Genomic DNA, 53,226 nt, shown 5'->3' on the forward strand with positions numbered 1-53,226 from the left:
CGCGCCGGCCTGTCAGCGCGACGCGCGCGCCCTCCCGCGCGAAGGCGACGGCGATGGCGCGGCCGATGCCGGAGCCGGCGCCGGTGACCCAGGCGATCCTGCCTTCCAGCCTTCCCCCGCTCACAGCACGCGGCCCGTCCGCGGCTCGATCAGGTGCATCTGGTTGAGGTCGGCGGCGAACGGCATCTTGCGCCCGCGCTCGGCCGGCACGGCGGGGTCGAGCCGCGCCGTCACCTCGTTGCCCTGCAGCGAGAAGATCACCAGCGTCTCCATTCCCAGCGGCTCGATCACCTCGGGCGCCGCCTCGAAGGTGGCGATGTTCGGGCGGTCGAGGTTCTTCGGCTCCGTCAGGTGCTCCGGACGGATGCCGAACAGCACCTCGCCCCCGGCGAGGGGGGCGTAGCGCTGGGTGCGCTCCGCCGGCACCGGCAGCACGATGTCGCCGGGGAGGCGGAGGCGCAACGCCCCGGCGCCGTTCTCGAGCCGCGCCGGGATCATGTTCATCGCCGGCGAGCCGATGAAGCCGGCGACGAAGCGCGTCGCCGGACGATGGTAGAGCTCCTGCGGCGTGCCGACCTGCTCGATGATGCCCTGGTTCATCACCACCACGCGGTCGGCGAGGGTCATCGCCTCCACCTGGTCGTGGGTGACGTAGACCGTGGTGGTGCGGACCGTCTGGTGCACCTTCTTGATCTCGACGCGCATCTGCACGCGCAGCTTGGCGTCGAGGTTGGAGAGCGGCTCGTCGAACAGGAACACCTTGGGGTCGCGCACGATGGCGCGGCCCATGGCGACGCGCTGGCGCTGCCCGCCGGAGAGCGCCTTGGGCTTGCGGTCGAGCAGCTCGCCGATGTCGAGGATGCGCGCCGCGTTCTCCACCCGGCGGCGGATCTCGTCCTTCGGGAAGCGCCGCAGCGTGAGCCCGAAGGCCATGTTCTCGTACACCGTCATGTGCGGGTAGAGCGCGTAGTTCTGGAACACCATGGCGATGTCCCGGTCGCGCGGCGGGATGTCGTTGACCACCATGCCGCCGATCGCGATCTCGCCCGAGGAGATCTCCTCCAGCCCCGCGATCATGCGCAGCGTGGTGGACTTGCCGCAGCCCGAGGGGCCGACGAGGACGACGAACTCCTCGTCGGCGATCTCGAGGTCGATGCCCTTCACCGCCTGGACGCCGCCCTCGTACTCCTTGACGACCCTACGGAGCGATACCTGCGCCATCGTGGACTTGCCCCTAGCCCTTGGTTGCGCCGGCGGTCAGGCCGGCGATGTAGTAGTCCATCAGGAAGGCGTAGATCAGCAGCGGCGGCAGCGCCGCCATGATCGCGCCGGCCATGATCATGCCCCACTGGAAGGTGTCGCCCCGGATCAGGTCGGAGACGATGCCGACGGTGAGCACCATCTGCTCCGAGCTGACCAGGAACACCATCGGATAGAGGAACTGCGCCCAGGAGACGGTGAAGGCGAAGATCGTGGCCGCCAGGATCCCGGGCAGCGCCACGGGGATGAAGATCTTCCACAGCATCTGGAAGTGGTTCGCGCCGTCGATCAGCGCCGCCTCGTCCAGCTCCTTCGGTATGGAGCTGAAGTAGCCGATCATGATCCAGGTGCAGAACGGCACCGTGATCGTCGGGTAGAGCAGCACCATGGCCCAGAGGTTGTTGTAGAGGCCGAGGCTGCCGATGGTCTGGAACAGCGGGATGAACAGCAGCGTCTCCGGCACCAGGTAGGTGAGGAACACGCCGGTGGCGAGCGTGGCGCTGCCCCAGAAGCGCATGCGGGCCAGCGCGAAGGCGGCGAGCAGCGAGATCACCATGGTGATCGCCACCGTGGACAGCGTGACGATCACCGAGTTGAGGAAGTGCCGCGGGTAGCTGCCGTGGTTGAGCAGCGCCCAGTAGTTCTCGAGCGTCGGGCTCTGGACGATCCACGGGTTGTTCGACAGGTCGGCGATCTCCGCGCTGCTCTTCAGGCTGGTCATCAGCATGTGGAAGGGCGGCGTGAGGAAGAACACCACGAACACCGCGAGCGCGACGTAGGCGCCGATCAGCGCCCAGCGTCGCTCGCGCCGGATGCTGCCGACCTTGCGGTAGAGCGGGGCGGCCGGGGCCGCTGTCGCCTCGGCGGCGGCGGTGACGCTCATCCGGCCATCTCCCTGGAACGGCGGGTGACGTCGCGCAGCACGAACACCGCGAGCAGCGCGAGCACCGGGAACATGAACAGCGACACCGCGGCGCCGAGCGGGATGTCGCCCGACTGGATGCCGACCTGGAAGGCGTAGGTGCCGAAGATGTGCGTCCTGTCCTGCGGCCCGCCGTTGGTCAGGATCCGCACGATGTCGAAGTTGGCGAAGGTGACGATCAGGCTGAACAGCACCGTGATGGCGATGATGTTCTTCATCATCGGCACCGTGACGTAGCGCAGCTTCTGCCACCCCGTCGCGCCGTCGATCGCCGCCGCCTCGTAGAGCTGGTCCGGCACGGACTTGAGCGCGGCGAGGTACATGATCATGAAGAAGGGCGCGCCGTACCAGACGTTGACCAGGATCACCGCGAAGCGCGCCCAGCCGGGCTCGCCGAGCCAGGCGACGGGCGGCGCGCCGATCCCCATCAGCATCCAGTTGATCGCGGAGTAGGAGGGATCGAACAGCCACCACCAGGCGAGCGTCGAGATCGCCGGCGGGATCACCCAGGGCACCAGCAGCATGCCGCGCCACTTGCGCTGCCCCTTGGCCGGCAGCGCGTGCAGCACATGCGCGAGGATGAACCCGATCAGCGCCTTCGCCACCACCGCGCCGACGGCGAAGATCACGCTCTGCATGATGACGAGCTGGAACGTCTCGCGCGAGAGCAGGAAGGCGAAGTTGTCGAGGCCGACGAAGCGCGTCATGCGCTTGTTCAGCATCGAGAGGTAGATCGCGTAGAAGAACGGCCAGACCACCAGCCCGCCGATCACCGTGAGCAGCGGCACGGTCAGCACGAAGGCGAGGGTCGAGCGCCGGCGCGCGAGCCTGCGCAGCGCCCCCGGCCGGGCAGGCGCGACGGCGGCCGGGGCAGGCGCCGGCGCCGCGAGGACGTTTCCGTCGGCCATGTGTCTCTCGGCCCTCCCTGAGACCTTCATTCATCCGGCCGCGACCCGGGGCGCCGCCGGTCGCCGGGGCCCGAGCGGAGCCGGGGAACAGCCGCCCGGGCCGGCGGCGGCCCCGCCGGCCCCGCCGGCGGGGCGAAGCGGGCGGCGCGCCGCCCGCGGCCTCAGCCGCGCTTGAAGCCCTCGACCTCCCGCTCGGCCCAGGCGAGCACGCGGTCCATCGGCTCCCGGTTCTGCACCAGCCGGGCGATCATCTTCGCCTGGATGCCCTGCTGGTACATCTGCACCGCGATCTCCGGCGGCGCCGGCGCGTAGGCGATGTTGGGCTCGGCGTTGTGGTGCGGCTTCACGGGGTAGTTGAACACCGTGCCGCGCGGCGGGCCGACGGTCGCCCAGGTGTCGAGGTCGGTCAGGGTGGCGAAGGGCGGGATGTCGTAGCCGTCGGAGGCGGCCACCATCTTCGCCACCTGATCGCGCTGCGACAGGTGCTCGAGCAGCGCCTTCGCCGCCGGCTTGTTCTGGGCGAAGCTCCAGATGCCCCAGAAGAAGGGCAGATGCGGCACGAAGTGGCCGGCCGGCCCCTTCGGGCTCGGGAAGTGCCAGGTCTGCTCCGCCACCTGCGGCGCGTCGCGCTTGGCCACCGCCCAGGCGGAGGGCGGGTTGAAGATCAGCGCCGAGCGTCCCGCGATCAGCGCCCGGTTGTTGGTCGCGTCGTCGGCCGCGAACATCTCGTTCGGAATGTGCTGGAACAGCCGCACCGAGTACTCGAGCGCCTGCCTCAGCTTGTCGTTGTTGCGGATGGTGATGTTGCCGCGCGCGTCCACCATCTCGGCGCCGTAGCAGCGGAACAGCGCGCCGATCCAGTCGGTGGCGTCGGAGAAGGTGCCGGCCGGCAGCGCGAAGGGGAATCCCGCCTTGTTGCAGGCGTCGGCCGCGCGCAGGAACGTCTCCCAGTTCCACTGGTCCGCGCCGGGGCCGAGCCGCGTCTCGGCCGGGTACATGGCCTGCACGTCGATCCCCGCGTGCTGCTTCATCAGGTCGATGCGCGCGGCCGACCCCTTGTACTGGCTGCCCGAGGTCGCGGGGATGCCGTGCCAGCGCCCCTCGACCTTCGCCAGGTACTCGGAGGCCGGATTGACCGGGCCGTAGGCGCCGATCAGCCGGCCCATGACGTCGTCCACCGGCTCCAGCAGCCGGTGGTGGTCGTGGATCAGCCAGGTCGAGAAGGCGAGGATGTCGTGGCCCCGGCGCGCCTGCGCCTCGGCGGCGATGGTCAGCAGCAGCTTGTTGCCGACCGAGGTGATGAACTCCAGCTGGACGTCGACGCGGTTCCTCTGCGCCCATTCGTTGACGATCTGGCGCATCGCGTCGTTGCCGGTCGGGACCCAGTGGTCCCAGAAGCCGACCGTGAGGCGTCCGCCCGCGGCCTGCCCGTGCACCGCCGGCGCCGCCAGGGCGGCGGCGGCGGCGCCCGCCACGCCCGCCCGCAGCACCTCGCGCCGTGTCGTTCCGCCGATTGCAGCCATTCTCGCACGTCCTCCCTGAGGGCTCTCCGGCCCTGGTTCAGTATGTCGGGAGGTTAGGCAGCGGCGCCGCCCGTTTGCAACACGATCCTATGACGTCCCCGGGATCCGGGCGGGCGCTTCCCGCGCGGCGTCCCGGCCCCTTGCCGGGACCCGCGCCCGGGCGGACGATGCGCCGCATGAGCGAAACGCACCGCTTCGACGCCATCGTGATCGGCGCCGGCATCGCCGGCGCGGCCGCCGCCGCGCACCTCGCCGAGACCCATCCGCGCCTCGTCCTCCTCGAGGCCGAGGAGAGCGCCGGCTACCATGCCACCGGCCGCTCCGCCGCGATCTGGATCCTCAACTACGGCCCGCCCGACGTGCGGGCGATGAGCGCGGCGAGCCGCGGCTTCCTCGAATCCCCCCCGCCCGGGTTCGGCGAGGCGCCGCTGACGCGCCGCCGCGCCGTCGTCTTCCTCGCCCCCGCGGCGCAGCGCGCGCACCTCGCGGAGATGGTCGCCGCCGGGGAGGGGCTGGAATGGGCGGACCCGGCCGGGCTCCGCGCCGCCGTGCCGGCGCTCCGCCCGGACTACGCCGTCGCCGCGGCGATCGAGCGCGACGCCTTCGACATCGACGTCGCCGCGCTGCACCAGGGCTTCCTGCGCCAGGTCCGGGCGCGGGGCGGCACCCTCGCGCTGCGCCGTCGCGCCGCGCGGATCGCGCGCGCAGGCGGCGCGTGGCGGGTCGAGGCCGGCGGCGCCGTCTTCGCCGCGCCGCTCCTCGTCAACGCCGCCGGGGCCTGGGGCGACGAGGTGGCGCGGCTCGCCGGCCTCGCCCCGCTCGGGCTGCAGCCGAAGCGCCGCACGGCGCTGATCGTGGACCCCGGCCCCTACGACTGCGCCGACTGGCCGCTGCTCAACGACGCCGACCACACCTGGTACGTCCGCCCGGAGGCGCGGCGGAAGCTGCTCGTCAGCCCCGCCGACGAGACCGACATGGAGCCCTGCGACGCGCAGCCGGACGAGCTCGACGTCGCGATCGCGATCGAGCGCATGCGGCAGGCGCTCGACATCCCGGTGCGGCGCGTGGAGCACCGCTGGGCGGGCCTGCGCACCTTCACGCCGGACCGGAGCCTCGCGATTGGCCCGGGCGAGGCGGAGGGCTTCTTCTGGATGTGCGGGCAGGGCGGCTACGGCATCCAGACCGCGCCGGCGGCCGGGCGGCTGCTGGCGGCGCTGGTCGCGGGGCGCGATCCGGGGCCGGACCTGGCGCGCGTCGTGCCGCTGGTGGACCCGCGGCGGTTCGCGCCGGCCGGCGACGGGCGCCGAGGGGCCCGCTGACCGGGGCCGTCGCCCCGTGGCCCCGGCTCAGCGGCTGCGCGCCAGCACGGGGATCATGCGCGCCGCCACGTCGTCGCGCCGCACCAGCGCATGCCAGAGCGTCGCCAGCACGTGCAGCGCCACGAGGCCGAGCATCGCGTTCGAAAGCACCTCATGGACCCCCTTGAGGCTGCGGCGAAGACCGAGGGGGGCGAGCGGCGTCGGGATCTCGAACAGCCCCAGGACCGGCAGCGGGCGGCGGCCCGCCATCGCGGCGAGCAGGCCGGTGAGGGGCAGCAGCAGCATCAGGGCGTAGAGCGCGAGATGCACGGCCGGCGCCAGGCGTTCCTCCCAGGCCGGCCCGGTGGGGACCGGCTCCGCCGCGGCCGGACCAGCCGGCCGCGGCCACCGGCGCGCCAGGGCACGCGGCAGCACCAGCGCCAGCACCGCGAGGCCGATCAGGGCGTGGCTGCCGCTCAGCGTGACCTGCAGGAGCCCGCGGCCGACCTCGTCCATCACCTGCCCGAGCACCCAGGCGAGGCCGATGGCGGCGGCCATGGTCCAGTGCAGAGCGATGCTGAGGCGCGAGTAGCGTGGGGCCATCGGCGGGTCTCCTGCGCGCCGGGGGGCGGGCCCGGCGCGCAGGGTTATGGCCCGAGTCGCAGGCGCGCGTCCTTGATGTGATGCAACCCCGTGTGACGTATTGTCACGGCGGCGGCGCGGCGGGCGCGCCCGCTACGCTGCCGGCGGCGGCGGGCTCGCCGGCCGCCCGCGCTCGCTGCAGGCCCAGGCATGGCCATGGACGAGGCCTTCGTCGTAGGGCTCCCCGGCCGGCACGGCAGGCCCGAGGATCACCGGGGCGGGCCCGAGGCTTGGCCGCGCCTTCTCCCGCGCCCAGTCGTGGCCGTGCACCAGGCCCTCGTCGTAGCGGTCGTCCGCCATGGTCCGTCCTCCTCGGTGCCCGTGATGCGCGCGGCGCGGCGCTACTTCGCCGGCGCCGCGGCGTCGTGGAACTGCGCCGCCTCGGTCGAGTGGGCGAGCGCCGTCGTGCTCGACCGCCCGCCGCCGGCCGCGGTGGCGATGGCGTCGAAGTAGCCGACGCCGACCTCGCGCTGGTGGCGGACGGCGGTGAAGCCCTCGGCCTCGGCCGCGAACTCGGCCTGCTGCAGCTCGGAATAGGCGCCCATGCCGCGCTCCCTGTAGGCGCGGGCGAGCTTGAACATCGAGAGGTTCAGGCTGTGGAAGCCGGCCAGCGTGACGAACTGGAACTTGTAGCCCATCGCCGCGAGCTCGCGCTGGAAGCGCGTCGCCGCCTCGACGCCCATCTTGCGCTGCCAGTTGAAGCTCGGCGAGCAGTTGTAGGCGAGCATCTTGCCGGGGAATTCGCGGTGGATCGCCTCGGCGAAGTCGCGCGCGTCGTCGAGGTCGGGCTCCGAGGTCTCCCACCACAGCAGGTCGGCATAGGGCGCGTAGGCGAGGCTGCGGGCGATGGCGTACCGCTTGCCGACGCCCGGCCTGATGCGGAAGAAGCCCTCCGGCGTGCGCTCGCCGCTGAGGAAGGGGCGGTCGCGCTCGTCCACGTCGCTGGTCAGAAGCTGCGCGCTCTCCGCATCCGTGCGGCAGAGCAGCACGGTCGGCACGCCCTCGACGTCGGCGGCGAGGCGGGCGGCGTTGAGGGTGCGGATGTGCTGGCTGACCGGCACCAGCACCTTGCCGCCGAGATGGCCGCACTTCTTCTCGGAGGCGAGCTGGTCCTCGAAGTGCACGCCGGCGGCGCCGGCCTCGATCATCGCCCGCATCAGCTCGTAGGCGTTCAGCGCGCCGCCGAAGCCGGCCTCGGCGTCGGCGACGATCGGGGCCATCCAGTAGGTGGCGTCGCCCCTGCCCTCGAGGTGCGCGATCTGGTCGGCGCGGCGCAGCGCGTTGTTGATCCGCCGCACCACCGCCGGCACGGAGTCCACGGGGTAGAGCGACTGGTCGGGGTAGGTCGCGCAGGCGGTGTTGGCGTCCGCCGCCACCTGCCAGCCGGAGAGGTAGATCGCCTGCAGCCCGGCCTTCACCTGCTGCACCGCCTGCATGCCCGTGAGCGCGCCGAGCGTGGCGACGAAGGGCTCGGTGCGGAGCAGGTGCCAGAGGCGCCGCGCGCCCATCTCCGCCAGGGTGTGGCGGATGCGGAAGGAGCCGGCGAGGCGCGCGACCTCGGCCGGGGTGTAGTCGCGGCGGATGCCGTCGAAGCGGCCGGGCTCGGGGTTGGGGAAGCCGCCGGCGGGGGTGCCGTCCGGGGCGTGGGCCGGGGTCGGGGTGGGGCGCATCCGCGGTCTCCGTGATGGCGTGCGGTGCGTGAAGAATTCACATTGCGGGCGCGAAGTTCAGCCCCAGATTCGGTCGCGATGCCGCAAGACGGTGGAGGTTTTCACTGGCCTTCCCCGCGATCTGTAAAGGATGTGAAGATTGGCGCGCCCCCTCATCGGCCGCACCGTCCGCCGCCTGCGCCTCGAACGCGGCCTGACGCAGCAGGCGCTGGCCGCACGCCTCGGCATCTCGGCGAGCTACCTGAACCTGATCGAGCACGACCAGCGCGCCGTCACCGCCGCGCTGCTGATCAAGCTGACCGAGGCGCTGGGCGTGGACCTCGCCGCGCTCTCCGGCAGCGCGGAGCGCCAGCTCGAGGCCGGGCTGCGCGAGGTGCTCTCCGACCCGCTGCTCGGCGTCGAGGCGGTGCCGGAGGCCGAGGTGGCGGCGGCGGCGGCGAGCGCGCCGAACCTCGCGCGCGCCGTGCTCGCCCTCTACCGCGCCTGGCGCGTGGCGCGCGAGGACGCGAGCGGCATCGCCCTGCCCTCCGGCCGGCGCCTGCTGCTGCCGACCGAGGAGGCGCGCGACTTCTTCCACGAGCACGCCAACCACTTCCCGGCGCTGGAGGCGGCGGCGGAGGCGATCGGGCGCGAGCTCGGCGCGGCGCCGGCGGAGCTGAACCACGCCGTCGCCGAGCGGCTGCGCCGCCGCCACGGCCTCACCGTCGCCGTCGGCCCGCTGGAGGGGGCGCTGCGGCGCTACGACCCGGCGGCGCGGCATCTCGCCCTCGCCGAGACCCTGCCGCGCGAGAGCCGCGGCTTCCACATGGCCTTCCAGCTCATGCTGCTCGAGGCGCGCGAGGCGGTGGAGGCGGTGCTGGCGCCGGCCGCGCCCTCGACGCCGGAGGCGGCGGCGCTGATCCGCATCGGGCTCCTCAACTACGCCGCCGCGGCGCTGCTGATGCCCTACGGCGCCTATCTCGCCGCCGCGCGGGCGCTGCGCCACGACGTCGAGGCGCTGGCGGCGCGCTTCGGCGTCAGCTTCGAGCAGGCCTGCCACCGGCTCTCGACCCTGCAGCGCGAGGGGGCGCGCGGCGTGCCCTTCTTCTTCCTGCGCGTCGATCCGGCGGGCAACGTGGACAAGCGCTTCTCGGCGGCGGGCTTCCCCTTCGCGCGCTTCGGCGGATCCTGCCCGAAGTGGATCGTGCACCAGGCCTTCGCCACGCCGGGCACGCTGCGCGTGCAGGTGGCGGCGCTGCCGGACGGGGCGGCCTTCCTCTGCTTCGCGCGCACCGTCCACGGCCCGGCGCCGCGCTGGGGCGAGCCCGCGCCGGTGCACGTGGTGGCGATGGGCTGCGACGTCGCGCGGGCGGGGGAGGTGGTGTACGCGGACGGGCTCGACCTCGCCCGCGCCGCGGTCGGCATCGGCCTCTCCTGCCGGCTGTGCGACCGGCCGGACTGCCGCAGCCGCGCCTTCCCGCCGCTCGAGCACCGGCTGGCGCTCGACCCGGCGGTGGAGGGCGCGGCGCCGTGGCGGTTCGAGGCGAGGCGGCGCTGACGCCGGCGCGGACGCGCCGCCCCGGCGCCTGGGCTGGCGCCCCCGGTCGGGCCGGACCGCATCCGGAGCGACCTTCCTACCGGAAGGTCGGGACCGTCGGCTCCTCGGTCACGTCCGGCAGCGGCACCTCGATCCGCACCGACGCCGGGTCCACCCCGGTCCCCCGGTCGAGCCAGAAGGTCACGCTCTGCGGCCAGGCGATGACGATGGCGACGATGACGAGCTGCAGGCAGAGCCAGGGGATCGCGCCGAGGTAGATGTCCTTGGTGAGGACGGTCCTCGGCGCCACGCCGCGCAGGTAGAACAGCGCGAAGCCGAAGGGCGGGTGCATGAAGCTGGTCTGCAGGTTCACGCAGAGCAGCACGCCGAACCAGACGAGGTCGATGCCGAGCTTCTCCGCCACCGGCGCGAGGAGCGGCACGACGATGAAGGCGATCTCGAAGAAGTCGAGGAAGAACGCCAGGAAGAAGACGAATACGTTGACGAAGATCAGGAAGCCCGTCTGCCCGCCGGGCAGGTGCGACAGCAGGTGCTCGATCCACAGGCCGCCGTCCACGCCCTGGAAGACGAGGCTGAACACCGTCGCGCCGATCAGGATGTAGATCACCATCGCGGTGATGCGCATGGTGTTGCTCATCGCCTCGCCGAGCAGCGCGAAGCTGAAGCGGCGGTTCGCGACGGCGAGCAGGATGGCCCCCACCGCGCCCATCGCCCCTGCCTCGGTCGGCGTCGCCAGGCCGAGGAAGATGGTGCCGAGCACGACGAACATCAGCGCCGCCGAAGGCACCATGCCGCGCAGCACGCGCCGGTAGAGCGGCCAGCCGCGCAGGGGCCGCGCCTCCTCCGGCAGGGGCGGCATGCGGTGCGGCGCGACCAGGGCCACCACCGCGACGAAGGAGAGGAACAGCAGCACCTGCATCATCGAGGGGCCGATCGCCCCGGCGTACATGTCCCCGACCGAGCGGCCGAGCTGGTCGCCGAGCACGATCAGCACCAGCGAGGGCGGGATCAGCTGCGCGATGGTGCCCGAGGCGGCGATGACGCCGGTGGCGATGCGCATGTCGTAGCCGTAGCGCATCATCACCGGCAGCGAGATCATGCCCATCGCGATCACGCTCGCCGCCACCGTCCCGGTGATCGCGCCGAGGATCGCGCCCACCACCACCACCGCGAAGGCGAGCCCGCCCGGCACCTTGCCGAAGAGCTGGCCGGTGCCCTCCAGCAGGTCCTCGGCGAGGCCACAGCGCTCGAGGATCGCCCCCATCAGGGTGAAGAAGGGGATCGCCAGCAGCAGGTCGTTGGAGAGGATGCCGAACACCCGCAGCGGCAGGTTGAACAGGTAGGCCTCGGTGAAGAACCCCGCCTCGATCGAGACGAAGCCGAAGAACAGCCCGACCGCGGCGAGCGAGAACGCCACCGGGAATCCGATCAGCAGGAACAGGACGAGCCCGCCGAACATCAGCGGCGGCATCATCTCCAGCGTGAGCATCGTGGCGCGGGGTCCCGGGGTCCGAAGGCGCGGCCTACTGGTCGGGGCGGTGGTAGGCGGCGTGCAGCTCGGCGCCGCCGAGCGGGACGCCGCGCAGCAGCGCGACGCGCTTGATCAGCTCCGACAGCCCCTGCAGCGTGATCAGCGCGAAGCCGAGCGGCATCAGCAGCTTCACCGGCCAGCGCAGCAGGCCGCCGGCGTTCGGGCTGACCTCGTCGCGCCAGAAGCTGTCGAGGAAGAAGGGCCAGGTCATCCAGGCGAGCAGCGCCATCGCCGGCAGCAGGAACAGGACCGTGCCGAGCACGTCCACCCACAGCTGCGCCTTCCGCGGCAGCGCGCCGTAGAGCAGGTCCACCCGCACATGCCCGTTGCGCAGCAGCGTGTAGGAGGCGCCGAGCATCACCACGCCGGCGAACAGGTACCACTGCGCCTCGAGGAAGGCGTTGGAGGAGAAGCTCGCGCCGTAGCGCAGCAGCGCATTCCCCGCGCTCACCGCGCAGGCGAGCAGCACCAGCCAGTTGGCGACGCGCCCGAAGGCGGCGTTCAGCCGGTCGATCGCCCGGCTGAGGGCGAGGAGGATCCGCATGGCCCGGCCGCCGCCATGCGCTCAGGCGCCGCGCGGGCCGGCGGCGGTCGGCGGCGCGGCGGCGCGGGCCGACTCGGGAACAGGGCGGGCCATGGAAAGCAACGGGGACCCCTTGCGCATCGCCGGGCGCCGGGGCGCGCCCGCCATTCTTCGCGCGCATAGCTCCGCCGGCCGCCGAAGGGAAGCCCCGGGATCCGCTGGCAACGCGGGGCGTCCGGCGCAGCGCAGGCCGGCGCCGCCGCCACGCCCCTCGCCCCTCTCCGATGGCGCGCAGGCCTGCTATGGTCCTCGCGTGCCCGACGACGCGCGCCCCGCCGTTCCCGCCGCGCCAGGCCGCCCGCGCCCGCCGCCGTGCTGACGGCGCTGGCCCTGCTGCTCCTCGCGCTGCCGCTCCTCGCCGCCGCGGCGCCCCTGCTCGCGCGACAGGCGCGGGGCGAGGCGGCGGTGCATGCCGCCTGCTGCGGCGCCGGCGCGTTCCTGGCGCTATCGGGGCTGGCCGCGCTCCTCGTCGGCGAGACGGCGACGCTGACGCTGCCGATCGGGCCGCCCTGGGGGCCGCTGCGGCTCGCGCTCGACGGCCTCTCCGCCTGGTTCCTGCTGCCGCTCGGCCTGTGCGCCGCCGCCGCGTCGCTCGCCGGGCCCGGCATCGCGGGCGGGGGCCGGGCCGCCCTGCCGCGCCTCGCCGCCCCCCCGTTGCTGCTCGCCGGCATGGCGCTGGGCGTGCTCGCGGCGGACGGCTTCGCGCTGCTGCTCGGCCTCGGGATCGCCGCGCTGGCGGCGGCGCTTCCCCTCGCTGCCGCGGGGCCGGTGAACCGGATGGCCGGCGCCGTCGCGGCAGCGCCCCGGCGCGAGGCGCGGGCGCTGCTCCTCGCGGCCGGCGGCGGCGCCTTCTGCCTCGCCGCCGCGCTCGGGTTCGCCGCCGCGGCGGGCGGCGCCGCGCCCGCCCTAGCCGCCGACTTCCCCGCGCTCCGCGCCCGGCCGCCCGAGGGCTGGCCAGGGGCGGCGGTCCTCCTGCTCGTCCTGATCGGGGTCCTCCTCCTGACCGGCCTCCTGCCGGGGCACCGCCGGCGGCTGCCGCCGGCCCTCGCGGTCGCCGGTGCGGCGGCGGTGCGGTCCGGGCCGGTGGTCGGTGTCCTGCTCCTCGGCGCCATGCCGGCGCTGGCGCTCTACGCCGCGGCGCGACTGCTGCTCGACCTCGGCGGCCCGGCGCAGCCGCCCTGGTGGGGCGTGCCGCCGCTGCTCGCCGGCGCCGCGCTGGCCCTGGCGGGGGCGCTCCGCGCGGCGGTGGTGGAGCGCGACGCCGATGCCGTGGTCGCCGCCCTGTCGCTCGGCCAGGGCGGGCTGGCCCTCGCCGCGTTCGGGCTCGCCGCCGGCTTCCGTGCCGCCGATCTCGGTCCCCTCGCCGCCCTGGCCGCCGGCGCCGGTCTGCTGCACGCGCTGCACCTCGCGCTCGCGGCGACGCTGCTGGCGCTGGTCGCGCAGGCCGTGCGGCGCGGCGCGGGCAGCCGCCGGCTGGACCGGCTGGGCGGGCTCGCCCGGACGATGCCCCGGACCGCCGGCTTCGCGCTGTTCGGCGCGGCGGCGCTGGCGGCGCTGCCGCCATTCTCCGGCTTCGCGGCGCAATGGCTGCTGTTCCAGGCGCTGTTTGCCTCCTGGCGGGTGGCCGATGCGGGGTTCCAGCTCGCCGCCGCCGGCGCCGCCGCGCTCGGCGGCCTCGCGGCCGCATGCACCGCGGCGGCGCTGCTGCGCCTCTATGGCCTCGCCTTCCTCGGCCCGCCCCGCACCCCGCGCGCAGCGGGGGCAGAGGAGGCCGGAGGGGTCGCGGGGATCGCCGCCCTCGGCCTGCCCGCGGCGGGGGTCGCCCTGCTCGGCCTGTTCCCGGGCGCGCTGCTGACGCTCGGCGATCCGGCGCTGCGGCTGCTGGCCGGGGCGAGCGTAACGCCGCGGGTCGGCCCGCTCGCCGTGACCCTCCCCGGCGCGGGCGAGGCGCCGGCGGCGGCGCACCTGGCCCCGCTCGCCGTCGCCGTCCTGCTCGGGCTCGCCGCGCTGGCCCTGGCCTTCGTGCTGCGCCGGACGGCCGCCGGCGCCGCCGGGACCGCGCCGGTCCGCGCGCCCGTCTGGAACGGCGGCGCGATGGCGCCGCCGCCGCACCTGCCCTTCGGCGACCCTGCGGCCCAGCCGGGCGCCGCCGGCATGGCGCAGCCGCTGCGCCGCGCCTTCCCGCTCCTGCCAAGCGATCCGCGCCCCGCCACCCTGCGCGCCGCCCCCGCCCCCGCGCAGCCGGGGCCCTTCGCCCGCCTCGCCGGACGCCTGCGGCCGGTCCTGCCCGCGCTTGCCGCCGCGCCTGCCCTGCTGCGGCTCGAGGCCGGGCATCCGCCGCTGCGCCGCGCCGTCGGCCGGCTCTTCGCGCTGCTGCTGGCGCTGCTGGCGGCGGCGCTGGCGCTGCGGCCGAACGGGTGACGGACGGACCGGCCGGCGATCGAGCATGACCTGGCGCGCCCCGCCTGCCCACCGCCCCTCCCGCCGGCAGCGGCCGCCCGCGCCGCCGCCGCGGCGACGGCTGGCGCGATACCGCGGCGCGCGCAGGCGGGGAGGAACGACGTGATCGCCGGGACGAGCGCCCTGCTGACCCAGGCGCTTCATCTCGCCGCGATGCTCGCGGCGGCGCCGCTGCTGGTAGGGTTGCTGCGCACCGCCTCGGCGCGGCTCGCCGGGCGGCCGGGGCCCCATCCGCTCCAGCCCTGGCGCGACCTGCGCAAGCTGATGCGCAAGCAGCCCGTGGTGGCGGAGGGCAGCTCCGTCGTCTCGCTCGCCGCACCGCATGCCGCGGTGTCGGCGGCGGTGCTCGCCGCCGCGCTGGTACCCTCCTTCGCGCGCGGCATGCTGTCGGCGCCGCTCGCGGAGCTGCTGCTGCTGATCGGGCTCCTCGCCCTGTCCCGGCTGGCGCGGGCGCTGGCGGCGATGGATGCGGGCGGCGCGCTCGGCGGCCTCGACGCGGCCCGCGGCCTGGCGCGCCTCCTGCTCGCCGAGCCCGCGGCGCTGCTCGCCGCGATGGGCCTCGCGGCCTTCGCCGGCACCACCGCGCTTGAGGGCATCATCGGCGCCGTCCGCGAGGGCGCGGCCGCCGGCGCGCCCCGCCTGCTGTCCTTCGGCGTCGCCGCGCTGGTCCTGGGCGGCGTCGCGCTCGCCGAGGTCCGCGGCATCCGCGGCGGATCTCCGGCCGCGGAGGGGGAGCCGGAACTCGGCGCCGGCGGCCTCGCCGCGGCGGCGCCGCGCGACGCCTCGGGCCGGCATCTGGCGCTGTGGGAGTTTCACGCCGCGCTGCGGCTGACCGTCTGGCTGAGCCTGCTCGCCGCGCTGATCCTGCCGATCGGGCTGGCGCCGGCGGGTGCGGGCCCGCTCGCCTGGGCGGCGGGGGCGCTGGCCTGGGCGGGGAAGCTCCTGGCCCTCGGCCTCGCGCTGGTGCTGGCGGAGGCCGCCTTGGCCCGGCTGCCGCCGGCCCGCGCGCCGGAACTCCTCGGCGCCGCCCTGCTGGTCGCGCTGCTCGGCGTCGTGCTCGCCCTCGCCACGGGGGCGCGACTGTGAGGCGGCGGTCCGCCAAGCCCGGGCGCCGCACCTTCGCCGGGGCCCGGCGGCGATGAGCCTTGCCTGGCTGGCCGTGCTCCTGCCCGTGCTCGCCGCGCCGCTCGCGGCGCTGCCGGGCCGGCGCGCGGCGCACGCCGCCCGCTTCGGCGCCGCGGCGCTGTGGCTGGCGATCGGCATCGCGCTCTGCATGCTGCCGCCGGCCGAGGGCACAGCGCTGCTGCGGCCGGACCCGCTGAACCTCGTGCCGCTCGTGCTGGCCGGCGCGATCGGCCTGAGCGCCGCCGTTCCGCCGCATCACGGCGCCGACGCGCCGCCGCGGCGCGCCGCCGAGGGCGCGGCCTGGCAGGCCTTCTTCGCCGGGGTCGCGCTGGCGCTGCTCGCCGATCACCTCGCCCTCGCCTGGCTCGGCCTCGCGGTGGCGACCCTGGCCGTGGCCGTCATGGTCGGGCTGGGCACGTCGCCGCGCGCGGCGAGGGCGGGGTGGGGGCTGCTGCTGCTCGGCGGGCTCGGCCTGGCGCTGGCGCTGTTCGGGCTCGCCGCGCTGCACCGCGCCGCCGCGGGCGAGGGCGATCCCGGCCTGTCCTGGGCCGCGCTGCGCCTCGCCGCGGCGGAGGCCGACCGGGGCCTGCTCGACCTCGGCGTGCTGTGCCAGATCCTCGGCCTCGGCGCGCTCGCCGGCCTTGCCCCGCTGGGCGCACCGCGGGCCGCGGAGGAGGCGGCGTCGCCGCCGGTCGCGGCGCTGCTCTCCGGCGTGCTGCCGGTCGTCGCCCTGCATGGCGCGCTGCGCGCCAAGGCGCTGGCCATCGCCGCGCAGCCGACGGGCGCGGTCCCCGCCCTCGTCCTCGGGACGCTCGGCCTTGCGGCGCTGCTGCTGGCGGCGCTGGCGCTGTGGCGCCGGCGGGCAGCGCCACGGACGGTGCCGCCCGCCCGGCTGCTCGCCTGGGCCGGCCTGGCGCAGACCGGCGCGGCGGCCTTCGCTTTCGGCCTGGGCGGCGCGGCGGCGAACCGCGCCGGGCTGCTGCTGCTGCTTGGCCAGGCGCTGGTCCGCAGCGGGCTTCACCTGCGCGCCGCGGGGCGGCCGCGCCGCGGCGATCCTCGCCGTCCGCCCGATGCGGCCTGGACGGCCGGCCTCGTCCTGCTCGCCGGCCTCCCGCCGGGCGTCCTGTTCGCCGGGCAGCTCGCCCTGATGGCCGAGACCGCCAGCCGCGCTCCCTGGCTCCTGCCCGCTCTCGGCGGCGGGATCGCGCTGGCGATGGCCGCGCTGCTCGCCGGCGCGCTGCGCCCGGCGCCGCCCGGGACCGGCGCGGCGGCACCGGACGATCGCGCCGGCGCGCTGCCCGTCCTGCATCTCCTGGCGGCATCGCTGCTCGGCGTCGCCATGCCGGCGGGCGTCGCGGGCATCCTCGATGCCGCCGCGAGGCTGATCGGATGACCCGCGATCCTCCTCCCGCCGCCATGCCGCCGTGGGCCGCGCGCCGATGACGCGCCCCGCCCCCGACACCTTTGGCCCGGCCACGGCGCTGATCCGCGCCGGCGCGCCGCAGGGCCTGCGCGGCGGCACGGCCGCCCTGCCGGCCGAGCGCCACCTGCTCACCGCCGAGGCCTGGGCGCGGCTGCCCGCGGCGCTGGCGGCGGAGCCCGATCTCGGGCTGCTCGCGCTCTGGGCCGAGCCCGGCCGGGCGCACGCCGCCTTCCTCGGCGGTTCCGCCGCGCTTCTTCTCGCCACGGTCCCGACGGCCGGCGACGCGCCGGCGCCGGACGGCGGCGCCAGCCTTCCCCGCTACCTCGCCCTCTCGCCGGCCCGCCCCGCCGCCGCCTGGTTCGAGCGCATGGTGCGCGACCTGTGGGGGCTGGAGGCCGAAGGCGGCACCGATCCCCGCCCCTGGCTCGACCACGGCCGCTGGCCGGTCCGCGCCCCGCTCGCCGGGCCGCGCCCGGGCCCGCGGCCGCCCGCCCCGGCGCCGCATCCGGAATTCCTCCCCGCCCTCGGCGCGGGCGTGCGGCAGGTCCCGCTCGGCCCGGTCCGCGGCCGCATCGCGCAGGCCGCCGAGCTGCGCCTGCACACCCGCGGCGAGGCCGTGCTGCGCGCCGAGCACCGCCTCGGCCACGCCCACAAGGGGGTGCTGTCGCTGATCCTGGGCAAGAGCCCGCGCGCCGCCGCCCGCTTCGCCGCGCGGCTCGCCGGCGATTCCACGGTCGCCCACGCCTGGGCCTTCGCCGCCGCCGCCGAGGCCGCCGCGGGGGTCGAGCCGCCGCCGCGCGCGCGGCACCTCCGCGCGCTGATGCTGGAGCTCGAGCGCATCCACAACCACCTGCGCGACGCCGCGGCGATGCTCGCACTCCTCGGCCTCGAACGGGCGCGCACGCGGTGCCTGGTCCTGCGCGAGGGCATCCTGCGCGCCGCCGAACAGGCCTTCGGCCATCGCCTGATGATGGACCGCGTGCTGCCGGGCGGCGTGGCGATCGACATCGCGCCCTCCGGCCCCGCCGTCATCCTCGCCGCGCTCGAGGCCCTGGAAGCGGAGCGTCCGGCGCTGGAGCGGCTGGTCCGCGAGCATGGCGGGCTGCGCGCCCGGCTCGCCGGGCTCGGGCGCGTCGATCCGGGCCTCGTCGCCCGCTTCGCCGCCGGCGGCGTGGTCGGCCGCGCCTCCGGCCGCGCCTTCGACGCGCGCCACGCGGCCGGGTCCGCGCCCTACGATGCCCTGCCCCTGCCGCCGATGGCGCTCGACACGGCGGGCGACGCGGCGGCACGGCTCGGCCTGCGCATCGCGGAGCTCGCGGGCGCGGCACGGCTGGCGCACGTCCTGCTCGCCGACCTGCCCGCGACCGGCCGCGGCGAGGCGCTGCCGCTGCGCCCGCTGCCCCAGGGCAGCGAAGGGCGCGCCGGCGAGGGCATCGGCCTGGTCGAGGGCTCCCGCGGCGAGTGCCTGCACTGGCTGCGCCTCGACGACGGCGGGCTGATCGCGGCCGCCTTCCTGCGCGATCCCTCGTGGCTGCACTGGCCGCTGCTGGAGGCGGCGATCGCCGGGGGCGACGTCGCCGATCTCGCGCTCTGCGAGCGCTCCTTCAGCTGCTCCGCCAGCGGGGTGGACCTGTGACGGGCCGGATGCGCCGCGGGCTGCGCGCCCTGCTCTCCCCGCCCGCCGCCGGGCCGGCGCCGGCGGCGCCGGCCGAGGCCGCGGCGCTGCTGGCCAGGCGCCTGGAAGCGGCCGGGCGCGCCCGGCTCGGCCGGAGCCTCGCGATCCGCGCCGTGGACACCGGCTCCTGCGGCGGGTGCGAGCTGGAGCTCGCCGCGCTCGAAGGCGCGGTGCACGACCTCGAGCGCTTCGGCCTGCGCTTCGTCGAGAGCCCGCGCCACGCGGACGTGCTGCTCGTCACCGGCCCCGTCTGCCGCAACCTGCGCGAGGCGGCGGAGCTGGCCCTCGGCGCGATGGCCGCGCCGCGCTGGGTGGTCGCGGTCGGCGACTGCGCGGTGGACGGCGGCGTGTTCAAGGGCAGCTACGCGATCGAGCCCGGCGGGGCGCAGGGCTCGCTGCCGGTGGACCTGGTGATCCCCGGCTGCCCGCCGAACCCGGCGCAACTGCTCGAGGGCCTGCTGGCGCTGGTCGAGGCGGAGGCGGAGCCGCCGGCACACGGCGAGGGGAGCCGGTGACGCGGCGGACCGGGGCCCCGGTCCACATGCGGGCGGCCCCGGCGACCGACCGCTGCCGAGGCCGCGAGCGCGGTCCGCCGCCCGCGCGGCGATGCGGGCAGGCCGAGGTTCGCGCCCGGCGCCCGCGGGGGGCCGATGGGTCGGCATCGGCCGCCACCGGTCTCAGGACGGCGCCGGGACCCGTTCGGCCGCGCGCCCCGGGGCGGCGCGCGCGAGGAGGTCGCGGAAGCCGTCGTCCGGCAGGCGATAGCCCGGGTAGCGCTCCTGCGGCGGCGGCATCCAGCTCGGCCGCTTGTCGTCCTCCGAAAGCCGTTCCCGCCGCCCCTCGATCGCGCCGCCCGCGCCGCCGCATCCCTGGACGCCCAGAAGCGCGGCAAGGGCGAGCGCCACGGCGGCCCGGCGGCGGCTCAGGGCGCGGCGGAGCGGCGGGGGCGGCAGCGCGTCGTGCATCGCCCGCGATCTTGCCGGAGCGGCGTGGCGGAAGGAAGCGCCGACGGTCCGAGGCGGCACCGCCCGCCGCGGGCCCGGCTCACGCCCCGGTCGCGCCCGGGAAGGGGCCGGGCGGCGACGGGTCCGAGAGGTCCTCGTAGAGCGCGCGCGCCTCCGATGCCGGGCCGCGTCGCCCGGCCAGGGCGCGGACGCGCCAGACCCGCACCGGCGCCCGCGTCCCCACGGCGAAGGTCAGCACGTCGCCGGGGCGCAGGCGGGCATGCGGCTTGTCGGTCGGCTGGCGGTTGATGCGCACGCTCCCCTGCTCGACCAGGCGCGCGCAGAGCGCACGGGTCTTCGCCACCCGCGCGCACCACAGCCACTTGTCGAGCCGCTGCCAGTCGCGGTCCTCGGCGCCGCCGACCTCCGGCCCCGCGTCGCGTGCGCCCGCGTCGCCGGCCGTCACTGCGCCTTGCGCAGCTTCAGGGTGGCGAGGATGGCGAAGGGCGACTCGGGCTTCGGCGCCGCCACCAGCGGCACCGGCACCGGCTCGCCCCGGCGGTCCGGTCGTGGCCCCCGCTGCGAGCCACCCATGCCCCCGCGCTGCTCCCGCTGGTCGCGGTGCGGCGGCCGGTCCTGCTGCGGTCGCGGCGGAGCCGCCTCGCCGGCCGCGGCGGCGGCCTGATCGCGGCGCGGACCGCTGGCATGGGCCGGCGCCGGGCCGCCACCGCGGCGGCGTTCGCCCCGGCCGCGGCGATCCGCCTCGGCCCCGCCACGTCCGCCGGGGCCGGCCCCGGCCGCCGCCTGCTCCTGCGCGCGCTCGGGGCGGCCCTGCTGCGCCGCGCCCCGGCCGCGCGCGGGGTGCGCCCCGCCGCGCCCGGCGGCCCCCGCCGGCAGGCGCGGCAGGTGGCCGATCCGCGCCGGCGTCGGCGGGCCGTAGTGCCCCTCCGGCAGCTCGCCCCCCGGCAGGAGCCGGAAGCCGAGCGCCTCCAGCACCTCGGGCAGCATGTCCGCCTTGACGCCGAGCCGGCTCGCGAGGTCGGGCGGCACCGCCGCCGGCGCCCGGCGCGTCAGGTAGCCGAGCTCCGCCGCCACGCGCTCCGCCACGTCGAGGCGCAGCAGCACCGGCCCGGCCGGCATCCATCCCACCACCGCCTCGTAGCCGGGCGGCCAGGCGGCGACGAGCGCGGTCGGGCTGCCCGGCGGCGGCGCGCCCTCGGCCGGCGGCGCGGCGATCGAGACGAGGCCCGGCGGCGGCAGGGGCGGCGTCTCGATGCCCTGGGACAGCGCCCAGAGCTGGCCGCGCAGCGCCATCGCCCGCGGCCGCAGCGCCTCCGGCAGGTAGAGCGCGAAGCGGCCGGCACGCACGCCGATCGCCTTCAGGCGCTGGCGCAGCTCCGGCGGGACCGAGCCGTCGGTCGCGCCGGGCACCATGCCGAGCGCCTCGCGCAGCCGGAAGGCCGGGCCGCGCAGCGCGCCCTCCTCCTCCGCCTTCTTCTCCACCGCCTCCAGCGCGCCGAACTCGCGCTTGATCATGCCCTCGAGCCAGGCGGCGATGCGCGCGCGGATGCGCTCCCGCTGGGCGCCGTCGAGGAACTCCGAGGGCAGCACCTCGACCTGCGGCTTCAGCGGCTCCGGCCCGGGCCTGAGCCGCGCCACGGGGGCGGTGTCGCCAAGCCCGGGCGGGGCGTTGATCGCCGGGTTGTAGGTCCAGGTGACCGTGTGGTCGGGCCGCAGGTTGAAGGCGTGGTCCTTCGACTGCTCGAGCGCGGTGACGCGGCGCGGGATCTCGTCGCGCAGCGCGCGGCGGGCGGCGCGCAGCACGACCCGCTTCTCGTCCTCGTCGCCGCTGCCGAGCTCCGGCTCGAACTCGAAGCCGCGCACATGGCCGACCGCGTGGCCCTCCACCACCACCTCGCCGCGGCGGGTGACGGCGGAGAGCAGGTCCTCCTCCGTCTCGTCGAGGCGGCGCATCAGGTGGGCGGCGCGGCGGTCCACGAAGCGCGCGGTCAGCACCTCGTGCAGCGCGTCGGACAGCGCGTCCTCGACGCGCCGGGCCTCGGACTGGAACAGCGCCGCGTCCGGCACCCAGTCGGCGCGCGCGGCGATGTAGGTCCAGACCCGGATCGAGGCGAGCCGCGCCATCAGCGTGTCGAGGTCGCCGTCGGTGCGGTCGAGCAGGGCGATCTGGTTCGCCACCCACTCCCGCGGCAGCCGGCCCTCGAGCGCGAGGTGGCCGAACACCCGCCCGCACAGCGCGGTGTGGCTGTCGTCGGCGAGCTTGCGGTAGTCGGGGATCTGGCACGCCTCCCACAGCAGGCGCACGCGCTCGCGCCCCTTGGCGAGGTCGCGCACCACCGGATCGCGGGCGAGGGCGGCGAGGGTGAGGAAGTCGGTGGCGTCGTTGCCGCGCGTCAGGCCCGGCTGCGGCGGCAGGGCGATCAGGCTCGCCAGCAGCGGGTCGAGGCCGGAGAAGTCGAGGTCGGAGTTGCGCCAGGCGAGGGCGGTCAGCGGCTCGAAATTGTGCCGCTCGATCTTGTCCACCACGTCCTCGGCCAGGGCCGGGCAGTCGGCGGTGGTGCCGAAGGTGCCGTCGCGCATGCCGCGCCCGGCGCGGCCGGCGATCTGCGCCAGCTCCTGCGGGGTGAGCTGGCGGTTCTGCCGCCCGTCGAACTTGGTGAGCGAGGCGAAGGCCACATGGTCCACGTCCATGTTGAGGCCCATGCCGATCGCGTCCGTCGCGACCAGGAAGTCCACCTCGCGGTTCTGGTAGAGCGCGACCTGGGCGTTGCGGGTGCGCGGGCTGAGGCGCCCCATCACCACCGCGCAGCCGCCGCGGCGGCGCCGGATCGCCTCGGCGATCGCGTAGACCTCGCCGGCCGAGAAGGCGACGACGGCCGAGCGCGGCGGCAGGCGCGTCAGCTTCGCCGGGCCGGCGTAGGCGAGCTGCGACAGGCGCGGGCGCGTCTCGATCTCCGCCTGCGGCACGAGGCGGCGCAGCAGCGGCGCGATGGTCTCGGCGCCGAGGAACATCGTCTCGACCAGGCCGCGCGCGTGCAGCAGCCGGTCGGTGAAGACGTGGCCGCGGTCGGGATCGGCGCAGAGCTGGATCTCGTCCACCGCGAGGAACTCGACCTCGCGGTCGAGCGGCATCGCCTCGACGGTGCAGGAGAACCAGCGCGCGCCGGGCGGGACGATCTTCTCCTCGCCGGTGATCAGCGCGACGTGGCGCTCGCCCTTCGCCGCCACCATGCGGTCGTAGTTCTCGCGCGCGAGCAGGCGCAGCGGGAAGCCGATGACGCCGGAGGCGTGGGCGAGCAGACGCGTGATGGCGAGATGCGTCTTGCCCGTGTTGGTCGGGCCGAGGACGGCGCGGACCCGTGGTTGGAACATGCGCGGGCGTGGTCCGTGGGGGGCGGAAGGCCATTCTCTGACGTGGACCGCCGGGTTTTGCAACCGCGCCCCGGCTCCGGCAGGGTGGGGACCGCCGCAGCGCCGTTCCGGTCCCGTGCAATCCGCCGCCGCCTCCCGCTTCGCCGCCCTGTATGCCGCGCAGTTCGGCGCCGTCGGCGTGATGCTGCCCTTCCTGCCGCTGGTCCTGGCCGAGGCGGGCCTCGCGGCCGCCGAGGTGGCGGCGGTGCTGGCCGCCGGCGCGGCGGTGCGGCTGGTGGCGGGCCCGCTCGGCGGGCGCGCGGCGGACGCGCTGGGCGATGCGCGGCTGATGCTGGCGGCGGGCGCCGCCGCCGCCGCGGTGACGGCCTGCGGCTTCGGCCTGGCGGCGGGCTTCGCCGCGCTGCTCGCGGTGAACGTGCTGCACAGCGCGGCCATGGCGCCGGTCATTCCGCTGACCGACGCGCTGGCGCTCGGCGCGGCGCGGCGGGAGGCGGCCGGGCGCCGGGGCTTCGACTACGGGCGGGTCCGCGCGGCGGGCTCGGCGAGCTTCATCCTCGCCGCCACGCTGGCCGGGTGGGTGGCGGAGCGACTCGGCCTGGTTTCGGTGGTGTGGCTGTTCGCCGCGGCGCTGGCGGCGAGCGCGCTGCTCGGGGCGCGTCTGCCGGCGCCGGCGGGGGGCGGTGCGAGGGACCGCGCGCGGGGCGGCGCCGGCTTCCGCGCGCCGCTGCGCCTGCCGGCGTTCCGCCTGCTGCTGCTGCTCTCCGCGCTGATCCAGGGCAGCCATGCGCTGTATTACGGCTTCGGCTCGATCCACTGGGCGGCGGCGGGGCACTCGGCGACGGTGATCGGCCTGCTCTGGGCCGAGGGGGTGGTGGCGGAGGTGGCGCTGTTCCTCTGGGGCCGGCGGCTCGCGGACCGGCTCGGGCCGGTCGGGCTGTCGCTGCTCGCCGCCGGCGCGGGCGCGCTGCGCTGGGCGGTGACGGCGGAGACCACCGCGCTGCCGGCCCTGGCCGCGGTTCAGCTTCTGCACGCCGCGACCTTCGGCGCGCAGCACCTGGCGGCGATGGGCGTGCTGATGCGCGTCGTGCCGCCGCCGATGGCGGCGACGGCGCAGACGCTGCACGCGAGCCTCGGCGTCGGGCTGGCGAGCGGGGCGCTGACGCTGGCGAGCGGGCCGCTCTACGCGGCGCTGGGCGGGGCGGCGTTCTGGGCGATGGCGGGGCTGTGCGCGGCGGCGGTGCCGGTGGCGTGGCGGCTGCGGGTGGTGTTGGCGAACGGGCAGGCAGGACGGACCCCGGTGGCCTGAAGCCCGACTCGGTGAAGTGCCTCCTTTGCTCAGGAACGCCGCACTAGGTGCCGCTCGGCAGGCCGCCGGCCCTCACCTCCCATGCACAGGAAGGCCGCAGGTCCTGACTGACGAGCCGGTCATCCGGCTTCTGCAGGCCGCACGCCGACTTCCTGGATCGGCGAAACGCTCCGCTCCATTCGCACCCCGGCCCGCGCGCTCTGCAGGCGGCTCTGAAGCAGGATCTGGTGGACGTCCGCCAGCGTCAGTCCCGTCTTGCAATAGACCGCCTCGAACGTCCGCATCACCACGTTCAGCACGTAGGCCGGCGGGTGCCGGTCGTCCAATCCAAAGCGATTGTAGAACAGCTCGGTGACGATCTCGAAGGAGGGGAAGTAGAACAGCCGGTCGTTCACGTCGGCTTGGTTGTCGCGCATGAACTCGTCCACGGCCGCGCGCAGGATCGCCTTCGAGGCCGAGCTCGCCGTGATGCAGCCGATCGGCCGGAACGTGGCCCTCAGCGGGATCGGCGACAGCGTGAACAGCAGGCGTGCCTGCGGGACGTGCTTCCTGATCAGGTCCCACATCCGCTGCAGCGCGGCCTTCGTCTCGGCCATGCTGCACACCCGGAAGCGATGGCGCGCTGGGTCGAACTTGTGTTTCGGGATGGCGCGCCAGAACACGCCGCCGGTCGGCTCGTCGTACCACACCTCCGACAGGCCGAGCGTGATGATAAAGAAGTCGGTCCGGAGAAAGAGGTCCCGCGTCTTGATCCGGATCTCCTCGGAGACCTCCATCGTCTCGGCGTCGTAGCCATGCCACAGCTCGCCGTGCGGTGCGATGTTCTCCAGCGCCCATTCAAGCTGCCCGAGCAAGGCGTAGACATTCACCAGGCCCTCGCCGATCCTGGATATGTAGACATCGGGCGCGCGGTCGCGGGAAGTGTTGTAGCCCAACGACGAGAGGTGCTTCGTGACGTTGGCGGCGAAGCAGGAGCCGAAGGCGGTGATGCAGGTGTCCTTGTCGATCAGTGGCTCGGACGGCATCCAGCCGTGCAGCAGGAAGCGCTCCAGGTAGATCGGATCGGCGATGTGCCTTCGCTCGGGGCCGAAATTGGCATTCTCGCCCCGGTAGAAGCTGCCGCCCTTAACGGCAAGCCGCTCGTCGGGCGGGTCCTGCTTGACGGATTGGTGCGCAGCTGCCTGCATGTTCCTCCACTCCAGACTGCATCGCCCTATTGATACTCTACTTTCAGGATTCGGTTCGACAAGTGCGCATTTGCGGCCATAGTCCGCACCCGGACGAGTCGGGGCTGGCCTTCGGCGCCTTCCAATGCGTGGTCGGGCACCGCAGCGGGGCTAAGCCGGGGTAAGGCCGGCAATCGCCGTCCGCCGCTTCCACGCACACAGCCGGCGCAACGTGATTTGCGTGTTGCAGGCCGTACCCGGTGTGAAGTTGATGCAGGTGGTGCCGCCGCCGATGGCGGCGACGGCGCAGACGCTGCACGCGAGCCTCGGCGTCGGGCTGGCGAGCGGGGCGCTGACGCTGGCGAGCGGGCCGCTCTACGCGGCGCTGGGCGGGGCGGCGTTCTGGGCGATGGCGGGGCTGTGCGCGGCGGCGGTGCCGGTGGCGTGGCGGCTGCGCGGGGTGCTGGCGCGAGGGCCTCGGCCCGATCAGCACGGCCTGCACTGACCGTCTCGGGACCCGAGCGCGGTCGGACCCGATGCCGCGCGCGTGCCGGCGAGCGGCCGGCGGTCCCGGGCGCTCGCCCGGCGCCGAGAAGCGCGGCCACGGCCTGCGGCGGCCCTGCCGGTCCGGCCTCGCCAGGGCCGGGCGCCGAACCGGCGGCCTGGCCCGCCACGCTACTCGGCGGCGCGGCGCTCCTCCGAGGGGCGGGGCCCCAGGCCCACGATCTCCCTCAGCTCCGCCTCGTCCAGCGTCTCCTTCTCGAGCAGCCGCCGGGCGGCGCGCTCGAGCACGTCGCGGCGCTCGCGCAGGACGCTCAACGTCCGCTCCAGCATGCGGTCCACGATGGCGCGCACCTCCGCGTCGATGGCGTTGCCCGTCTCCTCGCCGAAGTCGCGCTCGCGCGGGCCGAGCGGCAGCGCGTTCGGGCCGGCGAGGAAGGTCCGCGGGTCGCGCTCGTAGGCGACGCTGCCGAGACGCTCGGACATGCCGTAGCGCGTCACCATGGCGCGGGCGATGTCGGTGACGCGCTGCAGGTCGTCGGCGGCCCCCGTGGAGAGGTGGTTGAACACCAGCAGCTCGGCGGCGCGCCCGCCGAGCAGGACCATCATCTTGTTCTCCAGCTCCTCGCGCGTCATCAGGAAGCGGTCCTCGGTCGGGCGCTGGATGGTGTAGCCGAGCGCGCCGATGCCGCGCGGGATGATCGAGACCTTGTGCACCGGATCCACCCCGGGCAGGGCGAGCGCCACCAGCGCGTGGCCCATCTCGTGGTAGGCGACGACCTCGCGCTCGCGCGGGTTGAGCAGGCGGTTGCGCTTCTCGAGGCCGGCGACGATGCGCTCGACCGCGTTGGTGAAGTCGGCCATGGTGACGGCGTCGGCGCCGCGGCGGGTGGCGAGCAGTGCCGCCTCGTTCACCAGGTTGGCGAGGTCGGCGCCGGTGAAGCCCGGCGTCAGCCCGGCCACCTTCTCGGCGTCCACCTCCGGCGCCAGCTTCACCTTGCGCATGTGGACCTGCAGGATCTGCACGCGCCCCTTCTTGTCCGGCCGGTCCACCAGCACCTGGCGGTCGAAGCGCCCGGCGCGCAGCAGCGCGGGATCGAGGATCTCGGGCCGGTTGGTCGCGGCGAGGATGACGAGGCCGGAGCGCGAGTCGAAGCCGTCCATCTCGGCGAGGAGCTGGTTCAGCGTCTGCTCCGCCTCCTGGTGCCCGCCGCCGAGGGGCCCGGGGATGCCGCGCGCGCGGCCGAGCGCGTCCAGCTCGTCTATGAAGATGATGGCCGGGGCCTTGGCGCGCGCCTGCTCGAACAGGTCGCGCACGCGCGCCGCGCCGACGCCGACGAACATCTCGACGAACTCCGAGCCGGAGATGGAGAAGAACGGGACCTTCGCCTCGCCCGCCACCGCCTTGGCGAGCAGCGTCTTGCCCGTCCCCGGCGGCCCGACCAGCAGCACGCCCTTCGGCATCCGTCCGCCGAGGCGGCCGTAGCGCCCGGGGTCCTTGAGGAAGTCGACGATCTCGCGCAGCTCGTCCTTGGCCTCGTCCACGCCGGCGACGTCGGCGAAGGTGACGCCGGTGTCGGATTCGACATAGACCTTGGCCTTGCTCTTGCCGATCTGCATCAGCCCGCCCTGCGCGCCCATCAGGCGGCGGCCGAGCCACAGCCAGACGCCGACGAACAGGGCGACGGGCACGATCCAGGAGAGCAGGTCGCGGAGGAGGGTGTTCTCGATCTGGCCGGTGTAGCGGACCCCGTAGCGTTCCAGCTCCTGCGCGATCTCCGGCTCGACGCGGGTGGTCGCGAAGCGCGTCTGCCCGCCGGGCAGGGGTTCCCTCAGCGTGCCCTGGATGAAGCGGTCGGAGACGCCGACCTCGACGACCTTGCCTTCGCGCAGCAGCGCCTGGAACTGGCTGTAGGGAATGGTCGCGACCTGCTGGCCGACCGCGATGAAGTACTGGATGACGAGCAGGCCGAGCAGCGCGGCGACCCAGTACCAGAGGTTGAACCTGTTCTTGTCGGTCATGCCCGGTCCTTCCGCGTGGCGAGCCCGCGCGCCGTGCGTCAACGCGGAAGCGCCTAGGCCGGCCTGCGTGCCTTCACCGCCGCCGCCAGCGTGCCGTCGTCCAGCACGTCGAGCGCGCCGCCGATCGGCACGCCCTGCGCCAGCCGCGTGATCCGCACGCCGCTCGGCCGCAGCCTGTCGGTCAGGTAGTGCGCCGTGGTCGCGCCGTCCACCGTCGCGGGCAGGGCGAGGATCACCTCCTCCACCCCGCCCCCCTCCGCCACGCGCGCGACCAGCGACCGGATCGCGAGGTCCTCCGGCCCGACGCCGCCGAGCGCGGAGAGCGTGCCGCCGAGCACGTGGTAGAGGCCGCGGTGCACCTGCGCGCGCTCCAGCGCCCAGAGGTCGGCCACCCCCTCCACCACGCAGATCACCCCGCGCTCGCGCCGCGGGTCGCGGCAGATCGCGCAGGGGCTCCGCGTGTCGAGGTTGCCGCAGACGGCGCAGGGGCGCACCGCCTCCGCCGCCTCGCGCAACGCCTCGGCGAGCGGCAGCATGGTCGCCTCGGGGTGCATCAGCATGCGCAGCACGGCGCGGCGCGCGCTGCGCCGGCCGAGCCCCGGCAGCTTCGCCAGCAGCCCGACGAGGCGCTCGATCGGTTCGGACTCGCTCATCGCGGTCGCAGCCGGGCGGTTCCCCGGAGACGGAGCCTCAGAACGGCAGCTTGAGCCCGCCCGGCAGGCTCGGGAGGCTGAGCCCCGCGGTCGCCTTCTGCATCTCCTCGGCCATCGCCGCCTCGACCTTCTGCTTGGCGTCGGCGTGGGCGGCGACGAGCAGGTCCTCGAGCACCTCGCGCTCGTCGGCCGACATCAGGCTCGGGTCTATCGCCACGCGCCGCAGGTCGCCCTTGCCGGAGAGCGTGACCTTCACCATGCCGGCGCCCGACTGGCCCTCCACCTCGAGGGTCTCGAGCCGCGCCTGCATCTCCTGCATGCGCTGCTGCATCTGCTGCGCCTGCTTGAGCATGTTGCCGAGGTTCTTCATGGGCCGGCGTATCCGTCCGCTGGGGGAATGTCGTCGTCGTCGAGATCGGCGGGCTCGGCCTCGGGCGGGGCGAAGCCGCCCGGGTCGTCGTCCTCCGCCTCCGCGGTGCGCGCGGCCGGCGTGGGCTCCGCGGCGAGGCCGTAGGCGTCGGCCGCGGCGTCGCGCACCGCCTCGATGGTCGCGCCGGGGAAGGCGGCGAGGATGGCCTGCACCAGCGGGTGGCTGCGCGCCACCGCGCGCCGCTCCGCCTCCGCGGCGCGGCCCTGCTCGGCCAGCGTCGGCTCGCCCTCGGCGTTGGAGAGGGCGACGGTCCAGCGCGCGCCGGTCTCCTCCTGCAGCATCGCCGCGAGCTGGGCGGCGAGGTCGCGCGGCGCGGCGGGCTCGACGCGGATCTCGATGCGCCCGGGGGCGAAGCGCACCGGATGCACGTTGTGGACCAGGTGCGCGTGCAGCATCGGCCGCGTGCCGGAGGCGAGCGCCACCACCTCGCGGAAGCTGCCGGGCGCCGCCCGCGCGACCGGCGCGGCGGCCGCCGCGGCGCTCGCCACCGCGCCGCCCCCCGCCATCGCGCGCAGCCCGCCGCCGCCCGGCGCGGCCGGGCGCGGAGCGGCGGCGGCGGACATCGCCCCGCCCTCGGTCAGCCGCCTCACCAGCTCGCCCGGGGTCGGCAGGTCCGCCGCGTGGGCCAGGCGGATCAGCACCATCTCCGCCGCGGCGCGGCGGTCCACGCCCTCCTGCTGCACCTCGGCGATGCCCTTGAGCAGCATCTGCCACGCCCGCGCCAGCACCGGCACGGAGAGCCTCGCCGCCAGCGCCGCGCCGCGCGTGCGCTCCGCCTCCGGCAGCGCCGGGTCGTCGCGCAGCGCCGGCACCGCGCGCATCCGCGAGAGCAGGTGCGTCAGCTCGGCGAGGTCGGTGAGCACCACCAGCGGATCGGCCCCGCGCTCGTGCGCGCGGTCCATCAGCGCGAGCGCGCCGGCCACGTCGCCGCCCATCAGCGCCTCGAACAGGTCGAGGACGAGGCCTCGGTCGGCGAGGCCGAGCATGTCGCGCACCGCCTCGGCGCCCACCGCGCCGCCGGCGCCGGCCAGCGCGATCGCCTGGTCGAGCAGCGAGAGCCCGTCGCGCACGCTGCCGTCGGCGGCGCGCGCGATCATCGCCAGCGCCTCGGGCTCGGCGGCGACGCCCTCGCGCTCCAGCACGCGGGCGAAGTGCGCGCGCAGATCCTCCTGGGGGACGCGGCGCAGGTAGTGCGTCTGGCAGCGCGAGCGGATGGTGAGCGGCACCTTGCGCAGCTCGGTCGTCGCCAGCATGAACTTCACCTGCGGCGGCGGCTCCTCCAGCGTCTTGAGCAGCGCGTTGAAGGCGGCGCCGGAGAGCATGTGCACCTCGTCCAGGATCAGCACCTTGAAGCGGCCCTGGACCGGGCGGTAGCGCAGCGTCTCGCGCAGCTCGCGCACGTCGTCCACGCTGTTGTTGGAGGCGGCGTCGAGCTCGACCACGTCCGGGTGGCGGTCGGCGAGGATGGCGCGGCATTCGGGGCAGGTGCCGCAGGGGTCCACCGTCGGCCCGCCCTTCCCGTCCGGCCCGACGCAGTTCAGCGCGCGGGCGACGATGCGCGCGGTGGTGGTCTTGCCGACGCCGCGCACGCCGGTGAGGAGGAAGGCGTGCGGCACGCGGTTCTGGGCGAAGGCGTTGCGCAGGGTGCGGACCAGCGCCTCCTGCCCGATCAGCTCGGCGAAGGTGGTGGGGCGGTACTTGCGCGCGAGGACGCGGTAGGCGGCGGCGTCGCCGGCCCTGGCGCCGGGCGGAGCCGCCGCATCGTCCGCGGCGGCGGCGGATCGCGGCGGCGGCGGGGCGCCGAACAGCCCCGGCCCCTCGGGCGGGGGCGGCTCGGGCAGCCCTTCCTCGGCCGCCGGCGCGGCATCGGCGGCCGGGGGAGCGCCGGAAGGAGAGCCGAAGAGGGTCTGGTCGGCGGCCATGCGTGCGCGCGGCGGGGTCCCGAAGGGCGGCCGCAGAGGGGGCCGGCGTGGAACAGGTGGAAGGCCGGCGAAGCGACCCGGGCGGAACTCGTTACGGCTGCTTCCTTCCGGACCTGACCGGGTTGGCGAGGCGCCCGTCCGTCACCGACCTTCCGCCGAGAGATATCATGCCTCCGGGGCGCGCCGGCAACCCGGGGGCCGCGCAAAGGCGCCGGGGCCGCCGGCGAAGCGGCCGTGGCCGCCGAGCGCGGCCCGGCCGGAAGGCGCGAGCCGCCCCGCCCCCCGCGCCGGACGGATCGGCATCGGGCCGAGCGCGGCGATCGGCAGCGCACGGCCCCATGGCCGGCTTCGCCGAGGGGCGGACGGCCCGCATGGCGCGTCGCGTCACCCTGCGCAGACGAGCCGCAGTTCCGTGCCTCCGTCAGGGCCGGCCGGCGCGATGCTCACCCCGGCCCCTGACCTGCCGGGCGATGCCCTCGACCAGCGCGATCCCGGCGCCACGCCGCCGTCCGCGCCCGCCCGCGCCCTCCCCCTCCGCGCCGTCCCTCTCCGCTGCACCCGGCGGCATCCCCACCCCGTCGTCGCGCACCACCAGTTCGCCGCTTCCGCCGCCGGCCGGGGCGCGGAAGACGATGCGCGGGCGTCCGGCCCGCCCCCCGGGAAAGGCGTGCTTGCAGGCATTGGTGACCGCCTCGGCCGCGACCGGCCCGAGCGGCACCGCGGCATCCAGCCCGACGACCTGTCCCTCCGCCGCGACCTCGATCGCCACGCGCGAGCCGAGGCCGAAGCTGTCCGCGGTCGCCCGGCCGAGCGCGCGGAGATACGCGCCGAAGTCCACCTCGTCGGGGCCGATCGCGCCGGCGGGCGGGCGGCAGAGCGCCTCGTGCGCCAGGCTCATCGCCCGGCTCCGGCGCAGCGTGTCCCCGAAGGCGGAGCGCACCTCCGGCGCGTCGAACTGCCGCGCCTTCAGGCCGAGCAGGCTGGCCACGACCTGCAGGTTGTTCTTGACCCGGTGGTGCAGCTCCCGCAGCAGCGCGTCACGCTCGGCGAGCGCCGCGGCCAGCCCCGCGGTGCGCTCGGCGACCCGGTCCTTGAGCTCCGCGTTGAGGCGCCGGAGCTCCTCCCTGGCCAGCTTGACCGAGCCGCTCTCGATCATCGTCCACGCGCCGCGCCGCCGCGCCAGGGCGAAACCGTGGTTCTGCACCACGTCCATCGCCGCCCCCGCGTCGCAGCGCCCGGCGCAGTAGCTGCACAGCGCCACCACGCGGTGGTCGCAGAAGCAGGCGTTCACCCTGGCCTCGTACTCGGCGAAGGAGTCCCGGTCGGCGGCCTCGAGGAAGGAGGTGTTGCCGGCCAGCCGGAAGCCGCTGCGCCCGCGCGCCAGCGCCTCGCCCTTGCGGCGGAGCCAGCCGGCGATGATCGCGTCGGCGCCCACCTTGCCGACGCGGTGGCCGTACCAGGCCTCGTGGTCGAGGATCTCGATCTGGCCCCGGCGGATCCGCGCGTCGAGGTCCGGCACGGCGTTGCGCAGCGCGTCCGTCCGTCGCGTCGGCGGCGCGCAGCGGCGGGGCGGCGAACCACAGGCATTGCCCGTCCCCGTCGAGGCCCGCCTTGACGTAGGGGACGAGCGTATCGGCGAGGTCCTCGGCGGTCTCGTAGAAATGGCAGAAATGGGCGCCCCCAGCGCACCGGCCCGACTGCGGGAATGCCGCTGTCCGCCCATGGCCGCTGCCGCATCGAGGACCTTCCTCGCTCGCGCGGCGCGAGCATAGGCGCCGCCGGGGCCCCGGCAGCACGTCCCGGAAACCGGAAACGCGGCGCCCGGGACACAACCGGTTCATCCGACAGCCGCGGCGGAGGCGGGCGCCGGCGCGGTTGCCGGGGCGGCGCGCGCGTGGCACCGTCCGCCCCCGCATGCTCTCCATCCCCGCCAGCCGCCCCAACGCCTACACCGGCAGCCCGCTCGACCGCGCCTCCGGCCGCCGCGACGACGCGGCGTTCATCGCCCGGGCGCTCGCCGATCCGGACAGCCTCTTCGTCCCGGTCTGGCGCGCCCGCAACCTGATGAAGGGCGTCGCCGAGGGCCGCCCCGAGGCGCTGCTGATCAGCGGCGGCGCGGCGGAGCGGCTGCGCATGGCGGGCGGCCCCTGGGCCTTCCTCGGCTTCTGGGGAGGGCGCGCGGTCTTCGCCGTCGACTGCTCCACCGCCGACGACCCGCTGCCCCTGCTGCCCGAGAGCGTCGGCACCTTCGCCGACCTGCGCCAGGTGGCGGGGCTGCTGCCGCCGGGCGAGGCCTCCGTTCTCGCCCATGCCCGCGGCCTGATGCACTGGCGGGTGAAGCACCGCTTCTGCGGCGTCTGCGGCAACCCGTGCGAGCCGCGGAGCGCGGGCCACGTGATGCAGTGCACGGGCTGCGACGCGCAGCATTTCCCGCGCACCGACCCGGCGGTAATCATGCTGGTGGTGCGCGGCGACCGCTGCCTGCTCGGCCATTCGCACCGCTTCCCCAACACCCGGATGTACTCGACCCTGGCCGGCTTCGTCGAGCCGGGCGAGAGCCTGGAGGAGGCGGTCCGGCGCGAGGTGCTCGAGGAGACGGGCGTGCGCGTCGGCGCGGTGCAGTACCACTCCTCGCAGCCCTGGCCCTTCCCCTCCTCGATCATGCTCGGCTTCCACGCCGAGGCGCTGAGCGAGGAGATCGCCATAGACCCGGACGAGCTGCGCGACGCGCGCTGGTTCTCGCGCGCCGAGCTGCGCGAGAGCGAGGCGCTGGGCTTCTCCCTGCCGCGCGTGGACTCGATCGCGCGCCGCCTGATCGAGGACTGGCTCGCCCTGGCATGACCCCGCCCCGCCACACCCCCGCCGTCCGCGCCGGGCTCGCGGCGCTGCTGCTTCCGGTTCTGCTCGCCGCCGCCTGCGGCCCGCGCCGCGCGGCCGAGGCGCCGGCCGATCCGGAATCGCCCGAGGCCGCGCTCTGCCGCGCCGAGGCGCGCGGCAGCCCCGAGGTGCGGCGCCTGGCGCGCGAGCTCAACGCGGACAACCAGCAGAACGCGCTGCGCGTCGGCGAGGAGCGCCGCATCGCCGAGATCCGCGCCTTCCGCGACTGCATGCGCCGCCGCGGCGCCGCCATGCCGGGCGGGGTGGAGCCGGTGCGGCAGTCGTTCTGAGGGCGGCGGGCCGAGCGCCGCCCCTCGCTCAATCCCCCGCCGCGGCCTGGTCCAGCCGGTAGGGATGCGCCGGATAGGCGCCGAGCACGCGCAGCTCGCGCGAGAAGAAGGCGAGCTCCTCCAGCGCGCGCTTGAGCGGCGGCTGCTCCGGGTGGCCGTCCACGTCGCAGAGGAACTGGGTCGCCGTGAAGTGCCCGTTGAGCATGTAGCTCTCGAGCTTGGTCATGTTCACGCCGTTGGTCGCGAAGCCGCCCAGTGCCTTGTAGAGCGCCGCCGGCACGTTGCGCACGCGGAAGACGAAGGTGGTGACGGTGTTCGGCGCCTCGGGCGGCGGGTCGCGCCGCTCCCGCGCCATGACGTAGAAGCGCGTCGTGTTGTGCGGCGCGTCCTCGACGTTGCGGCGCAGGATCTCGAGGCCGTAGATCTCGGCCGCCAGCGCCGAGGCCACCGCCGCGTCCTCCACCCCGCCGCGCCGCGCGATCATCGCCGCGGCGCCGGCGGTGTCCGCCTCGATCACCGGCTCGAGCCTCAGCTCCTCGATCAGCCTCAGCACCTGGCCGAGCGCCACCGGATGGCTGTGCAGGCGGCGGATGGTCGCGACCGTCGCGCCCCGCGGCGCGAGCAGGCAGTGCTCGACCCGCTCGAAGTGCTCGCCCACCACGTAGAGGCCGGACTCGGGCAGCAGGCGGTGGATGTCGGGCACCCGGCCGGCGAGCGAGTTCTCGCAGGGCAGCATGGCGAGCTCGGCGCGGCCCTCGCGCACCGCCGCCATCGCCGCCTCGAAGCTCGGGCAGGGCAGCGTCGTCCAGCCCGGATAGGCGTCGCGGCAGGCGAGGTCGGAATAGGCGCCGGGCAGGCCCTGGAAAGCGATGACGCGGCGGCCCCGGTCGGTGCTCATTGCGGTTCCCCGGACGGGAGGAGGGCGCGGCGAGCGCGCTCCAGGTCCTCCGGCGTGTCCACGCCGAACGGCCCGTGCGCGATCCGCGCGACGGCGATCCGCATGCCGGCCTCGAGCGCCCGGAGCTGCTCCAGCCGCTCGCGCCGCTCGAGCGGGCTCGGCGGCAGCGCCACGAAGCGGTCGAGGGCGGCGCGGCGGAAGGCGTAGATGCCGATGTGGTGCCAGCGCGGTCCCTCGCCCCAGGGGATCGGCAGGCGCGAGAAGTAGAGCGCCGGCGCGACCCGCGCCTCGCCCGCGAAGGCGCAGGCGCACTTCACGAAGGACTCCGTCTCCGCCTCGCGCGCGTCGGCGATCGGGCAGACCAGCGTCGCGATGTCCACCGCCGGGTCGGCGAGCGGGGCGAGCACGGCGCGCAGCGCCTCGGGCGCGAGGGTCGGGAAGTCCCCCTGCAGGTTCACCACCACGTCGTGCGCGCCGGCGGGGTCGAGCGCGGCGAGCGCGCGGTGCACCCGGTCCGTGCCCGAGGGCAGGTCCTCCGCCACCACCACCGCGCGCCCGCCCGCGGCGCGCACCGCCGCGGCGATCTCCGGCTCGGCGCAGGCGACCGCGGCGGGGCCGATCGCCGCCTCGCGCGCCCGGTCCAGCACGTGCAGGACCATCGGCCGGCCGTGGATGTCGGCGAGCGGCTTGCCCGGCAGCCGCGTCGCGGCCATGCGGGCGGGGATGACGACGATCGGGTTCACGCGCGGGGCGGTGGAGCGGGCGACGGCCTTGCCGGCGACGGGTTGATGGGGCGGAGGGAGCGCACTATGGTCCGGCCGGCTTTTAGGCGAGGCGGCCCCGCGGCGCAAACTCCGGCTCCGGCGGGCCGCCTCGTTGGCATCGGCGCCCGCCGCCCGGCGGCGCAGGGAGAGGGTTCGGTCCGCGCATGGACAGCATGGAACTCAACAAGATCCTCGCCGCCATCCTGACGGCGGGGGTCGCTTTCGGAGTGGCGGGCTTCATCGGCCGCATGGTGGTCCATCCGACCATGCCGCATGAGAGCGCGATCCGCATCGGCGAGCCGGCCGCCACGCAGGTGGCCCAGCCCGCGGCCCCGGCCGCCCCCGCCCTGGAGCCGATCACCCCCCTGCTGGCCAGCGCCGATCCCCAGAACGGCGAGGCCCTCGCGCGGCGGCTCTGCGCCGCCTGCCACACCTTCAACGAGGGCGGACGCAGCGGCGTCGGCCCGAACCTCTACGGCATCGTGGGCGCGCCGCATGCCCATGTGCAGGGCTTCAACTACTCGGCGGCGCTCCGCGCCAAGGAGGGGCCCTGGACCTACGAGGAGCTGAACGCCTGGCTCGCCAATCCGCGCGCCTACGCGCCGGGCAACCGCATGGCCTTCGCCGGCATGGCGAACGCCCAGCAGCGCGCCGACCTGATCGCCTATCTGCGCTCCATCTCCCCCGGCGCGCCCGCCCCCGAGGCGGCCGCGGCCGGCGCGCCGGCGCGCTGAGGGCGCCGCGCCCGCCGGTGCAGCCTCGCGTGCCGGCCGACGCGCCGCCGCTCGCGCCGGGTTTCGTCGCCACGGCCGAGGCCGCGGCCGACGCGGCCGGCGCGGTGATCCGCCCGCTGTTCCGCTCCGCCCTGCTGGTCGAGGCCAAGGGCGACGCCTCCCCGGTCACCGAGGCCGACCGCGCCGCGGAGCGCGCGATCCGCGAGCTCATCGCTGCCCGCTTCCCCGATCACGGCGTGATCGGGGAGGAGTTCGGCGCCGAGCGCGCCGACGCGGAGTGGGTGTGGGTGGTCGATCCGATCGACGGTACCCGCGCCTTCGTCACCGGCCGCCCCCTGTTCGGCTCCCTGATCGGACTGCTGCACCGGGGACGGCCGGTGCTCGGCCTGATCGACCAGCCGGCCGCCGGCGAGCGCTGGCTCGGCGTGGCGGGCCGCAAGACCCGGTTCCGCTCGCCGCTCGGCGGGACAGTCGGCTGCCGACCCTGCGCGCGGCTCGCCGAGGCGGAGCTCTCCTGCACCTCGCCCGACATGTTCCGCCCCGAGGAGCGGCCGGGCTTCGAGCGCCTGCGCGCCGCGGCGCGGCGCGTGACCTGGGGCGGCGACTGCTACGCCTACGGCCTGCTCGCCCTCGGCCTGCTGGATGTGGTGGCGGAGAGCACGATGAAGCCCTGGGACTGGGCCGCGCTGGTGCCCGTGGTCGAGGGCGCGGGCGGGCGCGTGACGGGCTGGAACGGTCGGCCGCTGACCCTCGAATCCGACGGCCGGGTCCTCGCGGTCGGCGACCCGGCGCTGCTGCCGGAAGCGGTGGGCCTGCTCGGCGGCTGACCGGGGCGCGTCGGGCCTGGCGCCGCGCGGCACGGCGGTCGCCATCCCCCTGCGCGAGGCGCGCCGAGGGCCGATGGCGCCGCCGCCGCGCCGGCAGGCCGGCGGAAACGCCCCTCCGCCATTGCCGTGGGCGGGCGGGGGCACCATACCTTCGCGACATGCGCCGCCGTGACCTTCTGGCCCTTGGCGCCCTGGGCGCCCTCGGGCCGTCCCGCATCGCCCGCGCCGAGCCGGGCGCCGCCACGCCCCGTCCGCCGCCCGCCCCCCCGGAGGACGGCGCGGTGGTCCGCACCCATGCCCTGTCGCTGCTCGGCGAACCGGCGCTGCCGCCCGGCTTTCCGCACTGGCCCTGGGTGAACCCCGACGCGCCGAAGGGGGGCGAGATCGCGCTGACCGCGATCGGCAGCTTCGACAGCTTCAACCCCTTCGTCCTGCGCGGCACGGCGGCGGTCGGCATCGGCAACCTGTACGACCGCCTGACCCGCACCAGCGCCGACGAGGCGGCGACCGACTACGGCCACCTCGCCGAGACCATCGAGCTCTCCGCCGACCGCCTGACCATCGCCTACGAGCTGCGCGAAGGCGCGCGCTGGCACGACGGCCGCCCGATCACCGCCGAGGACGTGGTCTGGACCTTCGAGACGCTGCGCCAGCATGGCCGCCCGTTCTACCGCGCCTACTGGGCCGACGTGGCGGAGGTGAAGGCGGACGGCCCGCGCCGCGTCGTCTACCGCCTGCGCACGGCGCAGAACCGCGAGCTGCCGCAGATCATCGGCCAGATGTACGTGCTGCCGAAGCACTGGTGGGAGGGCCGCGACTTCGCGCGGCCGAGCCTCGACATCCCGCTCGGCTCCGGCCCCTACCGCATCGAGCGCTTCGAGCCCGGGCGCACGATCGTCTATCGCCGCGTCGAGGACTACTGGGCGCGCGACCTCAACACCATGCGCGGCACGGCGAACTGGGACCGCATCCGCTACGAGTACTTCCGCGACAACACCGTGGCGCTGGAGGCCTTCAAGGCCGGCCAGATCGACTTCCGCACCGAGAACGTCGCCAAGGACTGGGCGACCGCCTACGACTTCCCCGCGGCGCGGCGCGGCCTGGTGAGGCTCGAGGAGATCCGCCACGAGATCCCGACCGGCATGCAGTGCTTCGCCGTCAACCTGCGCCGCCCGCTGTTCCGGGACGCCCGCGTGCGCCGCGCGCTGATCGAGGTGTTCGACTTCGAGTGGATGAACGCCAACCTGTTCTACGGCGCCTACACCCGCACGACCTCCTACTTCTCCAACTCCGAGCTGGCCTCGAGCGGCCTGCCGGAGGGGCGCGAGCGCGAGATCCTGGAGGGCTTCCGCGGCCGCATCCCCGAGGAGGTGTTCACCGAGGAGTACCGCCTCCCGGTCACCGACGGCTCGGGCAGCAACCGCGACGCGCTGCGGCGCGCGCTCCGGCTGCTGCGCGAGGCGGGCTGGACGGTGCGCGACCGGCGCCTGGTGAACGCGGAGGGACGGCCCTTCGAGTTCGAGATCCTGCTCTCCTCGCCGAGCTTCGAGCGCGTCGCCCTGCCCTACCGGGAATGGCTGGAGCGGCTCGGCATGTCGGTGCAGGTGCGCACCGTGGACCCGGCGCAGTACCAGAAGCGGATCGAGAGCTTCGACTACGACATGACGGTCGAGGTGATCCCGCAGAGCCTGTCGCCGGGCAACGAGCAGCGCGACTTCTTCACCTGCGCCAAGGTCGAGGAGCCGGGCAGCCGGAACGTCGCCGGCATCTGCGACCCGGTGATCGACGAGCTGGTCGAGCTGGTGATCGCCGCGCCCGACCGGGCGGAGCTGGTGGCGCGCACCCGCGCGCTCGACCGGGTGCTGCTCTGGCACAACTTCGTCGTCCCGCACTGGCACATCCAGAGCTTCCGCGTCGCCTACTGGGACAAGTTCGGGCGCCCGCCGCGCAACCCGCGCTACGACCTCGGCCTCGATTCCTGGTGGGTGGAGCGCGGGCGCGAGGGCGCGGTCGAGGAAGGCCGGCGCGCGGCGGCGGAGCCGCAGCGGCGGTAGCGCGGACGCGAGAGAGTTGGGCGCCTACCTCCTCCGGCGGCTGCTCCTGGTGGTGCCGACGCTGTTCGGCATCATCCTGATCAACTTCGTGGTCGTGCAGTTCGCGCCGGGCGGGCCGGTCGAGCAGATGCTCGCCGAGCTGCGCGGCGAGGGCCAGACACTCGGCCGCATCACCGGCGAGGGCGGCGGCGAGATCCGCGCCGCGCCGCCCGGCCCCGGCGAGGCCGGCCGCGCCCCCGGCGCGGGCGGGACCGGCCCGGTCGGCACCTACCAGGGCGCGCGCGGCCTCGACCCGGCGATCGTGGCCGAGATCGAGCGCACCTTCGGCTTCGACAAGCCGGCGCATGTGCGCTTCCTCGAGATGCTCGGCGGCTATCTCCGCTTCGACTTCGGCCGGTCGCTGTTCCGCGACCGCCCGGTGGTGGAGTTGATCATCGAGAAGATGCCGGTCTCGATCAGCCTCGGCCTGTGGTCCACGCTGATCATCTACCTGGTCTCGATCCCCCTCGGCATCCGCAAGGCGGTACGCGACGGCAGCCGGTTCGACGTCGCGACCTCCGGCATCGTGCTGGTCGGCTACGCCATACCGGCCTTCCTGTTCGCCATCCTGCTCGTCGTGCTGTTCGCCGGCGGCACCTTCCTGCAGTGGTTCCCGCTGCGCGGCCTCGCCACTCCGGGCTCGGAGGCCTGGCCGTTCTGGGAGCGGGCGCTCGACTACGCCTGGCACATGGCGCTGCCGACGCTCTCGCTCGTCATCGGCGGCTTCGCCGGGCTGACGATGCTGACCAAGAACTCCTTCCTCGACGAGATCGGCAAGCAGTACGTCGTCACCGCCCGCGCCAAGGGGGCGGGCGAGCGGCGCGTGCTCTACGGCCACGTGTTCCGCAACGCGATGCTGCTGATCATCGCCGGATTCCCCTCGGCCTTCATCGGCATCCTGTTCACCGGGGCGCTGCTGATCGAGATCGTGTTCTCGCTCGACGGGCTCGGCCTGCTCGGCTTCGAAGCGGCGATCCGGCGCGACTACCCGGTGATGTTCGGCACGCTCTACATCTTCACCCTGCTCGGGCTGCTGATGCAGATCGTCGGCGACTTCACCTACACGCTGGTGGACCCGCGCATCGACTTCGAGGCCCGGAGCTGATGGCGCTCTCGCCCCTCAACCGCCGGCGGCTCGAGAATTTCCGCGCCAACCGGCGCGGCTACTGGTCGCTCTGGATCTTCGCCGCGCTGTTCGTGGTGACGCTGTTCGCCGAGTTCATCGCCAACGACCGCCCCCTGGTCGCGCGGGTGGACGGGCGCTGGTACGTCCCCGTCCTCGTGGACTACGCCGAGAGCGACGTCATCGCGGACGGCCTGCCGACCGCGGTGGACTGGCACGACCGCGGCTTCATCGAGGAGTTCCGGGAGGCGGGCGGCTGGGCCGTCTGGCCGCTGATCCCCTACGCCTACAACACGGTGGTGCGCGACCTCGGCCGTCCCGCGCCCTCGCCGCCCTCGGCGCGCAACTGGCTCGGCACCGACGACCAGGCGCGCGACGTGCTGGCGCGGGTGATCTACGGCTTCCGCATCTCGGTGCTGTTCGGCTTCACCCTCACCCTCGTCTCCTCGGTCATCGGCATCGCGGCCGGCGCGGTGCAGGGGTTCTACGGCGGGCTGACCGACCTCCTGTTCCAGCGCTTCATCGAGATCTGGCGCGGCATGCCGGAGCTCTACCTGCTCATCATCCTCGCCAGCATCATCACGCCGAGCTTCTGGGTCCTGCTCGGCTTCCTCCTGCTGTTCTCCTGGATGGGGCTGACCGGGGTGGTGCGGGCGGAGTTCCTGCGCGGGCGGAACTTCGACTACGTGCGCGCGGCGCGCGCGCTCGGCGTCTCCGACGGGCGGATCATGTTCCGCCACATCCTGCCCAACGCCATGGTGGCGACGCTGACCTTCCTGCCCTTCATCCTCTCGGGCTCGGTGGTCATCCTCACCTCGCTCGACTTCCTCGGCTTCGGCCTGCCGCCCGGCTCGCCCTCGCTCGGCGAGCTGGTGAACCAGGGCAAGAACAACCTCCAGGCCCCCTGGCTCGCCTTCACCGCCTTCGTCGTGCTCGGCGCCATGCTGAGCCTGCTCACCTTCATCGGCGAGGCGGTGCGCGACGCCTTCGACCCGCGCAAGCTGCCGGGCGGCGCGCAGGCCGCCGCGGCGGCACCGCTCACGGAGCGGGTGCCGAACCCCGACACGCGGATGCCGAACCACGCCCATGGCGGCACCGCGACCCCGACCGGCGCCGGGACGGCCTGAGCGGTGCCGGCGCTGCTCACCGTCGAGGACCTCGCCGTCGCCTTCCGCGGCCGGAGCGTGGTCGAGGGCGTCTCCTTCGCCGTCGAGCCGGGCGAGACGGTCGCCCTGGTCGGCGAGTCCGGCTCCGGCAAGAGCGTCACCGCGCTCTCCTGCCTGCGCCTGCTGCCGCCCGGCGGGGCCAACCCGGCCGGGCGCATCCTGCTCGACGGGACCGAGGTGCTGCGCGCGCCCGAGCACGAGCTGCGGCGCCTGCGCGGCGGCGTCGCCGGCATGGTGTTCCAGGAGCCGATGACCTCGCTCAACCCGCTGCACACGGTGGGCCGCCAGGTCGCGGAGGCGGTGGTCCTGCACCAGCCCGGGATGCGCGGCGCCGCGCTGCGCGAGCGCGTGATCCACCTCCTCCGCCGCGCCGGCTTCGCCAACGCGGAGGAGCGGCTGGCCGCCTATCCGCACCAGCTCTCCGGCGGGCAGCGCCAGCGGGTGATGATCGCCGCCGCGCTGGCCAACGACCCGAAGCTGCTGATCGCCGACGAGCCGACCACCGCGCTCGACGTCACCATCCAGGCGCAGATCCTGGAGCTGCTCGCCGACCTCAAGCGCCGGCTGAACATGGCGCTGCTCCTCATCACCCACGACCTGCAGATCGTGCGCCGCCACGCCGACCGGGTGGTGGTGATGAAGGACGGCCGGGCGGTCGAGCAGGGCCCGGTGGCCGCGGTGTTTGAGGCCCCGCGCCACGACTACACGCGCATGCTGCTCGCCACCGAGCCGCGCGGCCGCCCCGCGCCGGTGGCGCCGGACGCCCCGGTGGTGATGGAGGCGGAGCGGATCAAGGTGCACTTCCCGATCCGCCGCGGCGTCCTGCGGCGGACCGTCGGGCACGTGAAGGCGGTGGACGGCGTCTCGGTGGCGATCCGGGAGGGCGAGACGGTCGGCCTGGTCGGCGAATCGGGCAGCGGCAAGACCACGCTCGGCCTCGCCCTGCTGCGGCTCGAGGGGAGCGAGGGCCCGATCCGCTTCGAGGGTGCGCCGATCCAGGGCCTCGACCGCAAGCGGCTGCGGCCGCTGCGCCGGCGCATGCAGATCGTCTTCCAGGACCCCTACGGCGCCCTCTCGCCGCGCATGACCGTGGCCGAGATCGTCGGCGAGGGCCTCGCGGTGCACGAGCCGCACCTCTCGCGCGCCGAGCGCGGCCGGGCGGTCGCCGCGGCGCTCGAGGAGGTCGGGCTCGATCCGGGGATGGCGGACCGCTACCCGCACGAATTCTCCGGCGGCCAGCGCCAGCGCATCGCGATCGCCCGCGCCCTCGTGCTCAAGCCGCGCCTCGTCGTGCTCGACGAGCCGACCAGCGCGCTCGACGTCTCGGTGCAGGCGCAGGTGGTGGAGCTGCTGCGCGCGCTGCAGGAGCGCCACCGGCTCGCCTACCTCTTCATCAGCCACGACCTGCGGGTGGTCCGCGCGATGGCGCACCGGATCATCGTGCTCAGGGACGGGCGCGTGGTCGAGGAGGGCGAGGCGGAGCGCATCATCGCGGCGCCGCGCGAGCCCTACACGCGCGCGCTGATGGCGGCGGCCTTCGAGCTGGCCGCCGCCGAGCCGGAGGTGGTCCGCACGTGAACGTCCCCGATCCCGCCGCAGCCTCGTCCTCCGCGACGAGCCCCGATCTCGAGCGGCTGCGCCGCCTGCTCGAATCCGAGCGGCTGAAGCTCGGCGTGCACATCCGCAAGATGAACAGCCCGGGCTCGCCGGTCTTCCGCCAGGGCGAGAACGTCTGGCCCGCGGCCCTGATCCTCGTCGGCTCCTTCGGCGCGACGGCGCTGGTCCACTTCTACCTCGGCGCCGCGGTGCTCGCGGTCGGCGCCTGGTGGTGGCTCGCCAAGGTGCAGCCGCGCATCGCGGACGGGGTATTCGACCGCACCGTCGCCTTCATGCTGGCCTCCGAGCGGAACTTCGAGGGGCTGTGGGCGAAGGGGGTGCTGTCCTTCTACGCGAAGCTGCCGGACGGGCGGGAGGTGGTGGCGACGCGCCGCGACGACTGGCGCGAATTCCTGCGCCGCGTCGAGGCCGAGTTCGAAGGGGGAGATTGATCGCGCATGGGCACCGCGAGGGGCACCGCCGTGCTGCTGTCCACCAGGGCGAACGCGATGGCCGACTGGGCGGAGGCGCTCGGCGCGCTCGACCCGTCGCTCGACATCCGCCTGTTCCCCGATGCCGGCGATCCGGCCGACATCGAGGCCGCGGTCGTCTGGACCGAGCACGACATGGCCGAGCTCCGGCGCTACCCGAACCTGAAGCTCATCGTCTCGATGGGCGCCGGCGTGGACCACCTGCTGCGCCCGCCGGGCCCGCCGCCCGGCGTGCCGGTGGCGCGGCTGGTGGACGAGCGGCTGACCCAGGGCATGACCGAGTGGGTGCTGCTCAACGTGCTGCGCTTCCACCGGCAGGACCCGGAATACCGCGCGCAGCAGGCGGCGCGGATCTGGCAGGAGCTGCCGGCGCCCGACACGGCGGCGCGGCGCATCGGCATCCTCGGCCTCGGCGCGCTCGGCGGGGCCGCGGCGCGCGCGCTGCGCGGCCTCGGCTTCCCGGTCATGGGCTGGTCGCGGCGGCCGAAGGCGCTCGCGGACGTCGAATGCTTCCACGGCGCGGACGGCCTCGCGGCCATGGCGCCGCGCGCCGACATCCTGGTCTGCCTGCTGCCGCTGACGCCGCAGACGCGCGGCATCCTCGGCGGGGAGCTGCTGCGGTCCCTGCCGCGCGGGGCGTACGTGATCAACGGCGCGCGCGGCGGCCACGTGGTGGACGCCGACCTGCTGCGCGCGCTCGACACGGGCCAGGTCGCCGGCGCGGCGCTCGACGTGTTCGAGCCGGAGCCGCTTCCGGCGGACCACCCCTACTGGTCGCACCCGAGGGTGTTCGTCACCCCGCACGCGGCGAGCATCACGATTCCGCGGAGCGCGGCGCCGCAGGTGGTCGAGAACATCCGTCGGATGCGGGCGGGGCGCCCGCTGATCAACCTCGTCGATCCCGCCGCCGGCTACTGAGCCGCGGCGGCGCGGTCCGCGGCGCCGTCCGGGCGCCCGCCGGCGGCGTCAGCCGGCGCGGCGCGTGCCGCTCCCCCCGGCGGCGCCCGGCGCCGTCTCGACGTTCGCCGGCTCCGCCACCGCGAGCTCGCGCGTCGCGACCTCGGCGTCCGCCATGATCTGGCGCAGGTCGCGCAGGAACGCGCTGCCCTTGAGAGTGCGCTGCACGAGCACGCTGCGGCGGTCCATCGGGTCGACCTTGCGGCGCGCCAGGTCCAGCTCTCCCAGCCGGTCCAGCGCCCGCGTGATCGCCGGCTTCGAGACGTTCAGCTCGGCCGCGAGGCCGCGCACCGTATGGGGGCCGTCCGTCAGGTAGACGGTGAGGAACACCCCGAGCTGCCGCGCGGAGAGATCGGGCCCGTCCCGCCGGACCAGCGCGACGACCGTATCCCTCAGGATGCCGACGAGCTGGTCGGGATTGATCTGTGCGGCCATGTCCTGCAACCCTTCCTGGTCCTTCCGCCGCCCCGCCCCCTAGCTCCGCTTCGCGGCGGGACCGGCGTCGGCGGCGGCGCCGCGGACCGTGCGTCCGGCGTCCCTGGCCGGTCCGAGCCCTCGCGCCACCACAGAGCCGCTGCGGCGGAAAAGTTCCCACTCCATCCCAACTTCGTTACCGATCCGGTCGGCCATCACTCCCCGCCAGCGCGGCGATCGCCGCGTACAGGGCCCGCATCGCCTGCGCTTCGCCGCCCTCGGGTCGCCCCGGCCGGGCCGAATCGTTCCAGGCATAGAGGTCTATATGCGCCCATCGCACCCGCTTCGGAACAAACCGCTGCAAGAAAAGCGCGGCCGTGATCGCCCCCGCCATCGGTCTCGTCCCGACACTGGAGACGTCCGCCACCGCGCTGTCCAGCCAAGAATCGTATCCGGAATGCAGTGGCAGGCGCCACAGCGGGTCGTGCGACGCCCGGCCGGCGGTCAGCAGCGTCTCCGCGAGCGCCTCGTCGTTGCAGAACAGCGCCGGCAGGTCGGGCCCCAGCGCGACCCGCGCCGCGCCGGTCAGGGTGGCGCAATCCAGCACCACCTCGGCCCCGCGCTCCGCCGCCAGGGCGAGCAGGTCGCCCAGCACCAGTCGGCCTTCCGCGTCGGTGTTGCCGATCTCGACCGTCAGCCCCTTCCGGCTGCGCACCACGTCGAGGGGGCGCATGGCGGTGCCGGAGACGGCGTTCTCCACCGCGCCGACCAGCAGCATCAGGCGCACCGGCAGGCGCGCGCGCATGACGAGCCCGGCCACGCCGATCGTCACCGCGGCGCCGGCCATGTCCTTCTTCATCCGCAGCATCGCGGCCGACGGCTTGATGTCCAGCCCGCCGCTGTCGAAGCACACGCCCTTGCCGCAGAGCGCGATCCGCGGCCCGTCCGCGCTGCCCTGCCATTCGAGGATCGCCACCCGCGGCGCGCGCGCGCTGCCGGCGCCGACCGCGGCGATCAGCGGGAAGCCCTCGGCCAGCGCCGCGCCCTCGAGGATGCGGCAGGTCGCCCCGGGGTGCTCGGCCGCCAGCGCCCGCACCGCCTCGGCGAGCTCGGCGGGACCAAGGTGGTTGGGCGGGGTGTTGATCAGGTCGCGCACCCGCCAGGCGGCGGCGGCCGACGCGACGGCCGGTTCGGTGCCGGCCGGGGCGAGCAGCCGCGCCGGGGCGCGGTCCGGCGCCGGCCGGTCCTCCGCGCGCTCCGCCTCCGGTCCCTTGAAGCGGCGGAACCGGTAGGCGCCGAGCCCCCAGCCGAGCACCGCGTCCGCCGCGTCGTGGTCGCCGGCGCCGAGGCGCCAGAGGCTGCCCTCCGGCAAAGCATAGGGCAGTGCCCCGAACGGCCAGGGCGAGGCCGGCTCGCTCCCCAGGCCGAGCACCGCGCCGGCCAGCCCTCCCCCCGCGTCGGGCAGCAGGGCGAGCTGGCCACGGCGCCCCGTGAAGCCGAGCGAGTCGAGCCAGGCCGCCTGGGCGGCGCCGAGCGTGCCCCGCAGCGCCGCCAGGGTTGCCGGGCGCGCCGTGTGCAGGGGCAGGGCCGATGTCTCCATCCCGGCGGCGTCCGATTCGGCCGGGAGGCAGTCGAGCATCGCGGCGTTCTCCTCGCTCGTCCCGAGGCGGATCCGCGCTCCGCCAGCGGACGGGCCATCGCTGCGGCGTCGCCGGCCCGCCGCGGGATCTCGGCACGTCGCGCCGATTCGCGGCGCCACCATAGCGGCCGCCCCGGCAAACACCAAGGCGATGCACCCTCGGCGCGAAGCACGGCGCGGCCGGCGGGTGAGGGCGGCATGGCGGGGATGGGGGCAGAGCCGTCTCGCCGGCGCGCGACTGCGGGGTCCGGCCGGGGCGGTCGTCAGTCTTCGCGCCCGAGAACCGCCATCAGCTCGCGCCACTCGCGCTTCGAGAGGCCGCTCCCTTCCTGCGCCACCGGCTCGCCCGCCAGCATCCGCCGCACCACGGCGAGCATCGGCGCCGAGAGGGTCGCCGCGCCGAGGCGATAGTCGCGGAAGGCCTCGAAGGTCATCGGCACCCAGGCCTCGACCGTCGCCAGCATCGCCTCGGCGTAGGCGCGGATCTCGTACTGGGCGTGCGGGTCGGCGCGCAGCGAGAGGAAGTGCAGCAGATTGTGCAGGTCGATCTTCCAGTACCACTGCGTATAGGTGTTGAGGGTGAGGTTCATCCGCGCCAGCTCGCGCGCGAGCCCCCGGCGCGATTCGTCGCGCTTCGCCCCTGCTTCGTCCTCGTTCAGCATGGCGAGGTAGTGGTCGTAGTTGCGCGCCGCGTCCTCCCGCAGCAGGGCCAGCACCTCCGCCGCCTCCGCGCCCTCCAGCACCGCGCCGCGCCCCTGGCGGTTCACGCGCGACTGGGCGGCGAGGTGCTCGGGCGCCGGCAGGTAGAACTCCCGGTCGAGGACCGAGTAGCGGGCGGAGTACTCGTTCACGTTCGCCGTGCGGTGGCGGATCCACTGCCGCGCGACGAAGATCGGCAGCTTCACGTGGTACTTGATCTCGCACATCTCGAAGGGCGTGGTGTGGCGGTGGCGCATCAGGTAGCGGATCAGGCCGCGGTCCTCGTTCGCCGCCCGCGTCCCCCGCCCGTAGGAGACGCGCGCCGCCTGCACCACCGCGGCGTCGTCGCCCATGTAGTCGATGACGCGCACGAAGCCGTGGTCGAGCACCGGGATGGCCCGGAACAGCATCGCCTCGAGCGCCGGGACGGTCGGGCGCCGGGTGCGGTGCTCGGCCGCACGGGCGGCCTCGATCTCCTGCTGCTGCTCCGCGGTCAGCGCCATCTCTCGATCCACCCCTCGATTCGCGAGCCGGACGGGCCTATATTCCGTTCGCCGCCTCGGCGGCTATGGCGATAAACGCGGCTCGGAATAAGCGTAGCGGACCCGGGGGCAGTACCCGGCGCCTCCACCACCTTCCCGGCAGCGGCGGCTTGGCCCGTCCGCTGCCGTCCACGGGGGCGAAACAGGCTCGACGCGCGCGGTAAAGGGGTCGTTTTCGCCCGGCATGGCTCCGCCGTTATCGGGCCGAACCACAAGTGCCAACGACAACAGCCGCGAGGCTGTGGCGCTCGCTGCCTGACATCAGGTAAGCGCGGCCCGGGGGGCGCCGGGCAACAGAAGCCCCCCACTTATCGCGTGCCCCGTTCTTGCCATCTTTGTGTTGTCCGGCGGTCGGTTTCGCCCTACAGTTGCATACGAAGGGTGGGCGTATGAGCGAAGAAGCGAGACAGACCGAGAGCCTCCTTCCCTACGACCGCTGGACCGAGGACGCCCTGCGCGAGGTCGTGGCCCGCGCGCTCGAGCACACGGCGGAGCACGGGCTGGCGGGGGAGCACCATTTCTACCTGACCTTCCGCACCGACCATCCCGGCGTGTCCATGCCGGGGCACTTGAAGGCGCGCTATCCGCAGGAGATGACGATCGTCCTGCAGCACCGCTTCTGGGACTTGGCGGTGGACCGGCAGGTGGGCGCGTTCTCGGTCGGCCTGTCCTTCGGCGGCGTGCCGGCGACGCTGGTGGTGCCCTTCGCCGCCGTGACCGCCTTCGCCGATCCGCACGTGCGCTTCGGGCTGCGGTTCGAGCCGCGGATGGAGGGGGCCGCAGCCCCGGCCGAGCCGGCGGCGCCCGTCGCGCCGGAAGCGGCACCCGCGCCACAGGTGGTCAGCCTCGACGCCTTCCGTCGCCGGCCGGCGCGGGACGGCTGACCCGACCGCCGGCGCCCGGCGGCGGTTGGCGCCACGCCGGGGCTGCGCTAGGACGATCCTCCCGAGAGAGTGACCGACCGGTTCGGCTTGGCGCGCCGCTGCGCGGGTCGTACCGTGCCGCGGAGACGCCAGCCCATGACCCCACCGCTCGACGACGCCGGCGCGGCCCCGACCGCGGCGCGGCCGGAAGGCTTCCTCTACAGCCCGATGTTCCCGCTGGGCGAGGACACGACGCCGTACCGCAGGCTCGCCATCGCCGGCGTCTCCACGCTGCGCTGCGACGGCCGGACGGTGCTGCGGGTGGAGCCGGAGGCGCTGGCGGAACTCGCCCTCCAGGCGTGCAAGGACGCCTCCCACCTGCTGCGGCCCGGGCACCTCGCGCAGCTCCGCGCCATCCTCGACGATCCCGAGGCCTCGGCGAACGACCGCTTCGTCGCGCTCGACCTGCTGAAGAACGCCAACATCGCGGCGGGCGGCGTGCTGCCGATGTGCCAGGACACCGGCACCGCCATCGTCTTCGGCAAGAAGGGCCAGCGCGTCTGGGTGGAGGGCGACGAGGAGGAGGCGATCTCCTTCGGCGTCCACCGCGCCTACACCGAGACGAACCTGCGCTACTCCCAGATGGCGCCGCTTTCCACCTTCGAGGAGGTGAACACCGGCAACAACCTCCCGGTGCAGTTCGACATCATGGCGGCGCCCGGCGAGCACCACGCCGACGAGTTCCACCTGATGTTCGTGCTGAAGGGCGGCGGCAGCGCGAACAAGACCTTCCTCTACCAGCAGACGCGGGCGGTGCTGAACAGGCCGAAGCTGCTCGCCTTCCTCGAGGAGAAGATCAGGACGCTCGGCACCTCCGCCTGCCCGCCCTACCACCTGGCGATCGTCATCGGCGGCACCTCGGCCGAGGCGACGCTGAAGACGGTGAAGCTGGCGAGCACGCGCTACCTCGATTCGCTGCCGACCAGGGGCAGCAAGGCGGGCCACGCGATCCGCGATCCGGAGCTGGAGGCGGAGGTGCACAGGCTGACGCAGGACCTCGGCATCGGGGCGCAGTTCGGCGGCAAGTACTTCTGCCACGACGTGCGGGTGATCCGCCTGCCGCGCCACGGCGCCAGCTTGCCGATCGGCATCGGCGTCTCGTGCAGCGCGGACCGGCAGATCAAGGCGAAGATCACGCCGGAGGGCGTGTTCCTCGAGGAGCTGGAGCGCGATCCGGCGAAGTACCTGCCGGAGGCGACGGAGGAGATCCTCGGCGGCGAGGTGGTGCGGATCGACCTCAACCGGCCGATGGAGGAGATCCGGGCCACCCTGTCGCAGTACCCGGTGAAGACGCGCGTCTCGCTGACCGGCCCGATGGTGGTGGCGCGCGACATCGCCCATGCGAAGCTGCAGGAGCGGCTGGACCGCGGCGAGGGCCTGCCGCAGTACATCAAGGACCACCCGGTCTATTACGCCGGCCCGGCCAAGACGCCGCAGGGCTATGCCACCGGCAGCTTCGGGCCGACGACCGCGGGGCGCATGGACTCCTACGTCGAGGAATTCCAGCGCCACGGCGGCAGCCTGGTGATGCTCGCCAAGGGCAACCGCTCGCGGGCGGTGCGGGAGGCGTGCCGGAAGTACGGGGGCTTCTATCTCGGCTCGGTCGGCGGCCCGGCGGCGCGGCTCGCCCAGGACTGCATCACCAAGGTCGAGGTGCTGGAGTATCCCGAACTCGGCATGGAGGCCGTGTGGCGCATCGAGGTGAAGGACTTCCCGGCCTTCATCGTGGTGGACGACAAGGGCAACGACTTCTACGACGGGCTGGAATAGCCTGCGGCGGAGGAGGAGGCGAAGGCCATGGCGGGATACCGGGTTCGGGTCTGGTTCGACGCGGACGGGCTGGGCGTCGGCGAGCCGGCGCGCGACAACGGCGTGCTGGAGCTTCCCGTCATCCCGCAGCCCGGCATGGAACTGGCCGACGACGAAGGCCGCGTCGCGACGATCCGCCGCGTCGTGCTGCTGGCCTCGCCCGATCCGGACGGCGCCGTCGCCGTACTGGTCTGCGCGCCGGGCTGAAGGGGGCACCGGCGTGACGCGCCGCCTGATCTCCTCCGGCAGCCGGTTCGAGGAGGAGATCGGCTACTCGCGCGCCGTGGTGGACGGCGACCTCGTCTGGGTCTCCGGCACCACGGGCTACGACTACGCGGCGATGACCATCGCGCCGGGCGTGGTCGAGCAGGCGGAGCAGTGCTTCCGCAACATCGCCGCCGCGCTGGCCCAGGCCGGCTGCACGCTCGACGACGTGGTGCGGGTGCTGTTCATCGTGCCGGACCGCGCCGACTGGCCGGCCTGCTGGCCGGTGGTGAAGAGGCACCTCGGCCGGGCGCGCCCGGCCTCCACCCTGATCCACGCCGGGCTGCAGACGCCGGAGATGCGGATCGAGATCGAGGTGACGGCGCGCGTTCCGGCGCCGCCCTCGGAGCCCGCGACCGAATAGGCGCTGCGCCGTCCCGGCGTTGACCGGGCCGGGACCCGCCCGCATCCTGCACGCATGAGCGGCGGCACCGACGGCTGGGCCCTGGCCGTGGACATCGGCGGCACCTTCACCGACGTGGTGCTGCGCCGCCGCGACGGGCACGCCGTCACCGACAAGACCCTCACCACCCATCGCGACCTGCTCGAGGGCTTCTTCCGCGCGGTGGACCTCGCCCTGGGGCGCGCCGGCATCGCCCCGGCGCAGGTCGGCGACGTGACGGTGCACGCGACGACGCTCGTCACCAACGCCGTGATCGAGCGCCGCGGCCCGCCGACCGCGCTGCTGGCGACCGAGGGCTTCGCGGACGTGCTGATCATCCGCGACGAGCACCGCTACGACATGTTCGATCCGCAGATCGAGTTCCCGACCCCCCTGGTGCCGGAGGACCTGACCTTCACCCTGCGCGAGCGGACCCTGGCGGACGGCACGGTGCTGCGGGCGGTGGACCCGGCCGAGGCGGCGGAGGCGGCGCGCGCGATGGCGGCGCGGGGGGTGCGCGGCGTCGCCGTCTGCCTGCTGCACAGCTATCGCAACCCGGCGAACGAGAGGGCGGCGCGCGAGGCGATCCTCGCCGCCGCGCCGGAGCTTTACGTCACGCTGTCCTCGGAGGTCGCGCCGCAGATCCGCGAGTATCCGCGGGCGAGCACGGCGGTGGTGAACGCCTACACCCAGCCGATCGTCGCCCCCTATCTCGGCGCGCTGGCGGCGGAGCTGGGGCGGCGCGGCTTCCCCAACCGGCCGCTCATCATGCTCTCGAGCGGCGGCGTCGTGGGGACGGAGACGGCCGGGCGCTTCCCGGTGCGCATGGTCGAATCGGGGCCCGCCGCCGGCGCGCTCGCGGCCGTGCACTTCGCCGGGCTGCTCGGGATGGACCGGCTGCTGTCCTTCGACATGGGGGGCACCACGGCGAAGGCCTGCATCATCCAGGACCGCAGGCCGCTCGTCACCGGCGCCTTCGAGGTGGACCGCCGCTACCGCTTCAAGCCCGGCAGCGGCTTCCCGGTGCTGGTCCCGGCGATCGACATGATCGAGATCGGCGCCGGCGGCGGCTCGATCGCGGCCGTGGACGCGCTCGGCCTGCTCAAGGTCGGGCCGCGCAGCGCCGGCAGCGAGCCGGGGCCGGCGTGCTACGGCCGGGGCGGGACGGAGCCGACGGTGACCGACGCCGACCTGGTGCTCGGCCTGCTCGATGCGGGGCGCTTCCTCGGCGGCGACATGCGGCTCGACGAGGCCGGGGCGCTGCGCGCCCTCGCGGCGCTGGGCGAGCGCCTCGGCGTGGACGCGATCGCCGCCGCGCGCGGGGTGTTCGAGGTGGTGTGCGAGAACATGGCCTCCGCCGCACGCGCGCACGCGACGGACCGCGGGCTGGACTGGCGCGGCCTGCCGGTCCTCGCCTTCGGCGGCGCCGGGCCGGTGCATGCCTGCCGCGTGGCGGAGCTGCTGGACTGCGCGACGGTGATCTTCCCCCCGATGGCGAGCGTGCTCTCCGCCTTCGGCACGCTGGTCACGCCGGTGCGGCTCGACCTGGCGCGCAGCGCGCTCGGCGACCTGGCCGCGCTGGACTGGGCGGAGGTGGACGCGCTGCTCGCGGCGATGCGCGAGGAGGGCGCGGCGGCGCTGGGCGAGGCCGGGGTGGCGGCGCGCGATGCGGCGTTCTCGGTGGCGGCCGACCTGCGCTACCGCGGGCAGCAGAACGAGGTCACGGCGACGCTGCCCTGGGCCGCGCTCGCCGCGCGCGACGTGGCCGCGATCCGCGAGGCGTTCGAATCCGCCTACGAGGCGCTGTACGGCATCCGCCTGCCCGATGTCGGCGTGGAGGTCGT

General features: G+C 75.0%; 48 protein-coding genes, 2 other RNA genes and 1 pseudogene (1 of these 51 running past the window's edge). 25 read left to right on the top strand and 26 right to left on the bottom strand.

The window, feature by feature from the left end:
• From IEX99_RS16155 to IEX99_RS16175, 5 genes are all read right to left on the bottom strand, one after another.
• A protein-coding gene (locus IEX99_RS16155) for an SDR family oxidoreductase (RefSeq protein ID WP_229678077.1) crosses the window boundary here: on the bottom strand, positions 1-124 show its beginning. Its footprint begins 650 nt before the window's first position; 124 of the gene's 774 nt are visible here — the first part of the coding sequence; it begins with the start codon at positions 122-124; its stop codon lies beyond the left edge, outside the window.
• Positions 121-1,221: an ABC transporter ATP-binding protein gene (locus IEX99_RS16160; RefSeq protein WP_188902153.1), complete on the bottom strand. Its 1,101-nt coding sequence runs from the start codon at positions 1,219-1,221 to the stop codon at positions 121-123. The genes IEX99_RS16155 and IEX99_RS16160 overlap by 4 nt, the downstream gene beginning before the upstream one ends.
• 13 nt (positions 1,222-1,234) lie before the next feature.
• The gene (locus IEX99_RS16165) at positions 1,235-2,143 is read right to left on the bottom strand and encodes a carbohydrate ABC transporter permease (protein ID WP_188902155.1); all 909 of its coding nucleotides are present in this window, start codon (positions 2,141-2,143) and stop codon (positions 1,235-1,237) included.
• The gene (locus tag IEX99_RS16170; RefSeq protein WP_188902157.1) at positions 2,140-3,090 is read right to left on the bottom strand and encodes a carbohydrate ABC transporter permease; all 951 of its coding nucleotides are present in this window, start codon (positions 3,088-3,090) and stop codon (positions 2,140-2,142) included. The genes IEX99_RS16165 and IEX99_RS16170 overlap by 4 nt, the downstream gene beginning before the upstream one ends.
• Before the next feature lie 161 nt (positions 3,091-3,251).
• A complete protein-coding gene (locus IEX99_RS16175; protein ID WP_188902159.1) occupies positions 3,252-4,613 on the bottom strand; it encodes an ABC transporter substrate-binding protein in 1,362 nt (453 codons plus the stop codon).
• A gap of 176 nt (positions 4,614-4,789) precedes the next feature.
• On the opposite strand from IEX99_RS16175, the gene IEX99_RS16180 reads away from it, so the two are divergent.
• A complete protein-coding gene (locus IEX99_RS16180; protein WP_229678078.1) occupies positions 4,790-5,932 on the top strand; it encodes an NAD(P)/FAD-dependent oxidoreductase in 1,143 nt (380 codons plus the stop codon).
• A gap of 27 nt (positions 5,933-5,959) precedes the next feature.
• On the opposite strand, the gene IEX99_RS16185 is transcribed toward IEX99_RS16180, so the two are convergent.
• From IEX99_RS16185 to aceA, 3 genes are all read right to left on the bottom strand, one after another.
• Positions 5,960-6,514 carry a cytochrome b gene (locus tag IEX99_RS16185; protein ID WP_188902163.1) on the bottom strand — a complete coding sequence of 185 codons (555 nt, stop codon included), beginning with the start codon at positions 6,512-6,514 and terminating at the stop codon, positions 5,960-5,962.
• Between the two features lie 132 nt (positions 6,515-6,646).
• Complete coding sequence (locus IEX99_RS16190) at positions 6,647-6,853, bottom strand: hypothetical protein (RefSeq protein ID WP_188902165.1); 207 nt, start codon at positions 6,851-6,853, stop codon at positions 6,647-6,649.
• 41 nt (positions 6,854-6,894) lie between these two features.
• Positions 6,895-8,223, bottom strand: coding sequence for an isocitrate lyase (gene aceA, locus IEX99_RS16195; RefSeq protein ID WP_188902168.1), 1,329 nt, complete (start codon positions 8,221-8,223; stop codon positions 6,895-6,897).
• Positions 8,224-8,362: 139 nt separating this feature from the next.
• On the opposite strand from aceA, the gene IEX99_RS16200 reads away from it, so the two are divergent.
• Positions 8,363-9,760, top strand: coding sequence for a helix-turn-helix domain-containing protein (locus IEX99_RS16200; RefSeq protein ID WP_188902170.1), 1,398 nt, complete (start codon positions 8,363-8,365; stop codon positions 9,758-9,760).
• A gap of 76 nt (positions 9,761-9,836) precedes the next feature.
• Here IEX99_RS16200 and IEX99_RS16205 read toward each other — a convergent pair whose 3' ends face one another.
• Together IEX99_RS16205 and IEX99_RS16210 are read right to left on the bottom strand one after the other, a co-directional pair.
• Positions 9,837-11,249, bottom strand: a complete 1,413-nt coding sequence (locus IEX99_RS16205) for a TRAP transporter large permease (protein WP_188902172.1) — start codon at positions 11,247-11,249, stop codon at positions 9,837-9,839.
• Between the two features lie 34 nt (positions 11,250-11,283).
• Complete coding sequence (locus tag IEX99_RS16210; protein ID WP_188902174.1) at positions 11,284-11,835, bottom strand: TRAP transporter small permease subunit; 552 nt, start codon at positions 11,833-11,835, stop codon at positions 11,284-11,286.
• A 351-nt stretch (positions 11,836-12,186) separates the two neighbouring features.
• Between IEX99_RS16210 and IEX99_RS16215 the strand changes: the two genes are divergently transcribed.
• The 5 genes from IEX99_RS16215 to IEX99_RS16235 all read left to right on the top strand — a co-directional run bounded on the left by IEX99_RS16215 (position 12,187) and on the right by IEX99_RS16235 (position 19,072).
• Positions 12,187-14,295: a proton-conducting transporter transmembrane domain-containing protein gene (locus IEX99_RS16215; protein ID WP_188902176.1), complete on the top strand. Its 2,109-nt coding sequence runs from the start codon at positions 12,187-12,189 to the stop codon at positions 14,293-14,295.
• Positions 14,296-14,436: 141 nt separating this feature from the next.
• Positions 14,437-15,420: an NADH-quinone oxidoreductase subunit H gene (locus IEX99_RS16220; RefSeq protein ID WP_188902178.1), complete on the top strand. Its 984-nt coding sequence runs from the start codon at positions 14,437-14,439 to the stop codon at positions 15,418-15,420.
• Between the two features lie 52 nt (positions 15,421-15,472).
• Positions 15,473-16,852, top strand: a complete 1,380-nt coding sequence (locus tag IEX99_RS16225; protein WP_188902180.1) for a proton-conducting transporter transmembrane domain-containing protein — start codon at positions 15,473-15,475, stop codon at positions 16,850-16,852.
• Positions 16,853-16,898: 46 nt separating this feature from the next.
• Positions 16,899-18,518 (top strand): hydrogenase large subunit, encoded by a 1,620-nt coding sequence (locus IEX99_RS16230; RefSeq protein ID WP_188902182.1) that lies wholly within the window; start codon positions 16,899-16,901, stop codon positions 18,516-18,518.
• A gap of 8 nt (positions 18,519-18,526) precedes the next feature.
• Complete coding sequence (locus IEX99_RS16235) at positions 18,527-19,072, top strand: NADH-quinone oxidoreductase subunit B family protein (protein WP_188902184.1); 546 nt, start codon at positions 18,527-18,529, stop codon at positions 19,070-19,072.
• Between the two features lie 162 nt (positions 19,073-19,234).
• Here IEX99_RS16235 and IEX99_RS16240 read toward each other — a convergent pair whose 3' ends face one another.
• From IEX99_RS16240 to IEX99_RS16250, 3 genes are all read right to left on the bottom strand, one after another.
• A complete protein-coding gene (locus IEX99_RS16240; protein ID WP_188902186.1) occupies positions 19,235-19,522 on the bottom strand; it encodes a hypothetical protein in 288 nt (95 codons plus the stop codon).
• Between the two features lie 79 nt (positions 19,523-19,601).
• Positions 19,602-19,967 carry an RNA-binding S4 domain-containing protein gene (locus IEX99_RS16245; RefSeq protein ID WP_188902188.1) on the bottom strand — a complete coding sequence of 122 codons (366 nt, stop codon included), beginning with the start codon at positions 19,965-19,967 and terminating at the stop codon, positions 19,602-19,604.
• Entirely contained in the window at positions 19,964-22,894 is a 2,931-nt protein-coding gene (locus tag IEX99_RS16250; protein WP_188902190.1) for a helicase-related protein, read from the bottom strand. The genes IEX99_RS16245 and IEX99_RS16250 overlap by 4 nt, the downstream gene beginning before the upstream one ends.
• A 115-nt stretch (positions 22,895-23,009) precedes the next feature.
• On the opposite strand from IEX99_RS16250, the gene IEX99_RS16255 reads away from it, so the two are divergent.
• Positions 23,010-24,200, top strand: a complete 1,191-nt coding sequence (locus IEX99_RS16255; RefSeq protein ID WP_229678079.1) for an MFS transporter — start codon at positions 23,010-23,012, stop codon at positions 24,198-24,200.
• Between the two features lie 119 nt (positions 24,201-24,319).
• On the opposite strand, the gene IEX99_RS16260 is transcribed toward IEX99_RS16255, so the two are convergent.
• The gene (locus IEX99_RS16260) at positions 24,320-25,387 is read right to left on the bottom strand and encodes a GSCFA domain-containing protein (protein WP_188902195.1); all 1,068 of its coding nucleotides are present in this window, start codon (positions 25,385-25,387) and stop codon (positions 24,320-24,322) included.
• A gap of 241 nt (positions 25,388-25,628) precedes the next feature.
• Between IEX99_RS16260 and IEX99_RS16265 the strand changes: the two genes are divergently transcribed.
• Complete coding sequence (locus IEX99_RS16265) at positions 25,629-25,871, top strand: hypothetical protein (RefSeq protein ID WP_188902197.1); 243 nt, start codon at positions 25,629-25,631, stop codon at positions 25,869-25,871.
• Between the two features lie 170 nt (positions 25,872-26,041).
• Here IEX99_RS16265 and ftsH read toward each other — a convergent pair whose 3' ends face one another.
• The 7 genes and pseudogenes from ftsH to IEX99_RS22840 form a co-directional block, all read right to left on the bottom strand.
• Positions 26,042-27,889: an ATP-dependent zinc metalloprotease FtsH gene (gene ftsH, locus IEX99_RS16270; protein ID WP_188902199.1), complete on the bottom strand. Its 1,848-nt coding sequence runs from the start codon at positions 27,887-27,889 to the stop codon at positions 26,042-26,044.
• Between the two features lie 53 nt (positions 27,890-27,942).
• On the bottom strand, positions 27,943-28,542 hold the full coding sequence (recR, locus tag IEX99_RS16275; RefSeq protein WP_188902201.1) for a recombination mediator RecR: 600 nt from the start codon (positions 28,540-28,542) through the stop codon (positions 27,943-27,945).
• A gap of 37 nt (positions 28,543-28,579) precedes the next feature.
• The gene (locus tag IEX99_RS16280; RefSeq protein WP_188902203.1) at positions 28,580-28,912 is read right to left on the bottom strand and encodes a YbaB/EbfC family nucleoid-associated protein; all 333 of its coding nucleotides are present in this window, start codon (positions 28,910-28,912) and stop codon (positions 28,580-28,582) included.
• On the bottom strand, positions 28,909-30,894 hold the full coding sequence (locus IEX99_RS16285; RefSeq protein WP_188902205.1) for a DNA polymerase III subunit gamma/tau: 1,986 nt from the start codon (positions 30,892-30,894) through the stop codon (positions 28,909-28,911). Before IEX99_RS16285 ends, IEX99_RS16280 begins: the two co-directional genes overlap by 4 nt.
• A gap of 56 nt (positions 30,895-30,950) precedes the next feature.
• Positions 30,951-31,047: signal recognition particle sRNA small type (gene ffs, locus IEX99_RS16290), an RNA gene on the bottom strand.
• Positions 31,048-31,315: 268 nt separating this feature from the next.
• Complete coding sequence (locus tag IEX99_RS16295; protein ID WP_373285210.1) at positions 31,316-32,578, bottom strand: MEDS domain-containing protein; 1,263 nt, start codon at positions 32,576-32,578, stop codon at positions 31,316-31,318.
• Positions 32,460-32,819, bottom strand: a pseudogene (locus tag IEX99_RS22840) (hypothetical protein); the annotation flags it as partial. The pseudogene IEX99_RS22840 and the gene IEX99_RS16295, both read right to left, overlap by 119 nt.
• Here IEX99_RS22840 and nudC point away from each other — a divergent pair.
• Both nudC and IEX99_RS16305 read left to right on the top strand, forming a co-directional pair.
• Positions 32,809-33,735: an NAD(+) diphosphatase gene (gene nudC, locus IEX99_RS16300; RefSeq protein WP_188902209.1), complete on the top strand. Its 927-nt coding sequence runs from the start codon at positions 32,809-32,811 to the stop codon at positions 33,733-33,735. The pseudogene IEX99_RS22840 and the gene nudC overlap by 11 nt on opposite strands.
• The gene (locus tag IEX99_RS16305; RefSeq protein WP_188902211.1) at positions 33,732-34,061 is read left to right on the top strand and encodes a phosphoribosylamine--glycine ligase; all 330 of its coding nucleotides are present in this window, start codon (positions 33,732-33,734) and stop codon (positions 34,059-34,061) included. Before nudC ends, IEX99_RS16305 begins: the two co-directional genes overlap by 4 nt.
• Positions 34,062-34,089: 28 nt before the next feature.
• On the opposite strand, the gene IEX99_RS16310 is transcribed toward IEX99_RS16305, so the two are convergent.
• Both IEX99_RS16310 and IEX99_RS16315 read right to left on the bottom strand, forming a co-directional pair.
• The gene (locus IEX99_RS16310; RefSeq protein ID WP_188902213.1) at positions 34,090-34,959 is read right to left on the bottom strand and encodes a prephenate dehydratase; all 870 of its coding nucleotides are present in this window, start codon (positions 34,957-34,959) and stop codon (positions 34,090-34,092) included.
• Entirely contained in the window at positions 34,956-35,702 is a 747-nt protein-coding gene (locus IEX99_RS16315; RefSeq protein WP_188902215.1) for a 3-deoxy-manno-octulosonate cytidylyltransferase, read from the bottom strand. Before IEX99_RS16315 ends, IEX99_RS16310 begins: the two co-directional genes overlap by 4 nt.
• A 185-nt stretch (positions 35,703-35,887) precedes the next feature.
• On the opposite strand from IEX99_RS16315, the gene IEX99_RS16320 reads away from it, so the two are divergent.
• From IEX99_RS16320 to IEX99_RS16355, 8 genes are all read left to right on the top strand, one after another.
• On the top strand, positions 35,888-36,457 hold the full coding sequence (locus IEX99_RS16320) for a c-type cytochrome (protein ID WP_188902217.1): 570 nt from the start codon (positions 35,888-35,890) through the stop codon (positions 36,455-36,457).
• Between the two features lie 29 nt (positions 36,458-36,486).
• A complete protein-coding gene (gene hisN / locus IEX99_RS16325; RefSeq protein WP_188902218.1) occupies positions 36,487-37,284 on the top strand; it encodes a histidinol-phosphatase in 798 nt (265 codons plus the stop codon).
• 281 nt (positions 37,285-37,565) lie between these two features.
• On the top strand, positions 37,566-39,338 hold the full coding sequence (locus tag IEX99_RS16330; protein ID WP_229678080.1) for an extracellular solute-binding protein: 1,773 nt from the start codon (positions 37,566-37,568) through the stop codon (positions 39,336-39,338).
• 16 nt (positions 39,339-39,354) lie between these two features.
• Positions 39,355-40,482 carry a microcin C ABC transporter permease YejB gene (locus IEX99_RS16335; protein ID WP_188902223.1) on the top strand — a complete coding sequence of 376 codons (1,128 nt, stop codon included), beginning with the start codon at positions 39,355-39,357 and terminating at the stop codon, positions 40,480-40,482.
• Positions 40,482-41,627, top strand: a complete 1,146-nt coding sequence (locus IEX99_RS16340; protein WP_188902225.1) for an ABC transporter permease — start codon at positions 40,482-40,484, stop codon at positions 41,625-41,627. Before IEX99_RS16335 ends, IEX99_RS16340 begins: the two co-directional genes overlap by 1 nt.
• A gap of 3 nt (positions 41,628-41,630) precedes the next feature.
• Positions 41,631-43,244, top strand: a complete 1,614-nt coding sequence (locus IEX99_RS16345) for an ABC transporter ATP-binding protein (protein ID WP_188902227.1) — start codon at positions 41,631-41,633, stop codon at positions 43,242-43,244.
• Positions 43,241-43,714 carry a hypothetical protein gene (locus tag IEX99_RS16350; RefSeq protein ID WP_188902229.1) on the top strand — a complete coding sequence of 158 codons (474 nt, stop codon included), beginning with the start codon at positions 43,241-43,243 and terminating at the stop codon, positions 43,712-43,714. Before IEX99_RS16345 ends, IEX99_RS16350 begins: the two co-directional genes overlap by 4 nt.
• 6 nt (positions 43,715-43,720) lie before the next feature.
• Complete coding sequence (locus IEX99_RS16355) at positions 43,721-44,671, top strand: 2-hydroxyacid dehydrogenase (RefSeq protein WP_188902231.1); 951 nt, start codon at positions 43,721-43,723, stop codon at positions 44,669-44,671.
• A 48-nt stretch (positions 44,672-44,719) separates the two neighbouring features.
• Here the strand turns inward: IEX99_RS16355 and IEX99_RS16360 are convergent, their stop codons facing one another.
• The 3 genes from IEX99_RS16360 to thyX all read right to left on the bottom strand — a co-directional run bounded on the left by IEX99_RS16360 (position 44,720) and on the right by thyX (position 47,965).
• Positions 44,720-45,145 (bottom strand): MarR family transcriptional regulator, encoded by a 426-nt coding sequence (locus tag IEX99_RS16360; RefSeq protein ID WP_188902233.1) that lies wholly within the window; start codon positions 45,143-45,145, stop codon positions 44,720-44,722.
• Between the two features lie 175 nt (positions 45,146-45,320).
• On the bottom strand, positions 45,321-46,763 hold the full coding sequence (locus IEX99_RS16365) for a leucyl aminopeptidase family protein (protein ID WP_188902235.1): 1,443 nt from the start codon (positions 46,761-46,763) through the stop codon (positions 45,321-45,323).
• Positions 46,764-47,026: 263 nt separating this feature from the next.
• Positions 47,027-47,965 (bottom strand): FAD-dependent thymidylate synthase, encoded by a 939-nt coding sequence (thyX, locus tag IEX99_RS16370; RefSeq protein WP_188902238.1) that lies wholly within the window; start codon positions 47,963-47,965, stop codon positions 47,027-47,029.
• 11 nt (positions 47,966-47,976) lie between these two features.
• Here thyX and ssrA point away from each other — a divergent pair.
• The 6 genes from ssrA to IEX99_RS16400 all read left to right on the top strand — a co-directional run.
• Positions 47,977-48,313, top strand: a transfer-messenger RNA (tmRNA) gene (gene ssrA, locus IEX99_RS16375).
• 80 nt (positions 48,314-48,393) lie between these two features.
• Positions 48,394-48,888, top strand: coding sequence for an SspB family protein (locus tag IEX99_RS16380; protein WP_188902240.1), 495 nt, complete (start codon positions 48,394-48,396; stop codon positions 48,886-48,888).
• 135 nt (positions 48,889-49,023) lie between these two features.
• Positions 49,024-50,697, top strand: coding sequence for a fumarate hydratase (locus IEX99_RS16385; RefSeq protein ID WP_229678081.1), 1,674 nt, complete (start codon positions 49,024-49,026; stop codon positions 50,695-50,697).
• A 27-nt stretch (positions 50,698-50,724) separates the two neighbouring features.
• Positions 50,725-50,943 (top strand): hypothetical protein, encoded by a 219-nt coding sequence (locus IEX99_RS16390; protein WP_188902242.1) that lies wholly within the window; start codon positions 50,725-50,727, stop codon positions 50,941-50,943.
• Positions 50,944-50,956: 13 nt separating this feature from the next.
• Positions 50,957-51,364 carry a RidA family protein gene (locus IEX99_RS16395; RefSeq protein WP_188902244.1) on the top strand — a complete coding sequence of 136 codons (408 nt, stop codon included), beginning with the start codon at positions 50,957-50,959 and terminating at the stop codon, positions 51,362-51,364.
• Between the two features lie 54 nt (positions 51,365-51,418).
• Positions 51,419-53,226: hydantoinase/oxoprolinase family protein (locus IEX99_RS16400; protein ID WP_229678082.1), on the top strand; the 1,808-nt coding region annotated here is incomplete at its 3' end.

This window comes from Caldovatus sediminis, from assembly GCF_014644455.1.
In the GTDB taxonomy this organism is placed as follows: Bacteria; Pseudomonadota; Alphaproteobacteria; order Acetobacterales; family Acetobacteraceae; genus Caldovatus; species Caldovatus sediminis.

Coding starts and splice junctions, on each gene's coding strand:
- IEX99_RS16355 (WP_188902231.1), top strand. CDS start 43,721: ATGGGCACCGCGAGGGGCACCGCCGTGCTGCTGTCCACCAGGGCGAAC.
- recR (WP_188902201.1), bottom strand. CDS start 28,542: ATGAGCGAGTCCGAACCGATCGAGCGCCTCGTCGGGCTGCTGGCGAAG.
- IEX99_RS16260 (WP_188902195.1), bottom strand. CDS start 25,387: ATGCAGGCAGCTGCGCACCAATCCGTCAAGCAGGACCCGCCCGACGAG.
- IEX99_RS16175 (WP_188902159.1), bottom strand. CDS start 4,613: ATGGCTGCAATCGGCGGAACGACACGGCGCGAGGTGCTGCGGGCGGGC.
- IEX99_RS16285 (WP_188902205.1), bottom strand. CDS start 30,894: ATGGCCGCCGACCAGACCCTCTTCGGCTCTCCTTCCGGCGCTCCCCCG.
- ftsH (WP_188902199.1), bottom strand. CDS start 27,889: ATGACCGACAAGAACAGGTTCAACCTCTGGTACTGGGTCGCCGCGCTG.
- IEX99_RS16310 (WP_188902213.1), bottom strand. CDS start 34,959: ATGAGCACCGACCGGGGCCGCCGCGTCATCGCTTTCCAGGGCCTGCCC.
- IEX99_RS16230 (WP_188902182.1), top strand. CDS start 16,899: ATGACGCGCCCCGCCCCCGACACCTTTGGCCCGGCCACGGCGCTGATC.
- IEX99_RS16340 (WP_188902225.1), top strand. CDS start 40,482: ATGGCGCTCTCGCCCCTCAACCGCCGGCGGCTCGAGAATTTCCGCGCC.
- IEX99_RS16210 (WP_188902174.1), bottom strand. CDS start 11,835: ATGCGGATCCTCCTCGCCCTCAGCCGGGCGATCGACCGGCTGAACGCC.
- IEX99_RS16305 (WP_188902211.1), top strand. CDS start 33,732: ATGACCCCGCCCCGCCACACCCCCGCCGTCCGCGCCGGGCTCGCGGCG.
- thyX (WP_188902238.1), bottom strand. CDS start 47,965: ATGGCGCTGACCGCGGAGCAGCAGCAGGAGATCGAGGCCGCCCGTGCG.
- IEX99_RS16365 (WP_188902235.1), bottom strand. CDS start 46,763: ATGCTCGACTGCCTCCCGGCCGAATCGGACGCCGCCGGGATGGAGACA.
- IEX99_RS16380 (WP_188902240.1), top strand. CDS start 48,394: ATGAGCGAAGAAGCGAGACAGACCGAGAGCCTCCTTCCCTACGACCGC.
- aceA (WP_188902168.1), bottom strand. CDS start 8,223: ATGCGCCCCACCCCGACCCCGGCCCACGCCCCGGACGGCACCCCCGCC.
- IEX99_RS16160 (WP_188902153.1), bottom strand. CDS start 1,221: ATGGCGCAGGTATCGCTCCGTAGGGTCGTCAAGGAGTACGAGGGCGGC.
- IEX99_RS16190 (WP_188902165.1), bottom strand. CDS start 6,853: ATGGCGGACGACCGCTACGACGAGGGCCTGGTGCACGGCCACGACTGG.
- IEX99_RS16170 (WP_188902157.1), bottom strand. CDS start 3,090: ATGGCCGACGGAAACGTCCTCGCGGCGCCGGCGCCTGCCCCGGCCGCC.
- IEX99_RS16180 (WP_229678078.1), top strand. CDS start 4,790: ATGAGCGAAACGCACCGCTTCGACGCCATCGTGATCGGCGCCGGCATC.
- IEX99_RS16235 (WP_188902184.1), top strand. CDS start 18,527: ATGCGCCGCGGGCTGCGCGCCCTGCTCTCCCCGCCCGCCGCCGGGCCG.
- IEX99_RS16390 (WP_188902242.1), top strand. CDS start 50,725: ATGGCGGGATACCGGGTTCGGGTCTGGTTCGACGCGGACGGGCTGGGC.
- IEX99_RS16225 (WP_188902180.1), top strand. CDS start 15,473: ATGAGCCTTGCCTGGCTGGCCGTGCTCCTGCCCGTGCTCGCCGCGCCG.
- IEX99_RS16360 (WP_188902233.1), bottom strand. CDS start 45,145: ATGGCCGCACAGATCAATCCCGACCAGCTCGTCGGCATCCTGAGGGAT.
- IEX99_RS16240 (WP_188902186.1), bottom strand. CDS start 19,522: ATGCACGACGCGCTGCCGCCCCCGCCGCTCCGCCGCGCCCTGAGCCGC.
- IEX99_RS16280 (WP_188902203.1), bottom strand. CDS start 28,912: ATGAAGAACCTCGGCAACATGCTCAAGCAGGCGCAGCAGATGCAGCAG.
- IEX99_RS16205 (WP_188902172.1), bottom strand. CDS start 11,249: ATGCTCACGCTGGAGATGATGCCGCCGCTGATGTTCGGCGGGCTCGTC.
- IEX99_RS16185 (WP_188902163.1), bottom strand. CDS start 6,514: ATGGCCCCACGCTACTCGCGCCTCAGCATCGCTCTGCACTGGACCATG.
- IEX99_RS16385 (WP_229678081.1), top strand. CDS start 49,024: ATGACCCCACCGCTCGACGACGCCGGCGCGGCCCCGACCGCGGCGCGG.
- IEX99_RS16165 (WP_188902155.1), bottom strand. CDS start 2,143: ATGAGCGTCACCGCCGCCGCCGAGGCGACAGCGGCCCCGGCCGCCCCG.
- nudC (WP_188902209.1), top strand. CDS start 32,809: ATGCTCTCCATCCCCGCCAGCCGCCCCAACGCCTACACCGGCAGCCCG.
- IEX99_RS16250 (WP_188902190.1), bottom strand. CDS start 22,894: ATGTTCCAACCACGGGTCCGCGCCGTCCTCGGCCCGACCAACACGGGC.
- IEX99_RS16320 (WP_188902217.1), top strand. CDS start 35,888: ATGGACAGCATGGAACTCAACAAGATCCTCGCCGCCATCCTGACGGCG.